Raw genomic sequence first — 45,347 nt, 5'->3', positions numbered from 1 at the left:
GTCATCCGCGCCAATCGCCGCTTAAGCTCCAAGAAAAACGAAGCACTACACTAGTGGTCAAACGGCTAAAGCGAAGCCTGCTCACGGTTCCGATATCCAGCCGCTTGTGTGCGATTGATCACCGGGCGATCCATTCCGTACCGTCTCGTCAGGCTGCTTTTTCAACAGCCTGCTATACCTTCTCCGCCGCCCGAAGTTGCAGCTTGAAGCCGAGATCCTTGAGGTGCTCGCGTTCCTGGTCCAGGTCGGCGACGGTCAGCGGGTGCTGTTCGAGCCATTCCCGGCTGAGCTTGAGTTCCAATGTGCGCTCGTCGGCGCGCGCGCTGAGTGGAGGCAGGCGGTCCCCGCTGCGTGCACGGTGCAAAAGCACGGCCACACGCAGCAGGGCGGTCACCCGCACCGCAGTGCGGCGTGAACGCTCCGGCAACGCGGCCAGGGCCTCCTGGTCCGGTTTGCGTCGATGGCAACGCAGGATGGTGGCGAGGAAATCCTGTTCCTGGCGCGTAAACCCGGCCAGATCGGAGTTTCGAACCAGATAGGCGCCATGCACATGATGCTGACTGTGGGCGATGGCCAGGCCGATCTCGTGAATGCGCGCTGCCCAGCGCAGCCAATCGAGTGCGTCGCCGTCGAGCTGCCAGGGTTCGGCGATCTGGTCGAACAGCAGGCGCGACGTCGCCTCGACGCGTTGTGCGTGGACGCGGTCCGCGTCATAGCGCCGCACCAGCCCTTCGATACTGGCGGTGCGCGGATCGCGCTGTTCGGCGCGGCCGATGAGGTCGTAGAGCAGGCCTTCGCGCATTGCCGTCTCGCACACCTGCATGCGCTCGAGTCCGAGTGCGGCGAATGCCGCCTCGAGGATGGCAATGCCGCCGACGATCACGCTCTGGCGTTCTTCGGAAAGTCCGAGCAGGCGCAACTTGTCGATGCTGCCGGCAGCCAGCAACCCGTCGCGCAGGCGGTCCAGACTGGCGTGCGTAATTCCTGCGTCGCTCCAGCCGTTGGCCTGGACGATGTTGCCGATCGCACGGATCGTGCCCGACGAGCCGATGGTTTCGCCCCAGCCGCGTGCGCGGTAATCGGCGGCGAACTGCTGCAGCTCCACGCCGATTTCTGTCTGTGCCTGGCGCCAGCGTTTGGCGGTGAGCTTGCCGTCCTCGAAAAAGCGCAGGGTACTGGCAACGCAGCCCATCTGCAGGCTTTCCGTCTCGAGGGCTTCCATGCCGATGCCGATGATGAATTCGGTACTGCCGCCGCCGATGTCGATGCACAGCCGCCGCTCGCGCGATTCCGGCAGGCTGTGAGCCACGCCAAGGTAGATCAGGCGTGCCTCTTCGCGGCCGGACACGATTTCGATGGGGTGCCCGAGCGCGGTTTCCGCCGGCAGCAGGAACGCATGCGGCGCGCTCATGCGCCGTACGGTGTTGGTGGCCACCGCGCGCACGCGGCCCGGCGGCAGCGCCCGCAAACGTTGGCCAAAGCGGGCGAGGCAGGCGAGGGCGCGGTCGCGACGCTGGCTGTCCAGGCTGCCATCCTGCCGTAGCCCCGCAGCCATGCGCACGCTGTCGCGCAGCCGGTCGATCACACGCAGTTCGCCGTGCTGATACCGCGCGACGACCATGTGATAGCTGTTGGACCCCAGATCGACGGCCGCAAGCAGCTCGCCGTCCTGGATAGGCTTTTGGCCGTTGGGCACGCGGACCTCAGGGGAAGGTGGGCGGACGGATTCTGCCACGGCCGCCCCGTGCCGAGGTGGCCGGCCGCATGCTACATGCAAAGGCGCGCGACGAGGGTTAGCTGTGCCGAATGCGGCATCTCGTCGCCGGGCTCGACGCGCACGTAGTTGCCGTCGGGCTGCAGCATCCAGGACTGGGTGTTGTCGGCGAGGAAATTCGCCAGGGCCTCGTCGTAGACGCGTTGGGCCAGCGCTGCGTCGATGATCGGAAAGCAGGTTTCGATACGCCGCAGCAGATTGCGTTCCATCCAGTCGGCGCTGGCGCAGTAGATCTCCGCCGCGCCGTCGTTGCCGAACCAGTAGACGCGGCTGTGCTCGAGGAAGCGGCCGATCACCGAGCGCACCCGGATGTTGTCGGAAACACCGGTGATGCCCGGACGCAGCGCGCAGGCGCCGCGCACGATCAGATCGATCTGAACGCCGGCGATCGAGGCCGCGTAGAGCTGCTGAATCACGCCGGCCTCGTTGAGCGCGTTCATCTTGGCGATGATGCGTGCCGGCCGGCCGGCCTGGGCGTGGCCGATCTCGCGCTCGATCTTCTCGAGCAGTCCCTTGTGCAGCGTGAACGGTGATTGCAGCAGGCGCTTGAGCTTGATCGCCGTGCCCAGTCCGGACAGCTGCTGGAACATCTTGTGCACGTCTTCGCCGATGTCCGCGTCGGACGTCATCAGCCCGAAGTCGGTGTACACCTTCGAGGTCATCTGGTGATAGTTGCCGGTGGAAAGGTGCACGTAGCGGCGAAGTCTGCCCTGTTCGCGTCGCACGATCAGCAGCATCTTCGCGTGCGTCTTGTAGCCGACCACGCCGTAGACCACCTGCACGCCGGCTTCCTGCAGACGGTTGGCCAGACGGATGTTGGCTTCCTCGTCGAAGCGCGCGCGTAGCTCGACCACGACGGTGACGTCCTTGCCGTTGCGCGCCGCATCGATCAGGTGATTGACCAGCGGCGAGTGATCGCCGACGCGGTACAGGGTCTGCTTGATCGCGAGCACGTCCGGATCCTGGCTGGACTGGCGCACAAGCTCCATTACGGCGCCGAACGACTCGAACGGGTGATGCAGCAGCACGTCCTGTTCGCGAATCACGTCCAGCACGTTCTGTCCTGCGGCCAGCGCCGATGCTACACGCGGCGTGAACTTCGGAAATTTGAGGTCCGGGCGCTCGACCTGATCGTAGATCGCATTGATGCGGTTGATGTTGACCGGCCCGGCACAGCGGTATACATCCTGCTCGGTCAGCTCGAAATTGGCCATCAGCATTTCGGTGATCGCCTTGGGGCAGGCTTCGGCGATCTCCAGGCGCACCGGATGCGCGTAGCCACGGCCGATGAGTTCGTCGGACAGCGCGGTCGCGAGGTTTTCCACTTCGTCCTCGTCGACGACGAGTTCGCTGTTGCGCGTGACGCGGAACTGATACGAACCTTCCACGCGCATGCCCGGGAACATCTCGTCGATGAACTGCTGCAGCAAACCGGCCAGGAACACGAAGTCGTAAGGGCCCTCGGACACTTCGGCAGGCAGGCGGATGATGCGCGGCAGCGAGCGCGGCGCACGCACCAGCGCCATGTGGCCCTCGCGGCCGAACGCATCCGTGCCCTTGAGCACGACGGCCAGGTTGAGGCTCTTGTTGAGAATCCGCGGGAACGGGTGCGCCGGATCCAGTCCCAGCGGTGACAGCACCGGCATGACCTCGTTCTGGAAATAGCCCTGCAGCCAGCGTTTCTGCTTGACCGTCCACTTGTCGCGCGTGACGAAGCGTATGCCCTCTTCGCCGAGCGACGGCAGCAGCACGTCGTTCCAGAAGTCGTACTGGGCGCGTACCAGTTCCAGCGCGCGCGCGCGGATTCTGGTCAGGGCTTCGAGCGGCGACAGCCCGTCGGGCCCGGGCATCGGTGTGTTCAGCGCGATCTGCTGCTTGAGCACGGCGACGCGGACCTCGAAAAACTCGTCGAGATTGCTGTTTGAAATGCACAGGTAGCGCAGCCGTTCCATCAGCGGCACGCGCGGATCCTGCGCCTGTGCCAGTACCCGGAAATTGAATTCGAGCTGGGCGAGTTCGCGATTGAGGTACAGCGAGGGATCGGCCAGGTCGCGGCTCATGGCGCCATTGAGCAAGGTCATTGCAGTTGCCCCAGTTCCAGCGACACGTCGGCCGCCGGCAATGCGACGAACCCGTGGCGGACGGCGGTGTCCTGCGCGGCGCTGCTCAACGCGAAGCGCAGGAACGCGGCGGTCACCGGGTCCGGCCGACCGTCGTCGGCGCGATTGAAATACAGATACAGCGAACGCGTCAGAGGATAGCGCCCCGAGATGACGTTTGCGGCATCCGGCAGGCTGGCTGCTTCATCGGCGCGCCGCAGCGGCACGAGGCGGACGAGGCCGTTCACGTGGCCCAGTCCGGCATAACCGATGGCATTGGGCTGCCGCGCGACGGCGGCGACGATCGCTCCGGCGCCTGGAAACTGCACCACGTCGGCGCGATAGCGGCCACTGCACAACGCGGATTCCTGGAAAAACTCAAAGGTGCCCGACGCGGTATTGCGGCCCAGGCGCAGCAGCGGCTGCGCGGCGAGCACCGGCATGGCGACGCCCAGGTCGCTCCAGCGCTCCGCGATTGGCGCAGCCGTGCAGGCCGGCCCCGCGGCCCAGATCCGAGCGACATCGCTGAGCCGCAGTGCGGGCAGCGCATTGTCCGGGTGGACGAAAATCGCGACTGCGTCGAACGCGATGCGGATGCGTCCCGGATCGCGCCCGCGGCGGATGCGGTAGTCGGCGGACTCGGTTGCGTTCATCGCCCGGCTCATCGGGCCGAGGTCGGCCGCTCCGCTGGCCAGCGCGGCCGGTGCGGTGGCTGAGCCCGGCGTGCGGATCTGAAAACGAACCTCGGGCTGTTCCGCGGAATAGTCGTGTGCCCAGGCCAGCATGAGTTCGCCCAGCGTATCGGAGCCCACGCTGGTCAGGGTGCGGCCGGCGGCGGCGCCCGTCAGCGGGACGGCCAGCACGGCCGTCAGCAGTAGCGAACCGGCACGACTCACCCGGCGTCCTCGCTGGCCGTCGCCAGGCTGATGCGCTCGGCGCCGAACACGCAGGAGAACGTGCTGCCGACGCCGACCTCGCTATCGATCGCAAGACGCGCCTGGTGCAGCTGCAGCACATGCTTGACGATCGACAATCCCAGGCCAGTGCCGCCGGTGTCCCGCGAACGGCTGCTGCTGACCCGGTAGAAGCGTTCGGTGATACGCGGAAGATGGCTCGGCGCGATGCCCTGGCCGGTGTCGCTGACAGCAAAGACGGCCTGTCCTTCCCGCAACTCCCAGGAGATCTCGATGCGACCGCCAGCCGGCGTGTAGCGCACTGCGTTGCTGACCAGATTGGAAAACGCACTGTGCAGTTCTTTGGGCGATCCGTTGAGGTTGGCATCGGTGCGCAGCACGAGATTGATCGTGTGCCGTCCCATGCTCAGCGCGTCGGCTTCGCGCTTGAGCGTGTGCAACACGCTCTGCATGGGAATGCGCTCTTCGGGCAGGCTGTCCTGAGCTTCGAGGCGCGACAGCGTCAACAGGTCCTCGACGATCTGGGTCATGCGTCGCGACTGTGTGCGAAGTTCCATCAGGATCGGTTCGAGTTCGGGTGACTGGTCCGGCTCGATCAGGTCGAGATAGCCGTGCACGACCGTCAGCGGCGTGCGCAATTCATGCGAGACATTGGCGACGAAGTCTCGCCGCACCTGTTCCAGCTGCATCAGCTTGGACATGTCGCGCGCTACGAGCAGGCGCTGGCTTCGCCCGTACGGGATGATGCGCAGGCCCAGGCGCAGGGCGTCGTCGGCCGGTGCCGGTACGTCCATGAGCGGTTCGCTCCACTCGCCGCCTTCGAGCCAGCGCGTCACGCGCGGCGAGCGCACCAGATTGGAAAAATGCCCGCCGAGGTCCTGCGGATAGCTCAATCCGAGCAGGCGCGTGGCGGCGGCGTTGAACCAGAGGATGGCGCCGCTCTCGTCGAGCACGACGGTGGCGTCGGGCAGAGCCGCCGCAGTGGTGCGAAACGCGCGCAGCAACTGCACCAGACGGCGCCGGCGCGAGAGTTCGCGACGCTGGCGCAGCACCGGAATCCGGTACAGGGCGCCCCAGATGCCGCTGTCGTCGATGCCGACGCGGCGTGAGCCGCTCTGCAGCCATAGGCCATACCCGTACACGCGCCAGAGCAGCTGGACGAGCAGGCCTGTCGTCGCCGCGAGCAGCCACCAGGCCAGTCCGCCGGCCAGCAGCCCCAGGGCCAGTGCGGCCGCCAGCACGCCCGCCATTCGCCACAGGCTGACCGGCAGCGCACGCTCGATGCGTCCGTTCATGCGGTCCGGCTGCCGGCGCGGGCGCGGGCGGCGCTCAGGGTGTTACCGAAAAACGATAGCCGGCGCCGCGCACGGTCTGGATCAGGTTTTCCAGCTTGTAGGGTTCCAGCGTCTTGCGCAGGCGCCGGATGTGCACGTCGACCGTGCGCTCCTCGACATAGACGCTGCCGCCCCAGACCTGGTCCAGCAGTTGGCTGCGCGAATAGACGCGTTCCGCATGGGTCATGAAGAAATGCAGCAGGCGGTATTCGGTTGGACCGATCTGTACGGTCTGGTCGCCGGCGTAGACCCGGTGCGCCGCTCCATCGATGCGCAGGCCGCCGAGCTCGACCACGCCGTCGCCCTCGTCGCCGTGGGTCCGGCGCATGACCGCCTTGATACGGGCGATCAGTTCGCGCGCCGAGAAGGGCTTGACCACATAGTCGTCGACCCCCGCATCGAGTCCGTTGACGCGATCGCCTTCCTCGCCGCGCGCGGTCAGCATGATGATGGGCACTTCGCGAGTCAGGTCTTCCTTGCGCAGCCGGCGGGCGTACTCCAGACCGCTCATGCCGGGAAGCATCCAGTCGAGCAGGATCATGTCCGGGACGCGCTCGGCGATGGCGGACTGGGCAATGCGCGCGTCGGCCGCATGTACCGGGTCCATGCCAGACTTGCGCAGTGCGAAGGCGACCATGTCGCGGATGGCGGTTTCGTCTTCAACGATCAGGATTCGTTTTTGCACGGTTGCACGCGTGTTGCGCCGCGGCGCGACGCTTTCATGACAGCGGCGCTATTCCAATGCAGGATTGTTACGCCTCAATGACATGGAAGCACAAGAGTTTGAATCCTGGCAGGAAAAAGCCGGTGCCAGGCGGCCCTGGTCCGCCGGTTTGATGCCACGTCGGCGCAACTCGAGCACATACGGTGTCACTTCGGCGATGCGGGCCTCGATGCGCGCACGCTGGTAGTAGTCCAGATCGCGTCGCTCCGTCAGCGTACGCAACTGGTTCATGGCGTCCTCGAGACGGCCGTTGAGCAGCGCCACATCCGCATAGGCTTCGGCCGCGCGGATCTTGTCTCCGCCCAGTTCCGAGGCGCGAGCGAATACGCGATAGACCTCCGGATCGTCGACTTCCTCTGCCATGAGCGGGCGCAGCAGGTCCTGGGCGCGGCGACCGCTGCCGGCTTTGCCGTCTTCGATCAGGGTCTGCGCATAGGCCAGCGCGATCGCACGATTCGACGGCGAGTTCGCGATCAGGCGTTCGTAACGGTTCAATGCATCAGTGCGACGGCCGGACTGGGCCTCGGTCTGGGCCAGCGCAAGCTGGTAAGGCATCAGACTCGGCGCTTCGTCAGCCAGCGGCTGCAGCAGCTCACGTGCCTTGTCGCTCTGGCCCATGCGGTACAGCGACAGGGCGTGGCCATACGACGCTGCAGCCGCAGCCACGCTGCCCGCCTCGTGCCGGTTGTTGGCGTAGTAGGCGATCAGAGCGCTGGGCTGCTCGGCGGCGAGCACGCGCGCACGCTCGCGCATCAACGCGAAGTACAGATCCTGACCGGAGGCCCTGACGACTGTAGTGTCCAGCCGCGGCAGCGGCGACAGATCGTCATCGCGCGGCGGCGTCAGCCGATAACCCGCCGGTATGGGGGGCAGGATACTGCTGCGCGCCCGCGCGGCTTTCTGCTCCTGCGCCAACGCGTCGGCGCGCGCCTTGGCGTCGCTGATGCGGTCGGTATTGACCGGATGGGTGCGCAGCAAATCCGGAATGCCGCGATCGCCAGCGCCGGGACGCAAGGTGCGTTCCATGCGCGCGAAGAAGCTGGCCATGTAATGCGGATCGAAATCCGCGCGCGTGAGGGTCTGGATCCCGACGCGATCGGCTTCGATCTCGTCCTTGCGCGTGAAATTGATCTGGCGCTGCTGGATCAGCGAGGTTCCGGCCACCATGGCCGCCTCGGCGCCATCGCCGCTGGATCCCTGCGACGCGATCAGCGCGCCGAGCATGGCCAGGGCGATCGGCAGGGAGGCTTTCTGGGAATCTTCGAACGCACGCAGCAGATGGTCCTGGCTGATGTGCGCGATTTCATGGGCCAGTACCGCGGCGACCTCGCCTTCGTCGACGGCGGTAGTGATGAGTCCGGCATTCATGCCGATATAGCCGCCGGGCGCGGCGAACGCATTGATCGCCGAGTCGCGTACGACGAAGAAGGTATAGGCCTGCTCAGGCTTGTCGCTGTGCGCGACGAGGCGGTATCCCAATGCGTTCAGGTATTCGACGAGCAGCGGGTCGTCGAGGATCAGGTTGTAGGAGCGCAATTCATGCAGCATGCTCGCGCCGTAGGCGCGCTGCTCTTGCGGAGACATGATGGCGCCAGCGGAGCTGCCGATGTCAGGCAAACGTACGCCGGATTCGCGCGCGCCGGCCAGGCCGGTGGCGCAGAGACTCAGCAGGGCAATGAACCAGTTACGCATGGCCGGCACTGTGCAGCGATCGAGAGTGGCTGCGACACATTAACCCAGCGAAGGTTCCCGCGGCCAATCTCGCCCGCGGCGTGTTCACGTCGGGTTGCGCCCCCTTCATTTCGCTCGGGGTTCGCCGCGCCCACTCTTGCCGAATGCGTTTCCGGCCCCACAATGGCACCGGGGATGACGGCGGCGGAATCACCCGGCTCGCCGCGGCAGGAGAATCGAGTGGCCAGGATAGAAATGTATACAACAGCTATTTGCCCCTACTGCGTGGCGGCAAAGAACGTGCTCAGGTCCAAGGGGCTCGAGTACAGCGAAATCCGCATCGACATCGACGCGGCCAAGCGCGACGAAATGCTGGCCCGCAGCGGCGGTCGTCGCACGGTCCCGCAGATTTTCATCAACGGCGAACTCGTCGGCGGTCATGACGATCTGGTCGCAGCAGATCGCAGCGGACGCCTTGCGCAACTACTGGGAAGCGACGCATGAGCGAGGACCGGGTCACGCAGTTCACGGATTTCCGCAAGCGCATGAACGAGCGCATCCTGGCTGAAGACAATCAGGTCGTGCGCCGCTTCTTCGCGCTGGATACCCAGACCTACAAGAGCGGCGCGCTCGATCTCAAGACCAAGGAGATGCTTGGCCTGGTCGCCTCCATGGTTTTGCGCTGCGACGACTGCATCGCTTATCACGTCGCGCAGTGCCGCGACGCCGGCGTCCAGCGCGACGAGTTCTTCGAAGTGTTCAGCGTGGGACTGGTTGTCGGCGGCTCGATCGTGATTCCGCATCTGCGCCGTGCGGTCGATTTTCTCGATCAGCTCGAAGCGGCCCAGGCCGAAGCGCCGGCGCCGCACGACCACGCCGCCGGCTGAGCCGCATCACGGGTGCGCCAACCCCCAGGGTTTCTGAACATTCCGGTGTCTTGACCAGCTGCGCGGTTGAACGCCGCTGTGATACGTCGTTGCGATTGGTCGCGCTGATGCGGTACTTCTGCTCGCCGCGGGTGGTTTCGCGGCGAAATCCATGCGGAGATTCTCCAACCTATTTACGGGACAGGACGCTAGCGTTTGTCCGCGCGCAGCAATTGCACGGGTGTGCGGTCGGGCGTATAGCCGTCAAGTCGGTTGATGTCGATGGAGTCGAATTCGGCGATCAGCAAGCCGTTGACGTCATTGAGGCGACAGCGCTGCGGCGGCGCCGACTTCGGCGCGGCGCCGTCGCGTTCGCAGCTGAGCACCGAACCGTCGTCGGCGCTGATGCGGTAGTTGGCCACCGCGAGGAAGCTCGTCGCGCTCAGGCGAAGCTGGCGCGCGCTGCGCGGTTGTCCCGGCGTCGCGCCGAGCAGCACCCAGTCGCCTTGCCAGGCGCTGCCGTCGGTATGTTCGGCAAACGGCAGATGCGCGAGTTCGATGACCTGCTGCCGCAATACCGGCTGGTTCTTGCCCTGCTCGTACTGGCCGAGCCATGCGGTGGCGCGACCGTTGCCGTCGAAGTCCAGCGCGAGCACGGCGTTGCCAGCGGTGTTCGACTCCCCGTCCGTGGCGCCGGGAGTTGCTGCGACGAGGTCGATCTCGGCGATGCGTCCGCGCAGCTTACCGGTGCCGAAATACCAGATGGCCTCGCCACTGCCGGTACGTCCCAGAACGGCACTTGCTATCGTGTTGGCTTGGATCTCGAAGCTGAAGCCGATGCCGGCCGCCGTCGTACTCGAATCCGATTGCGGCAGCGGCCACCACAGCCCCGACGAGGGCACGGCACGAGGCATCGGCTGCGGCGCGATCAGTGCGAAGCCACGTAGTTGGGTTTCGCCCGCAGTGCTGTTCGCGGCGAAGACGCTGACCCGTAGCGGCGCTGCCGGCCAGGTCCTCCCGACATGGGGTGCCAGATCGATCTCAAGGTCGAATGGAAGGCTGGTGCGCGCGCACAGCGGTTTCTTGGAACGCAGATCGATACGCAGGTCTCGACCGTCGAGGCTTATGTCTTCGACGATGGGCAGGCAGGGCGTAGGCCAATTTCCCTGCACGCGCAGTCGAGGCGCCGCTGGCGCACCGCCGAGCGCTTCGATGCGCAGTTCGGGACTGGTGCTGTAGGGGGCCAGCAACGGCTCGAGCGCGCCCGCCGCCGTCGCTGCGCAGGCGGCGAGGAACCCGGCGACGTTCGCCAGCACGCGCGCGGTGACGGACCAAGGTCGCATACGGTGGAGGTTGTTCACTGGGGGGGCATCTCTGATAATGCTGGGTTTAGTGTTCAACAGACAAGTCGGCATCTGGAGTATCCCCCGCATGAGCAAGACTATTGCCGTGATCCGCGGCGACGGTATCGGCCCCGAGATCATGAACGCGACGTTGCGCGTGCTCGATGAACTGCAGGCCGGTTTGAGCTACGAGTTCGTCGACGCTGGCATGGCGGCGCAGGAGCGCTGCGGAGAGTTGCTGCCGCAGGCCACGATGGAGTCGATTGCCCGTCACCGGGTCGCGCTCAAGGGACCTCTGACAACGCCGATCGGCGGCGGGTTCTCATCGCTCAATGTGGAGTTGCGCAAACGCTTCGATTTGTACGCCAACGTGCGCCCGGCGATCACGATACCCGGCACGCGCGCGCGCTACGAAGGCATCGACCTGATCACCGTACGCGAGAACACTGAAGGTGCCTATGGTTCGGAAGGACAGACGCTGTCCGAAGATGGCGACACGGCGCACTCGCAGATCAAGGTCACCCGTCGCGGTTCCGAGCGCATCGTGCGCTACGCGTTCGAACTCGCGCGTCGCCAGGGCCGCAAGAAGATTACCGTAGTACACAAAGCCAACATCATGAAGACCACCTCGGGCCTGTTCCTGAAGGTGGCGCGGGAAGTGTCTGGCGAGTATCCGGAAATCCAGTGCAACGAGATGATCGTCGACAATTGCTGCATGCAGTTGGTGATGAATCCGCAGCAGTTCGATGTGATCGTCACGACCAATCTTTTCGGTGACATCATTTCCGACCTCTGCGCTGGCCTCGTCGGTGGTCTCGGCCTCGCGCCCGGCGCAAACATAGGAACGGAAGCGGCCATCTTCGAGGCCGTGCATGGTTCGGCGCCGGACATTGCCGGCAAGGGTCTGGCCAACCCGTGCGCGCTGCTGCTCGCTGCCTGCCAGATGCTGGGCCACCTGGGGCTGGAAGATCAGGCCCAGCGCATACGTCTGGCGATTCGCGATGTCGTCGGACGCAAGGATCGCGTGACGCCGGATCTTGGTGGCACCGGAAATACGGAAGGCTTTGCCGACGCGCTGATCGAGAGTCTGCGCAAGATCTGAATTTCTCGGATGCCCAGCGAAAAAACGGCGTGTCGCAAGGCACGCCGTTTTGCTGGGCAGTTCCCGCTGCTACTGCCCGGGCGGCGCGGACAGCAAAGTGAGTGGCACGTTGTCGCGGCGAAAATCGGCTACGCCCGGAATGTTGATCGCGACGCTGACGCGGTTGGCGCCGTCGGCCGGTTCCACGCGCGTCGGCTGGGTCAGCCTGAACTGGATCGTGCCGATCGCGCGCACCTGAGTGGCGCCGGCAGGTGCGGGGCAGGTGCGGCAGTAGCCGGAAGCGACCTCGTTCAAGGTCAGCACGGGGGTGTTGGCCGGATTGACGTCGGTCAGCGGTGTGATGGCCCAGCGCGAGCGGCCTTGCAGATCGGGGTAATAGATCACAGCCACGAGCTGGCTCTGCCCCGCGGCGCCCTTGATGCTCAGCAGTTCCAGGCCCCAGCCCAGATCGCTGCCATTGCCGCTGTACCAATGTCCAGAAAAATCCGGCGAGGTGTGCGTGCTTGCCAGTACTGCCGGCTCGATGCACCAGGTCGCGCCTTCGCTGCGGATAGTCCACCGCATCACCGCGAGCGCGCCGGCACCGCCGCGATCGGCGCTGCGGCAGGCGGGTGATTGCGCGGCCTGATTGAAGTCGATGAATAGCTGGCCGGAGGACGTGCGATCGAGTTCGGTGCGCCGATTCGCCGCGCTGTAGCGCAGTCGCATCAGGGAAATGCCATCAGTCTGCTTGGCGCCGATGAACTTGCCGTCGATGAGTCTGCCCAGACCCAGGTAATACTCGGGCAGATTGTCAGCTTCAAAGGTGTAGAAAACAACAAAGTAAAGATCGCCGTTGACAGTGTCACGCGAATACAGCTGGAAATCCAGGCCGTGTCCGCCGCGTGCGCGGTCGTACCAGTTGCCCGCGACCGGGATGGCGTAGCCGGGCGCTGCGGCATCGTCGTTGGACCAGCCCAGCGCGTTGAGCATCGGCAGAGCCAGGCCCAGGTCACGGTTCGACAGGCCATTGTCGTACGCGTTCATGAGATCGCCGGGTTGCACGGTATGGGACAGCGTGGAGCCCGGCAGGGTGCTGCACGGATCGGATGCTGCGTCACGGTCGCACGGCGCAAACAGCAGTGGAAAATTGTCCGGCATCGGTTCGTTGCGCGTCTGGTTCAGCGGTGAGGCGACCGCTTCCATGCCTGCCCAGCGAATGCCGTTCTGCGAAACCAGGGCTGCAGCGCGTTCCGTATCGCTCGTGTCGACACCGAGAAAGGGCTTGTAGGTGCGCGTCTGCGCATTGACTGCGACCAGTTGGCGGCTGAAGGCATCGTCGTAAGACAGTCCGTTGGAAGCGACCACGCGTGATCCCAAGGGTTCTTCCGCTTCGGGATCTACGTTGACCAGGCTCAGGAAGCCCAGGCCGTGCGTCAACTCATGCAGGGTCGTGGTGACGAAATCGATCGAGCGGGCCGGCTTGTTCACGCCGTTGAAGCCGTAATAGAACGGCGCGTCGAGCACGTTGGCAGGTGGATCGAGGTCGCTGTTGAACGTGGCTTCGATATCGGCGGCGCGGCAGCTATTGCCGAACGTACCGCATTGCGGGGTGCCGCTGCGGCGGACCATTTCGGTGACCGAATACCAGGTGTATTTGTCCGGCAGCCACGGCACGCTGAAATCGGCGCTGTCAAAGATGTAGGAGGTCGGCCCGGCGAACGCAATGCGCGCACCGTCGGTGCGGTCCCCGCCTAGCGGCTGCCAGCAAGCGCTGACGCTCAGTGGTACCGGCAGGCGCAATTGTGTTGCCAGTAACTGGCCGGCCTGCTCCAGAGCGTTGCGCCGCTGTTCCCCGCGAGTCGTGCCGCCGTTCCCGTCGATGGGGGTGACCGGCGTCGCGTCGAACCAGCCGTCGCGGGAACAGCCGTTGCCGCTCGAATACACGAATGTGATCGACGCTTGTGGCACGCTGCGGCGCAGGGTCGCGGTCAGCGTGATGTTCTGCGCGTTCGTACTCTGGTTCAGAACCGCGATGTACCAACGTCCCGCACGCAGCGGGACCGTGCTGGATTTCTGCACCAGCACGCTCTCGTCGCCGCCGCTGCTCAGGCCCCAATAGTGGGCGTAGTCGAGAAACAGGTCGCCATCCGGCGGCGCCGCTTCGTTCGAGGTCTGATCGGCGAACGGCGATCCGTACCGCAACACGAAATCGACGTCGTCGTTGGTCTGATTGTCGAGCTGGACTTGCAACTGCGCGTCGCCGGCGCTTACGTCCACATAGTACGAAGTGGAGAAATTTGAACCAGGGATGACGAGGCTGACGGGCTGGCCGCTCTGGAGGCCGATGGCGGGCGCTGCGAAGGCCAGGGGTGCCGCGGCAAGCCCGACGAGTGTGCCAAATAGACGCGCGATCATCGGTGTGGTCCCGGGCCGGCGCGGTTGTCTGAATCGCGCAGGCGTGGATTTGGCACTTCGTGGCACTTGATGTCGAGACTGCCGTCTGCGGCGACGACGGCGCGGGTCTCGCTGACCAGCGGCGCGGCGATGGTCTGCGCTTGAGGGCTGCGCATGACGGGCCCGTCATTGTCTGTGGCGGATCTTTTCGCGCCCACAAACGGATGGAAAGCTGGTGTCGGCGGGCTGGCCGACACGATGCCGGTAGCCAGGGCCAGAACCGCGGTGGCGGCCAGAGCACATGTCTTCATCGCGCTATTCCTGTCTACGTGGTGAGCGACTGACTGCATTCTTGCGCACCGGTGCGCTGTGATCGAGCACGTCGATGGTACTGCGGCCTGGCCGGTAAGCGCCCATCAGTGCCGCATGCACATAGTCGGTTGCCGCGGCACACGCGTTTACCAGATTGAGACCCAGGGCCAGGTTGGCCGTGATCGCCGCGGCCAGGGTACAACCCGTGCCATGGCCGTTGCGCTTCAGTCGTGGGTGGACGAACTCGTAGAGCTCACCGTTGCTGAAAAGCCGGTCGATGACCTGCGCGCCACGCTGATGACCGCCCTTGATCAGAACCGCGCCCGCGCCATCGGCCAGGAGATCGCGAGCGATACGCTCGAGGTCGCTGGCTCGCCGAATCAGGCGTCCGCCCAACGCGGCCGCCTCGGGCACGTTGGGCGTGACCAGCCGCGCCCGCGGCAGCAGCAGCTCCCGCAGGGCCGAAACCGCCGAGGGCTGCAGCAGCGCAGCGCCGCTCGTCGAGATCATGACGGGATCCATCACGTACGGAATCGGCAAGCCGGCCAGATGGCCGGCAACCGCCCGAATCGTACGCGCATCCGCCAGCATGCCGGTCTTCCAGGCGCCGAGTGGGAAGTCATCCAGAACAGCGGCGATCTGGGCGCGGATCTGTCGCGTCGGAACGCCATGCACGGCAGTTACTGCGCGTGTGTTCTGGGCGGTCACCGCCGTGATCACGCTGGTGCCATGGACGCGATGGGCATGGAAGGTTTTCAGATCGGCCTGAATCCCGGCGCCGCCGCCGGAGTCGGAGCCGGCCACGGTAAGTACGCAGGGACGGTTGTCTTTGGACATCTGTTGTAATCCTGCAACAAGTTAATGACGACTTCGCTGGCGAATGTATGCAAACTGGCGCCACATCTGGGCAAATTGGGTGTGTTGCGTACTTGACTCGTTGTTGCGTTATTGCCAAAATCGCCGCCGACAACACCACAAGCCATGGAACCACGCGGCAGGGTTATGTACCGGGCGAACGCAACAGCAGCGTTTAGGAAGCCGATGGGAGCGCTCAGTTTTGGCCTGACGCTCCCTTTCTATTTCCTTGTCCCGACAGCCCAGGCCCAGGCTGACGGCAGTTCCGTGATGCAGCGCTGGCAGGAGTATGCGCGCCAGAGCATCCAGCCCGATTTTTCCTGGGCAGAACCCGATTCCCCGACCGTCGCGCCGCAACTGCTCGAACTCGCGACGGCCCGCAATGTCCGCTCAACCTATGCAGCGATCGGCAGCAATTCACTGATCGGTGTTTCGGTGCGCAGCGGCGTCGTCGACGACTTGCCCAGCAGCCGCCTCGGCGACGACGGCATGGTCCCGCGCCTGATTCCCGAAGCAAGGCCTGGCCTGCATCGTTACATCGTCGCTCCGTCTTACGTGCATGGCTGGGGCAATAGCGGACGCTGGTCCGTTGCCGCGTTGTTCGCTTATCAGCGCTTCGCCAATGCGACGTTCGGCACCAGTGACGACGGTACCGACAAATTTGCGCTCGCGCCGGGTCCGACGCCGGTTGCCTATGGTCGCGGCGTGCGAGTGGACCTCAGCGAGATGCTGGGTGAACGCATTCGCTGGACTACGAGCTATCAGTCGCGCGTCAACATGGACGCGTTCAACAGTTATCGCGGCGTCTACGCCGATCCCGGCGATTTCGACATTCCGGCCAGCCTGGGTTTCAATCTGGGCGTTGGCCTGGCGCCGTGGCTAAGCTTCGAATTTAATCTCGAGCGCGTGATGTACAGCGATATTCGCGCTTTCACGAGTCCTACGCTTCCGAGACGTTTCCTGGCTGCGTTGGGCAGCGGTGCAAGTCCGGTATTCGAGTGGGACGATCTCGACGTCTACAGCGTTGCTTCGGTGTGGCACGGTGGTGATCGCGGCGATGTAGCTTTGCGCTACAGCACGCGCACCCAGCCGGCGCCGACATCGCCGCTGCTGGACCGGCTGCTTGGCGAAGTGTCCAATTACAGTTTCGACTTGAGTTATTCGCGTTGGACCGGACCGAACGGCCAGCTGCGTCTCATCACGAGTTATGCACCGGCACAGTTTCAGTTGGGCGCGCCGACGAATTATGCCTCGCGCAACGCGCTGGCCGGCAACCAGCTTGAATTTGAAGCGGTTTGGGCGACCCGCTTCTGACCCTTTCACTCCATGGGCTTTGAAAGGGAGCGCGAGTTCCCTTTTTTTTTGTGCGCCCGGGAGGGCGCACCAGCTTGGAGTTGAAAGTCCTCTACTCGCCCGGCAAGGGGTGAAGTGTAGGCGGAAGGCAAGGGCGCTACGGGTGACTGGGCGTCTGGGGAAGCAAAACGCTGGCCTGACGAACAGGAGGCGGGTAGGAAGCGATGTCTCGGGATGAGGTGAGGCAGCAAAGAACGCCAAAATCCACTACTTGCACGGACGGTGCGGTGTGTCCGACAGGCATCTACGTCGCAAGCGAAACAGCGACCAAGCGCGTGATGGCGAGCATGACAACGTTCCGTGAGGAGCGTCTGGCCCTGCGTCGAAGGGGCCAAGAACGCCAGTTCTCGCCCCGCGGATCGCAAGTTCCTCGGTACACGGCAAGCTAAGGCCCGCCAGCTTCGAACGCAGGGACTGCGCAAGGACGGACTATCGGAAGACCGCACATGCGTTCTCCCTCCACGCTCAACCAGCGTCCGTCACGGACTTCCCTTGGGCTGGAACCGTGGCTTCCCATCGGCCGGAACGCCGGCATCTCACGGGCGGAATATCCACCTGGTGGAACATCGGTGCCATTCACATGACCGCGGCCTTCCTGAAGGCCTTCTTCGATCGTTTGAAATGGGTCAGTCTTGTCGACCGGATCCGGCAACTTCAATTTCACCCATGAGTCCGTACGCGGAATCGCATGCACAGGGGGGAAGTGGGCCAGGCAGCCGGTTCGTTACCCGATCGATTCAACCGGGCGTCGATTGGCAAAAGCCCTCCCCGGCCAGGGGAGGGTAAGTTCACGGATTGTTCTCACGCGGGCTTCTCGGCGAGGGCGCTGCGCGTGCCTACAGCTTTTCCGAAGCGTAGTCGGCCAGGCGCGAGCGTTCGCCGCGACGCAGGGTGATGTGCGCGCTGTGCTGCCATTCCTTGAACCGGTCTACCGCATAGGTAAGACCCGACGTCGTCTCGGTGAGATAAGGCGTATCGATCTGCTCGACGTTGCCGAGACAGATCATTTTCGTTCCCGGCCCGGCGCGTGTGAGCAACGTCTTCATCTGCTTCGGCGTCAGGTTCTGCGCCTCGTCGATGATCACGTAGCGGCTGAGAAACGTGCGCCCACGCATGAAGTTCAATGAGCGGATCTTGATGCGCGAAGCGAGCAGGTCGTTGGTCGCGGCGCGTCCCCAGGCGCCGCCCTCGCTCGGGCTGGTGAGCACTTCGAGATTGTCCGTCAGCGCGCCCATCCAGGGCGTCATCTTTTCCTCTTCTGTGCCGGGCAGAAAGCCTATGTCCTCGCCGACCGATACCGTCGCGCGGGTCATGATGATCTCGCGATAGCGCTGCTGATCCATTACCTGGGCGAGACCGGCCGCCAACGCAAGCAGCGTCTTGCCCGTGCCGGCCGTGCCAAGCAGCGTGACGAAGTCGACGTCTGGATCCATCAGCAGGTTCAGCGCGAAATTCTGCTCGCGATTGCGCGCCGTAATGCCCCAGACGTTATGCGAGCCGGTGTAATCGTCCATGAGGCGCAAGCGTGCACGGCCGTCGCGTACCTCGATCACGCGCAGTTCGAGCATATCGTCGCCATCGGGGATATACAGGCACTGATGCGGATACCAGTCCTCGTTCTTGCGCAGCTTGACCTCGTAGAAAGTGTGGTTGCGTTCCTGCCACGACTTGAGGTCTTTCTGATGCTGCGTCCAGAAGCCTTCCGCCAGCTCGGTGTGGCCGGAGTAGAGCAGGCTGAAATCGTCGAGGGCGCGATCGTTTTCGTAGTCTTCGGCGGTGATGCCGTAGATCGACGCCTTGATGCGCAGGTTGATGTCCTTGCTGACCAGGACCACCGGCACACGCTGATAGAGCTCACGCAGCATGAGGACTGCCGCGAGGATCTGGTTGTCTGCCTTGACCTTGCCCGGCGCGCTCTCGGGCATGCGGGTCTGGAAATACAGACGCCCTACCGCTTTGCCGCGCTTGAGGTTGACGCCGTTCGGCGAGATCAGGTCCAGCCCTTCCTCGATCTTGCGATCGCCGCCGTGTTCGATCAGTTCGTTGATGAAACGACTGACCTGACGCGCGTTGCGCGATACTTCAGATGTTCCTTTTTTGGCGTTGTCCAGCTCTTCCAGGACTGTCATGGGAACGAAGACGTCGTGTTCCTCGAAGCGGAACAGCGAGGTCGGGTCGTGCATCAGCACGTTGGTGTCGAGCACGTAGATGCGCTTGCCTCGGGTCATGCTTCAGCCTCGGGCGGGGGAAGGGCGGTGATGGTGCCGGCGTGGGCCGGGACAGCGTGCTGCGCGGGCGGCCGCGGTATTCACGCGTGTGGGATGCTCTCTAGCACTTGCGCCGCATGGCCCGGCACTTTCACCGGACTCCAGCGTTGATGGATGCGCCCCGCCGGATCGATCAGGAAGGTGCTGCGCACTATTCCCAGGTAGCGGCGGCCGTAAAGAACCTTCTCATGGATCACGTCGAACGCCTTGCACCAGGTTTCGTCGATGTCGGCGACGAGCGTGAACGCCAGTTTCTGCTTGATGGCGAAGTTGGCGTGCACGCGCGCGGTGTCACGCGAAACACCGATGATTACCGCGTTGCGTTCCTCGAACTGCTTCTGCAGGTCACGGAAATTCTGCGCCTCGCTGGTGCATGCGGGTGTGTTGTCTTTAGGGTAGAAATATACGACAACCCATTTTCCACGCAGCGACGAGAGCTTGAGTGGCGTTCCGTCGGCAATGATGCCGGTCAGGTCAGGGGCTTTCGATCCGGGCTCTGGCATCGCCATCAGAACTTCATCGGGTCCATGATCGCGTCGAGATTCAGGCCGTCGCAGAATTCAAGGAAGTCGTCCCGCAGGGCGGCGATGTGAGTCGTGCCGGGAATGCCAATGGTCACTTGTGCCGAGAACATGTCGGCTCCGGTCTGCATGGCGCGGTATCGCGACGAATGCAGTTGTTCGATGGTGATGCCGCGGCGGCCGAAAAATTCCGCCAGCTGATGCAGTATCCCCGGCCTGTCTCCGGCGATGACCTCGACGACATAGGGTAGCAGGGTGTTCTGGATCGGCTTGGGACCGGTGCGGAAAAACATGATGCGCAGATTTTCGCCGCGTTCGAGCTTGTTGAGCGCATTCTCCAGCTTCGCAATCGCGTCCCACGGCCCAACCGCCAGGGCCAGCACGGACACGTCGGAGCCCAGCGTGGCAACGCGCGCGTCGACGAGGTTACAGCCACATTCGGAGATGCGTCGCGTGACTGCCACCAGAGGCGACTCCGGTTGCGGGGCGAACGCATTGATGAGTAGGTAGTTCTCGTTCGCCGGAGGGCGTGGCGCGGTTTCGGTCAAGGCGGATTTACCTGCTTGCTTCACTGTCCGTGCGTCGCCTGAAGGTGGTGCCGACCCGCGCCGGCAGTGCTCGCAGAATACTTGCCACACCTGGGGGCCGCAAGTAACATCCGCCGCTCTTTGTCCCGAGCCCGGAACCCGCGCTTTGAACCTCTCCGGAAGCATTTGTGCGCTGGCGACTCCGTTCGATGCGGACGGCAAGCTGGACCTCGATGCCTTCACGCAACTGATCGAGCGCCAGATCGCGGGTGGCACGCAAGCTGTGGTCATCGCCGGATCCACCGGTGAAGCACATGCGCTGGCGACCGAAGAGCTCGACACGCTGGTGGTGCATGGGGTTCGTCAGATCGACGGCCGCATACCGGTGTTGGTGGGCACAGGCGGGGCAAATACCGCCAAGACGCTCGCCGCGACGCAACACGTGCGGCAGCTCGGTGCCGACGCGGCACTCGTGGTGACTCCGTATTACGTCCGCCCGACGCAGGACGGGCTTCTGCGTCATTTCCGCGAGGTTGCCGATGGTGCAGGTCTGCCCATCGTTCTGTACAACGTTCCCAGCCGCACCGGTTGCGATCTGCTGCCGGAGACGGTCGCGCGGCTAGCCGCCCATCCGCGGATCGTCGCGATCAAGGAAGCGGTTGCAGACACCCGGCGCATCGACGATTTGCTGGCTTTGCGCACCGACGCGTTCCGCATTCTGTCAGGCGACGACGGCTCCGCGATGCGCAGCTTGCTCGCGGGCGCTGACGGCGTGATCTCGGTCGCCAACAATCTGGCGCCGGCGCTGTTCCGCACGCTTTGTGACGCAGCTCGTGCCGGCCGGCGTGATGAGGCGGCAGCGCTGGATGACCGTCTTCAGCCTCTGTTCGACGCGCTTGGGTTGGAATCCAACCCGATTCCGCTGAAATGGGGACTTTCGCTGCAGGGCTTGGGTAGTGCGCGACCGCGCCTGCCGTTGACCGAGCTGTCCCTTCCCCACCGCGAGCGCTTGCGCGATCTGGTTCTGAACCTGCAAGATGCGGCGGCTTGACGCCGCCCGTTCGCTCCACGTCCAAAGACTGATCAAGGTTTGCCTGTGAATTCGAAGTCCGCGATGCGTATAGCGCTGTTCATGGCGCTGGTTCCCCTGGTGCTGGGTGGTTGCAGCCTTTTCAAGTCCCGTTCCGAGTGGGACAAGGCCGCCGAGGCGCGGCCCCTGGAAGTTCCTCCGGATCTGGAAGCCCCGCCGACTCGCGGCGAGCTGATCGTGCCTCAGGCGGGCAGCTCGCGTGCGGCCACCGCGCGCGCCGGCGTCGTCACCGGTATCGACGGTCTCAATGTGGCCGACACGGTCGACAATACCTGGCAGCGAGTCGGCATGGCGCTGGAACGCGCGACCGATCTCGGCAGCATCAGTGCGCGCGACCCGGGCGCTCACACGTATTCACTGTCCGTCACCAGTCAGCGCACGCGTGACGAGGGTGGCTTTCTCAAGCGGCTGTTTACGCGCAAGAAGGTTGAGACGGTAACGGAAACCGTGAATATCGGTATCAGCACCGACGGCAGCGGCAGCCGCGTGAGTGTCAGCGGGGCAAAGTCGTCGGTACAGCGTGTGGTGGCGTTGCTACGCGACCGGTTGGGCTGAGCCCTCGGACTCAGCGTTGCAGCAGTTCCAATTTGCCTGGCTTGCCGTCCCATTCCTTGGCGTCGGCAGGCGGGTCTTTGCGTTCGGTCAGCACCGGCCAGCTCTTGGCCAGTTCCGCATTCAACGCGATGAAATGTTCCTGGCCTGCCGGGACGTCGTCTTCGGGGTAGATCGCGTTGGCCGGGCACTCGGGTTCGCACAGGGTGCAGTCGATGCACTCGTCGGGGTCGATCACGAGGAAGTTCGGTCCGGCATGGAAGCAGTCCACCGGGCATACTTCGACGCAGTCGGTGTACTTGCACTTGATACAGTTTTCGGTGACAACGAAAGGCATGTGGCTACCGGCTACCTAGCCTGTTGACGATGGAAAGGGGAGTAAAGTGGCGCTCCCTAGGGGGTTCGAACCCCTGTTCTCGCCGTGAGAGGGCGATGTCCTAGGCCACTAGACGAAGGGAGCGCGTCGAGGATCAAGCGTGCGAAGTATAACGGAATTCATACGACGGGCAATTCCTCGCGGACTGCGCCGTAACAACGAAAAAGCCGCGCAAGCGGCCGCGCCCGCGCGGCCCCAGGTGCGCGTGATTGCGCGCGACCAGCACGGCATTTCCCGGCGCAACATCAGCAACGGTGCGCTGCGTGTGCTGTATCGCCTGAACGAGGCCGGCTACGAGGCGTTCCTGGTCGGCGGTGCCGTGCGCGATCTCCTGCTGGGCGGGCACCCTAAAGATTTTGACATTGCTACAAATGCAACTCCCGAGCAGGTGCGCGGCCTGTTCCGGAACTGCCGCCTGATCGGACGCCGCTTCCGCCTCGCCCATGTGGTGTTCGGCCAGGAGATCGTCGAGGTCGCGACGTTCCGCGGTATCGGTGAGGAGGGCAATCTGGACCGCCATGTCGTGGACGGACGCATCGTTCGCGACAATGTCTACGGTTCGATTGAAGAAGACGCCATCCGGCGCGACTTTCGCGTCAATGCGCTGTACTACAACATCGCCGATTTCAGCGTGCGCGACTACGTCGGCGGCATGGCCGATCTCGAGAAGAAAGAGCTGCACCTGATCGGCGATCCGGAGCTGCGCTATCGCGAAGACCCGGTGCGCATGCTGCGCGCGGTGCGTCTGGCGGCCAAGCTCGGTTTTCGCATCGACGAGAGCGCCGAGCGGCCGTTCGCACGTGAGGGTCAGTTGCTCTGCGACGCGGCGCCCGCGCGCCTGTTCGACGAATCGCTGAAGCTGTTTCTTTCCGGACACGGCCTGGCGAGTTTCCGCGAGCTCGATCGTAGCGGTCTGCTGCAATTCGTATTCCCGTCGACGGCCGCCGCGCTCGCGCGTCAGCGCGGCGACGAGTTCCGCCGTCTCGTCGAGCATGGACTGAGCAACACCGATCAGCGCGTGCAGGCGGGCAAGTCGGTCACGCCGGCCTTCCTGTTTGCTGTCCTGCTCTGGGGCGGCGTGCGCGAGCGTGCCGAGCGCGCGATCGCCGCCGGCAGCGATGCGGCGCAGGCCTGGGACAATGCAGCGGAAGCGGTTATCAGGGAACAGACAGGGCGCGTTGCGATTCCGCGCCGCTTCTCGCTGGTCATGGAAGAAATCTGGGCGTTGCAGCCGCGCTTCGAGCAGCGCGTGAAAAAACGCGTGCTGCGCCTGCTGAGTCATCCGCGCTTTCGCGCCGCGTTCGATTTCCTCGTGGTGCGCGGCGAAGTCGACCCGCAGCTGGCGGAACTTGCGCAGTGGTGGGAGCAGGCGCAGGAGAGCGATTCCAGCGAACTCGGAGAATTGCTGCCGCAGTCGACGGCTGCGCCGGTTGTGGCGGCATCGGATGAGTCCGCCGCACTGCACGCGGCGCCTCGAAAGCGGCGACGCCGCCGTAGACGCAAGGCGTCTGGCGGTAGCTCTGGCGACGTGACTCCGGCTGATTCGTGACGCGCGCGTTTGTCGGACTGGGCAGCAACCTCGGCGATTCGCGCCTCATCGTGGCCACGGCGACGGCGCGCATCGGCGTGTTGCCGGGCACTCGCCTGAGGTGCAGCTCTTCTCAGTACCTCACGCCTCCCTGGGGCGTACTCGAACAGTCGGCATTTATAAATTCTGTTGTAGAAATTGATACGTCGCTGTCGCCGAGCCTTCTGCTTGAGGAGCTGCTTTCGCTGGAACGTCAGGCCGGTCGCGTCCGCGGCGGCGAACGCTGGGGGCCGCGCGCACTCGATCTCGATATCTTGCTCTATGGCCAGGAACTAGTCTCCGACGTCGGTTTGCGCATTCCGCATCCGCATATTGCGCAGCGCGCTTTCGTTTTGCTGCCGCTTGCGGAGATCGCGGCACAGCAGGTGGTGCCGGGGCAGGGACGTGTCGTGGATCTGCTCGCGCGCATCGATGCCGGCGATTGTCGGCGCCTGGAACCGCTGGCGGCGTAGTACTGCTGCCCCGCGATCTGCGCGAATGCGCCGTCCAGCTGCATGCCCGGATGCCGCCGCATCTTTCGATGCCGGGCAGATGGGTTGATAATCGACCTTTCCCGTGCAGGAGTTCTGCGTGTACGCCAATCCCGCGACCGCGCCATCACGCACCGCCGTCACTGTTCCTCAGCTGCATGCGCGCAAACGGACCGGCGAGAAGATCGTCATGGTCACTGCCTACGATGCGAGCTTCGCAGCGGCGGTCGATGCGGCCGGCATCGATGTCGTGCTCGTTGGAGATTCGCTCGGCATGGTCATCCAGGGCGAGTCGAGCACGCTACCGGTCAGCCTCGATCACATGGCGTACCACAGTGCGGCGGTTGCCCGCGGTCTGCGCAACGCGCTGCTGATCGCTGACCTGCCGTTCATGAGCTATGCAACGCGCGAACAGGCTTATGCGAGCGCGGCGCGCCTCATCGGTGAAGGGCGCGCCGCGATGGTCAAGCTCGAAGGCGCAGGCTGGGCCGGCGACGTCATCCATGCCCTGAGTGAACGCGATATTCCGGTCTGCGCGCATCTGGGCCTGACTCCGCAGTCGGTGCACAAGCTCGGCGGCTATCGCGTGCAGGGTCGTGATGAAGACCGCGCCGAGCGTCTGTTGTCCGACGCGCGCGAGGTAGCCGCCGCCGGTGCCGATCTGCTGGTGCTGGAATGCGTGCCGTCGTCGCTTGCGCAACGCATCACCGCCGAGGTGTCAATTCCCACGATAGGTATCGGTGCTGGCCCGCACTGCGACGGTCAGGTGCTCGTGATGTACGACCTGCTCGGACTCACGCCGGGCAAGCGGCCCCGCTTCAGCAAGAACTTCCTCGCGGGCAACGATTCGGTCCAGGCTGCGCTGCAGGCCTACGCAGACGCCGTGCGCAGCGGCGCATTCCCCGCGCCCGAACATAGCTACTGACATGAAACTAGTGCATTCCCCAGCGGAGTTACGGGAGCTCGTTGCCGAATGGCGACGCGACCGGCTGAAGGTCAGCATGGTGCCGACGATGGGCAATCTTCACGCTGGCCATTACTCCTTGGTGCGTGGCGCACGCGAACGCGGCGACCGCGTGGTTGCGAGTGTATTCGTCAATCCGACCCAATTTGGCCCGAACGAAGACTTCGCGCGGTATCCACGCACACTGGAAGCCGATGCGCAGGGGCTGGCGGCACAGGATTGCGACGTGCTGTTTGCCCCGGCGGTAGAAACCGTTTATCCGTTCGGCACCGAAGCGGCGACGCGGGTCGAGGTCGTAGGCGTCACCGAAACCCTGGAAGGCGTATTCCGGCCAGGGCACTTTGCCGGCGTCGCGACCGTTGTGCTGCGGCTTCTGAATCTGGTGCAGCCCGACGTTGCCCTGTTCGGACGCAAGGACTATCAGCAATTACTGACGATACGTCGTCTGGTGACCGACCTGTGCCTGCCGATCGAGATCGTCGCAGCGCCCACGATGCGCGAAGCCAACGGTCTGGCCATGAGTTCGCGTAACCAATATCTGAGCGCGGACGAGCGCGACAGAGCTGCGCAGATTTATCGGACGCTGCAGCACATGCGCGATGGCGTACTGCGTGGCGACGCACTGGAGGCCATTGAAGCGGCCGCCGTGTTCGAACTGGACGCGGCCGGATTTCGCACCGACTACGCCGCGGTCCGTCAGGCTACGGATCTGTCCTCGGCGTTGCCGGGGCAATGCAAAGGCCTGGTGGCCTTGATTGCCACGCGGCTGGGATCGACGCGACTGATCGATAATCTGGCCATAGACGGCTGAGTTCGCTGGTCTGTGTTGGCAATCACAGACTAGTAGCTTTTCTGTCTGATCGTGTGGTAACGTCGCCACAGCCACTGGGGTTTTCGCAACGTCTCGTTGTTCCAGTGGCCGCAGGGCGCATTGTTCAGGTAATCGTCACTCCGATTCCCCTCGCCGGTTTCCGACGAGGGTTTTTTTTGCCCGGAATCGTGTGGCGCTGTCGCAGCAGCTGACCGGCCCGGACTGAAGTTCGTCGATATATCAGCCATTTGAGGCGGCTGTCCTGCCTCTGCTGCTGACCGAGCTGCGGGAGGACGGGTTGGTCGGCCGAGCGCGCGCGGCAAGGAACGCAACAACGTTGGGCCTTCTCTGCTGCGGAAGCGGCTCGCGTGTCGGGCGACGCCAGCGCGTGATTTCGTCGCTCGTTGTTTTCGTGCAACACCGCAGGTGGTTTCCGCGGTCAGCCAGCGCAAGCGTCCGGGCGTTCGTTATGTGGTCGGTGCATCGCCTTGCGGCAGTGCGGCATGCTGTCCGGACAAGCTCTCCCGCGCAGGCGTATTTCGCACCGGTCCCTGTCGACCGGCTCGCGCTGGCCTGATTAAGATCGAGTCAGCCGATGCCGATGCGCATCGAATTGCCCAAGGACCGCCATGCAGGCTGGACAGCTCGACACACTCGCGCGGGAAGCCGCGCGCCTGATCCCGCTTCACCTTCGGAAGCTGCTCGCGACACCGCAGCGCTTCGAACGGTTTTCGCGCCGAGCCGGACCGCTGCTGCTGGACTTTTCGCGGCAGAAGCTCGACGAAGACGCGTTGCAGTCGCTGGGCGCCGTGCTGCAGCAGTCCGGCTGGCAGCAGCGCCGCGATGCGATGTTCCGCGGCGATGTGCTCAATGCTTCCGAGCAACGTCCCGTTCTCCATACCGCGTTGCGCGCGGCTGAATCGCGTCTCGCCTCGCCGGCACCTGCTGAGATCAACGCCGAGATCGCCACGACGCTTCGCCGCATGGGCGATCTCGTCGACGCGCTGGAACGCGGCGATGCCGGCGCGTTCGGCATTCCCGCCGGCATCACCGATGTCGTCAATCTCGGCATCGGCGGCTCGGACCTTGGCCCACGCCTCGCTGTCGAAGCATTGAGCAACTGCCACAGCGGCCGTTTCCGTTGCCACTTCCTGCCGAATGTCGATGGCCACGAAATCGCTGCGCTGATGCGGCGGCTCGATCCGCGCCACACGCTGGTGCTGCTGGTTTCCAAGAGCTTCACGACGCAGGAGACGCTGCTCAACGGTGCCGTGCTGCGGCACTGGATCGCGCAGGCCTATGCGGGTGACGAAGCACGCGCTGCCGCGCATTTCGTCGCGGTCAGCGCGAATGTCGAGGCAGCCGCGGCGCTCGGCATTCCGCCAGAGCGCGTGCTGCCGATGTGGGATTTCGTCGGTGGCCGCTATTCGGTCTGGTCGGCTGTCGGGCTGGTTCTCGCCCTCGCGATCGGCATGCCGAATTTCCGTGCGTTCCTGCGCGGAGCGGCGCTCATGGATGATCATTTCCGTACCGCCGACTGGCGCGACAATCTGCCGGTACTGCTCGCGCTGATCGGTGTATGGAATCGCAATGGCCTTGGCTATCCGGCGCACGGCGTGATCCCGTATCTCGATGGGCTCGCCGAACTGCCTGCTTTTCTGCAACAGCTGGAGATGGAGAGCCTCGGCAAACGCGTCAACGCCGATGGTGGCGATCTGCATCAGGCGACCGTGCCCGTGGTCTGGGGCAGCGTCGGCACGAATGCGCAGCACGCGTTTTTCCAGGCACTGCATCAGGGCAGCGACATCGTGCCGCTGGATCTCATCGGCGTGGTGCGGCCCGCGCACGCGCTCAAGGACAATCACGACGCGCTGCTCGCGAACCTGCTTGCGCAGGGGGCGGCGTTCGCGCTCGGCAAGACTCCCGACGAGGCCCTGGCCGAAGCCACGCGCGGCAGCGACGCGGAACGTCGGGCGCTCGCCGCGCAGCGAACCTTTCCCGGAGACCGACCAAGCTCGACCCTGCTGCTGGATGCGCTGACGCCCGAAAGCCTGGGCGCGCTGATCGCGCTGTACGAACACAAGGTGCTGGTGCAGGCCTTGCTGTGGGATATCAACGCCTTCGATCAATGGGGCGTGGAACTCGGCAAGACCCTCGCAAAATCCATTCTTCCCGCGCTGACGACGGGGCAGGTGCCGGACGCTTTCGATGCGTCGACGCGAGGCCTGATCGCGGCGATTCGCGCGCTGGAATAGCCAGCTCCTGGCTGGCGCCGGTCCGCGGCGGCAACGAGCGATCGTCGGCTATGCGTGCTGTTGCAGAGCCCACTGCACATGCTCGCGCACGAGTTCCGAGGGATGCTGCGCGCGGCTGCGCAAGGCGTCGAGCACAGCCGCATGGCCGCGCGCATTGCCGAGCGCGACCGCGATATTGCGCAGCCAGCGCTCGTGGCCGATGCGGCGGATCGCCGAGCCTTCGGTGCGGCGCAGAAATTCTTCTTCGGTCCAGCCGAACAGGTCGACCAACGTGGCACCGTCGAGCCGGTGGCGCGGCGTGAAGTCGATTTCCTCGGTGGCCTGAGCGAATTTGTTCCAGGGACAGACCAGCTGACAGTCGTCACAGCCGTAGATGCGGTTGCCGATCGCGCGGCGGAATTCGAGCGGAATGCTGCCGTGGAGTTCGATTGTGAGGTAGGAAATGCAGCGGCGCGCATCGACCTGGTACGGCGCGACGATGGCCTGGGTCGGGCAGATGTCGATGCAGCGCGCGCAGGTGCCGCAATGTGCGCTTGCGGCCGTGTCCAGCGGCAGCGGCAGATCGGTGTACAGCTCACCGAGAAAGAACCACGAGCCCGCGTGGCGGTTGATCAGGCAGGTGTGCTTGCCGATCCAGCCCAGGCCCGCATCACGTGCCAGCGCGCGTTCCAGTACCGGTGCGGAGTCGACGAACGCGCGATAGCCGAACGGACCGGTTTCGCCAGCGATGCGGTCGGCGAGCTGCTGCAGCCGGTTGCGCATGAGCTTGTGGTAGTCGCGTCCCAACGCATAGCGCGACACATAGCCCAGGCTCGCATCGCCGATGACGTCCCAGCCGTTGGCTATGCCAGGCGGGGCGTAGTCCATGCGCACCGAGATCACGCGGATCGTGCCGGGCTGCAACTCCTGCGGCCGGCTGCGCCGCGTTCCGTGGCGCTGCATGTACTCCATCTCGCCATGGCGTCCCGCCGCCAGCCAGTTCAGCAGATGGGTCTCGTCGGCGCCGAGTTCGGTGCCGGCGATACCGACCTGCTGGAAGCCCAGTTCGGCGCCCCAGCGGCGGATGGTGGTAGCGAGTTCGGCGTAGTCCATGGATTCTTCGTGCGGTCGGGCAGGTGGCGCGGCACGCCGCTGACCGGCCAGCGGGGGATTGTAGGCTGGCCCCGCATGATTTGCCTGCGCGCAGGTTCGCGGCCCGAATTGCGCTTGGATACAAACACTGCACAGTCCGGTCAATAATCGCCCTCATGAGCATGCCGTTTACGCGTTACCTCTATACCAGCGCGCAGATGCGCCGCATCGATGCCGGTGCCGGCGCGACGCTCGGCCTGGACAGTCCGGCGCTGATGCAGCGCGCGGCGCAGGCCGCATTCGAGGCGCTGTGCCGGCGCTGGCCACAGGCGCTGCGCATCGCGGTCTGCTGCGGCATCGGCAAGAACGGCGGTGACGGCTATCTCCTTGCGCGCCTCGCGCGCCAGGCCGGACGCGACGTCAGCGTCATCGCGCTGGCCCCGCCGCAGGACACGGATTCACAGCGCGCCGCCGAAGCCTGGCGTGCGAGCGGCGGATTCATCCACCCGTTCGCTGGCGAACACTCGCTGCCGGTCGCCGACCTGTATGTCGACGCGCTTTACGGTATTGGCTTGAACCGGCCGTTGCAGGGTGCCGCCGCCAAGCTGGTCGATGCGCTCAATGCGAGCGGCGTGCCGGTGCTCGCGCTGGACATTCCGTCGGGACTCTCGGCGGATACCGGCGCGGTGCTGGGGACCTGCGTGCGGGCGGCCGCGACAGTCAGCTTCATCGCGTGGAAACGTGGCCAGCATACGGGCGCAGGGCTGGACGCCTGTGGCGAGTGCGAGTTGGCGCCACTGGAGCTGCCCGCGCACATTTTCGAGGAGGAGCGTGCCGGTGCCTGCCTGCTCAACTGGGACACGCTGCTGGGCCTTCTGCAGCCGCGTTCGCGCAATGTGCACAAAGGATTTTTCGGGCATGTGCTGGCGATCGGCGGCGACCAGGGCATGGGGGGCGCGATCCGCCTTGCCGGCGAAGCCGCACTGCGTTGCGGTGCCGGCCTGGTCAGCGTGGCGACGCAGCCGGAGCACCTCGCGCCACTGCTCGCGGCGCGTCCCGAACTCATGGTCTGCTCCGTTTCCGGGCCGCAGGAACTGGATGCCTTGCTCGAGCGGATCACCACGATCGCACTTGGCCCAGGGCTGGGCCAGCGCTCCTGGGGTCATGCGCTGTGGCATCGCGCGCTGGCCAGTGGCAAGCCGGCGGTGCTCGACGCTGATGCGCTGAACCTGCTCGCGCGCCATCCGCGCCGGTTCACCGTGCCGACGGTGCTGACGCCGCACCCGGCCGAAGCCGCCCGCCTGCTGGCCAGCGACACGGCCAGCGTGCAGGCTAACCGCTACGCCGCGGCGCTCGCGATCGCTGAGCGCTACCACGCCGTCGTCGTGCTCAAGGGCGCGGGGTCGCTGATTGCCGCGCCCGGCAGCGCGATCGCGGTCTGTCCCTGGGGCAATCCGGGCATGGCCAGCGGGGGCATGGGCGACGTGCTGACCGGTGTGGTCGCGGCCATGCTTGCGCAAGGAATGGGCGCCTGGGATGCGGCCTGCCTAGCGACCGCGGCGCATGCGCGCGCCGGCGATCTCGCCGCGCTCGACGGCGAGCGCGGCCTGCTCGCCTCTGATCTGTTCGTGTCGCTACGCCGCGTGCTCGGAGGCGCCGCGCATGGCTGAAGTGGGCTTGCACCTGGCAGACGAGGACGCTGTCGCGCTCCTGGCTGCAGAACTGGCGCCGCAGGTTCGCGGCGGCGGCGTAATTTACCTGCGGGGCGATCTCGGCGCCGGCAAGACCACCTTCGCGCGCGCGCTCATCGCTGCGCTCGGCGTGCAGGGACGCATCAAGAGTCCGACCTATAGCCTGATCGAGTCCTATCGTGTCGGCGGCCTCGCGATTCACCACCTCGATCTCTACCGCATCGCCGATCCTGGCGAACTGGAGTGGCTGGGTCTGGACGAATTGCAGGACGAAGCCAGCCTGATCCTGATCGAGTGGCCCGAGCGCGGCGGCGACGCGCTGCCGGCGGCCGATCTGGCGCTGAACCTCGCCCACGCGGACGTCGGACGGACTCTTTTCGCGCGCGCGGCCAGCGCGCGCGGCGGCGCGTGGCTCGCCGGCACAAGCGTCTTGCATTCCGGCGCTTGAAGCGCTTTGCTGACCCGGACCCCAAGGAAACTCATACAGTCCTGTGTTTTTCAACGAAAAAACTTGAAAAGCGCGGCCGTCTGGGTTTGAATCCGCAGTCATGTGGGGAGCTGCCGACATATTGCTGCGTGCTGCCGCCGTCCTGTTCGTCTCGGGGCTTACGGCCACCTGCACCCAGGCTGCGCAGGTCAAGGCGCTGCGCGTCTGGGCCAGCCCCGATTCCACGCGCGCCGTGTTCGACGTGTCCGGCCCGCTCGAATACAAGCTGTTCGAACTCCACAATCCCGATCGCATCGTCCTCGATATCAAGAATTCGACGCTGGCCGAAGGCGTTTCCGCGCCCACCGCCAAGGGCTTGCTCGGTACGGTGCGCCTGGGCAGGCAGGGCAAGAATGATCTGCGCGTCGTATTCGATCTGCCGCAGGGCGTGCGTCCCAAGAGTTTCCTGCTGCCACCGGCGGACAAGTTCGGTCATCGTCTCGTGGTCGACCTGTTTCCGCGCGCCAAGGCCACGCGCGAAGTCGTCAAGAGCGTCGAGGATGTGCTGCCCGGCGACGGGCGAAAGGTCGTGGTCGCGATCGATGCGGGCCACGGCGGCGACGATCCCGGCGCGATCGGTGCATCGGGCACCCACGAGAAATCGATCACGCTGAACGTCGCGCGCGAAGTCGCCAAGCTCGTCGACGCGCAGCCGGGCATGAAGTCCTACCTCGTGCGCGACGGCGACTACTTCATCCAGCTCACCGATCGCTACAAGAAGGCGCGCGAAGCCAAGGCCGATCTGTTCGTGTCGATCCACGCCGACGCCTGTCCCGGCGCCTGCGGCGCGCGCGGCGCGTCGGTCTGGGTGCTGTCGCCGCGCGGCGCGACGAGCGAAGCGGCGCGCTGGCTGGCGGCGAAGGAAAATAGCGCCGATCTCGTTGGCGGCGTGTCGCTCGACGACAAGGACCAGACCCTCGCCGCCGTGCTGCTCGATCTGTCCCAGGGCGCGACCATGGAAGCCAGCGCGGCGATCGCGCAGATCGTGCTCAAGGCGCTTGGCAAGATCGGTCCGACCCATCGCGGGCATGTGGAAAAAGCGAATTTTGTCGTGCTGCGTTCGCCCGACGTGCCCTCGATCCTGGTCGAGACCGCGTTCATCACGAATCCGTCCGAGGAAAAGCGCCTGACCGATCCGGTGCATCGCGGCAAGCTCGCGGCGGCAGTGGTCGAGGGCATCAAGACCTATTTCACGCAGACCCCGCCGCCCGGCACCTGGTTCGCCGCCAACAGCACAGGCCGGCGCGGACCGTCCGAACATGTGGTCGCGAGCGGCGAAACGCTCTCCGGCATCGCCGCGCGGCACCGCGTCAGCCTCGGCGCGCTGCGTCAGGCCAACCGCATCGCCAGCGATGGCGGCGTGCGCGTCGGTGACGTGCTGGATATTCCACCGCAGGGATAGTCGAGTGTGAGGACCGCATCGAGGTCGATGCTGCCGGCGACGATCGCGATCACGCCGGCGGTGTCGAAGTTGCTGCAGCCTTCGACCGAGATCAGGCGTGTGCCGTCTGCGCTGGGGGCGGCGCCGCAGCCAGACTCGTCGCCAGCGCAAACGGCAACCGGCGCCTCATGGATTCACGCCTCGTCCGTGTCGAAGCGGCTTTCGACCTGCTGCAGCCGCTGCTGCAACGCATCGACCAGGCTTTCGAGCTGTTCGATACGCGATTCCAGCGCCTGCGTGCTACCCCCGACGCTGTCGGCCGCCGTCGCCGCGGCATAGTGCTCCGCTGTGACCGGACCGCACAGCAGGTGCATGTAGCGATCCTCGCGCTGGCCGCCGCTGCGCGGAATGCGCACGGCCAGGGCCGGCTCGCGCTGGCTCAGGCGTTCGAGCGTGGAACGTACGTCGTCGAGGCTGGGAAAGTCGGCCAGCCGGTCGCTGCGGGCGAGCAGTTCGGGCACGGTCTGCGGACCGCGCAGCATCATCAGCGCGAGCAGCGCGCGCTGACGCGGCGTGATATTCAGCGCCTGGTCCATACGGTGTTCGTAGCGCGACGCGCGGGCCGACATCGAGCCGGCCACCAGACGCTTGCCTTCGAGCTGGCGCAGCGCGTGGCCGACGGCGCCGGGCTCGAGTTCCAGGATGGGGTCGCGGTTGGTTTTCTGGTTGCACGCCGAGACGACGGCGTTGAGTGTCAGCGGGTAGGTCTCCGGCGTTGTCGCGGCTTTCTCGACGAGACAGCCGAGAACCCGGGCTTCGATCGGCAGCAGCAGGGCAGGGCTGCCTGCGTCGTTCTGTTCGGACTCGCTCAAGGTTCGCTCCTGGGTCGGAATGGCGGAATGGTAGACGCAAATGCGCGCCGGAAAACGCGTTGACTCGCGCAGCGGCCTCGTTTCGCCGCGCGTCGGTGTCGTTCTGGTCAGGCGAGGATCTGCGCCGCCTGCACCAGCGCGGCGACCTTTCGCGCGTCGACGGCGGTGCCGCTGAGCACAGCGCCGTACGCATGCGCCGAGACACGACCGCGCGACAGCGGCAGCTGATGCAGGAGCCCCGGCATCATGGCGGCGCCGATTCCGCCGCCAAGGACGATCTCGACGCGCGGGCCGGCCTGATCGATCAGTTGCGCTAGCCTGACCGCTCCGTCCGCGGCGCTCGCACCGCTGCCCCAGGGCTTTCCGCTGGTCATGATGCGATCGGCGCCGAGGGCAATCAGCCCCTCCAGCCCGGCGACGTGGTCGTCGAGCGCGTCGAACGCACGATGGAACGTGGTGCGAAGACCGCGCCCGCGCGCTGCAGCGAACAGGGTTTCCAGCGCGGCCAGCGGCAGCTTGCCGTCTCGCACCACACCGAACACGACGCCGTCGGCACCTTCGCCGGCGGCCATGGCGATCTGCTCGCCCATCACGGCGATCTCGGCCGGTGAGTAGTCGAAATCACCGGCGCGCGGACGGATCATCGGGAACAGGCCGGTGCGCGGGAAATGGCGCCGGGCGATGCGCAGGTCGGCGATCTGCGGCGTCAGGCCCTGCAGGGCCATATCGCGGCACAGTTCCACGCTTGCTGCGCCGCCGTCGAAAGCGGCGGCGCAGTCGGCCTGGAGCAGGTGCGGGCCAGTGCAGCCAATGCAGATTTCGATAGCGATTGCAGGCATGGAGATCGGCGGCCGGTTGACGGGAACGGCGGTGCGTAGACAGGCTGTTGCAGGGCTGCGCAGCGAACCGCGACGTTTCGTGCGCGGGCGCCGCGGCGCCGATGGAAATTCGCGGCACGAGGCGGGTCTTGCGCGAGCCCGTGCTGACGAACGCTTCACACGCCGGATTTTCCAGTCGCTATCATCGGACAAGGAGGTGACGCCATGAAACGGTTTTTTCTCCTGTTCCTGCTGACCGGATTCAGTGCGCCGGCGCGCGCCGTATTCCTCGACTGCATCTTCAACGATGGTGCGGAGGGCGAAGCGGCGACGGTTCCAGCCAACTGGAAGCCGCTGCTGACGATCCACAACTGCGCGCGCAAGACGGTCATTCCCGCGGCGACGCCGAAGCTGGGCGTGCTGCGCTGGAACACGACCATCGCGGCGTCGGCGCAGACCTATGCGAACAACTGCCAGTACGCACACAACGCCAGTACGCCCTATGGCGAGAATCTCTATGCCGGCGCGGTGTCGTCGGGCTTCCCGTCCAATGTCGAGGCGGCCGCGGCGAACGGCTGGGCCGCCGAGATCTCGGCCTACAACTACGCGGCGAACTCGTGTTCAGGTGTCTGCGGCCACTACACCCAGATGGTCTGGCGCTCGACGACGGAGATCGGCTGCGGCATCCGCCAGTGCACGGCCAACTCGCCGTTCCAGCCGCCATTCACAAGCTGGACGCTGGTCGTGTGCAACTACAATCCGGGCGGGAATGTAAGCGGGCAGCGACCGTACTGATCGATACCGACTGATCGACACCGACCTCAAGTCAGACGGGGCTTTGTGCGCGCGGCGCCGGTCGCGTGGCAGCGATGCCGAGGCTGCTGTCGGCACGCGCAATCGCCTGCACCTGGCCCTGATCGCTATGCGCGGCGATAGCGAATCCACCCATAGATCGGAATCCCGGCGAGCAGCAGCGCGCCGCCCCAGCGCAGCGCCTGCGCGCCGGTACCGGCGAGGGCATAGAGCGAATAGATCGCCGCCAGCAGCGCGACGATCGCGTAGGGTGAGCGCCGCTGCAGCCGCAGCAGCCCCAGCGAACAAATCAGGAACGGCAGCAGTGATGCAGCTGTGGACAGCAGGATGGACCAGGTGAACAGGCTGACCAGGCTTGCGTTGTAGTTCGCCACGACGAGCAGGCTCGACAAGGTCGCGCCGATCAGCAGCGCGGCGCGCGGCGTGCCGTTCGCGTCGACGCGACCGAACACGGCCGGGAACAGCCCGTTACGTGCGGTTGCCAGCGGCAACTGTCCGAGCATCAGTACCCAGCCGTTGAGCGCACCCAGGCAGGTGATCGCCGCGACGATCGCAACCACATAGCCCGCCGCGTCGCCGAGCAGCAGACGCACCGCATCGACGAACGGCGCGCCGGAGGTCGCGAGCGATGCGGGTGGCACGAGCCGCAGCACGGCGCTGCACGCGGCAATGGTCACGGCGATCGCGATCGCCGTGCCGAGCAGCGTCGCGCGCGGCACCGTGCGCTGCGGATCGGCCACGGCCGCCGCCGGCACGGTCGCGCTTTCGAGGCCGAGGAACGCCCACAGGGTCAGCGCCGAGGTCGCGACCGCGACCTGCAGCAGGCTTTGCCCGCTGGGATTGAATGGCGCGGCGGCGACGGCCCGGGCGGGGTCGAACACGAGCAGTCCGACGGCCGCGAACACGACCAGCGCGGCGACCTTCAGCAGCGTGGTCACGAGCTGCACGCTCCCAGCGGTACGCAGGCCGCTGATATTCAGAAGAGTACAAATCCATAAAGAAACAATCGAGCAGGCTGCCGCGCGCGCCGGCGTCGCCGTCAGCGCCGGCACGCAGGCGCCAGCGTAGCCGGTCAGGGCGATCGCGATCGCCGGCACCGCGCTCCAGATCGAGATCCAGTAGCACCAGGCCACGATGAAGCCGATCGCATCGCCGAAAGCAAAGCGCGCGAACGCGTACGGGCCGCCGGACACGGCCGGCAGCAACTGTCCCAGGCGCGCGAACGTCGCAGCGAGCAGCAGCGCGCCGACGGTGCTGATCGCCCAGCCCAGCGTGCTCGCCATACCGTACGCCGCGAGCGAACTGGGCAGCAGGAACAGGCCCGAGCCGATCATGTTGCCGACGACGAGCGCGGTGGCGGTCCACAGGCCGATGGGCTGCGCCATGGCCGGCTGCGCCGTTGCAGGCGCGGCGGCGCGCGCCCGATGTTCAGGGTTCACGCCAGGCACGCCGCAGCAGCTCGTGGAAATGATGCACGCCGCTCTCGCGCCGCGGGCAGAGCCGGCCGGCGAGGTAGGAGCCGCAGGCCAGGCGCTTCTGCACCGCGAGGCATATGTCCACGTCCTCCTGCTGCACGGCGTCGCTGAACTGCTGGTCCTGGCGCCGCCGCTGCTGCTCCGTCTCGTCGGGCTGCGCGGGATAGTAGTAGTCGAAATCCACGCGGCAGCGGTCGGGCGCGAGCGCCACGACCCGATTCGTCTGCAGGCGGCCCGGCAGGATGTTCAACATCGTATTCGGCCAGATGTAGTAGTACAGCGCGTCGCCCTGGCCGTAGAAGTTGCCGCTGTTTTCCAGTGGGCTCCACTGCAGCGAGTGCCAGGGTGCGACCTCGGTGCGGTAGCTGCGGTAGTCGAGCAGGCGATTGAGTTCCGGATGGATGTGCGGAACGTGGTAGCCCTCGAGATAGTTGTCGACGTAGACCTTCCAGTTGCAGCCGATCTCGTAGCTGTCGCGATGGCTGTAGACGAGCGCCGCCAGGTCGTGACCCCGCAGTCGATCGGCGATGCCGTCCAGCAGTTCGGCCAGGCCGGTCTCGGGCGCGAGTGCGGCGAATACCTGCCCCTGCCAGGTGTCCACGGCTATGCGCGGCAACTGCACGGTGCCTATGTCGAAGTCCTGTGCGGAATCCATTTCCGGCGCGCTGCGCAGTTGTCCGTCGAGGGTATAGGTCCAGCCGTGGTAGCGGCAGCGCAGCGCACGCGCGCCGCGGCCGTTGCACCAGGCCAGCGGTCCGGCGCGATGGCGGCAGACGTTGTGGAAGCCGCGCAGCTCGCCGTCGTCGCCGCGCATCAGCACGACCGGCACCCCGGCGATCTCGTCGACGACGTGATCGCCAGGTTCGCGCAATTGCGCAGCGTGCGCGACAAGCTGCCAGCTGCCCGCGAACACGCGGCGTGTTTCCTGCGCCGCGGCGTCGGCGTCGGTATAGAACGGTGCGGGCAGGGCGCTTGCGCGCTCCAGCGGCTGCGGCCGCAGCCAGTCGGGATCAGGTCGGAAGGGCATGGGCATGCGGTGGTATCTGCTTTGATTCTGGAGCCCCCTTGAGTCAAGGGGGCGGCCAAAGGCCTGCGAAGCAGGCGTTTGGCGGGGTTGTGGAGATCTGGTGCTGAGTACAACAGCGGTAGTGCCAAGGCTTGTTCAGAACTTCCTTCGTGATGCCGCGACTGTAGCGCCGCACGACGGCGCGCGCTTGCGGCGGCGTTCCTTTCCTTCCATCGCAACAATCGGCACACTCCGGGCGGATCGACAGGCGAGGCTCCCAGCTGCGTCACGTCAGGAGCCTCTCGACGCAACGCTAGTGCGGCGAGGAGGTGATGGTGCGTCCCACCGATATCCGTGTCCCCGATTACTTCCACAAAGTCGTCGATTGCCAGTGGGCCTGTCCGGCCCACACTCCGGTCCCCGAATACATCCGCCTGATCGCGGCAGGGCGCTACGCCGATGCCTATCTGGTCAACTGGAAATCCAACGTGTTTCCCGGTGTGCTCGGCCGCACCTGCGACCGGCCCTGCGAGCCCGCCTGCCGGCGCGGCCGCGTCGAGGAAAACAATGGCGAGTCGCCCGAGCCCGTCGCGATCTGCCGCCTCAAACGCGTCGCCGCCGACAACAAGGGCGACATCAGCGCGCGCCTGCCGCGTGCCGGCAAACCCAATGGCCGGCGTATCGCCTGTGTCGGCGCCGGACCGGCCTCGCTGACGGTCGCGCGCGATCTCGCGCCGCTGGGCTACCAGGTCACCGTGTTCGATGGCGAAGCCAAGGCGGGCGGCTTCATCCGCACGCAGATCCCGCGCTTCCGCCTGCCCGAGTCGGTCATCGACGAGGAGACCGGCTACATCCTCGGTCTCGGCGTCGAATTCCGCAGCGGCGAGCGCATCGACTCGCTCAAGCAGCTGCTGACGCAGGGCTACGACGCGATCTTCGTCGGCTGCGGCGCACCGCGTGGTCGCGATCTGAATCTACCCGGACGGCAGGACTGCGCGGCGAACATCCATATCGGTATCGACTGGCTGGCTTCGGTGTCCTTCGGCCATGTCGACGCCATCGGCCGCCGCGTCATCGTGCTCGGCGGCGGCAACACCGCGATGGACTGCTGCCGTTCCGCCCGCCGCCTCGGCGGCACCGAGGTGAAGGTACTGGTGCGCTCGGGCTTCGACGAGATGAAGGCCTCTCCCTGGGAAAAGGAAGACGCGCAGCACGAAGGCATTCCGATTCTCGACTACCACGTACCCAAAGCCTACCTGCACGAGAACGGCCGCCTCACCGCGATGCAGTTCGAGCGTGTGCGCGCCGAGCGCGATGCCAAAGGCCGACGCCAGCTCGTACCGAGCGGCGAGCCGGATGTGATCGTGCCCTGCGACGACGTGCTCGTCGCGGTCGGCCAGGAAAACGCCTTCCCGTGGATCGAGCGCGACAGCGGCATCGCCTTCGACGAATGGGGCATGCCGGTGGTCGACAAGGTCACCTTCCAGTCCAGCCTGCCGCAGGTTTTCTTCGGCGGCGACGCGGCATTCGGGCCGAAGAACATCATCTGGGCTGTCGCCCACGGCCACGACGCGGCCGTGTCGATCGACAAGCTGCTCAACGGCGAGGACGTGCACGAGCGGCCGCCGCCGATGGTCACCCTGCTGTCGCAGAAGATGGGCATCCACGAGTGGAGCTACGACAACGAGGTCTCGCCCGACGACCGCTACAAGGTGCCCTGGGCACCGAGCGAAACGACGCTCGCCAACATCAAGGTCGAGGTCGAGCTCGGCTTCGATGCGGCGACTGCGCTCAAGGAAACCCAGCGCTGCCTCAACTGCGACGTGCAGACCGTGTTCACCGAAAAGACCTGCATCGAATGCGATGCCTGTGTCGACATCTGCCCGATGGACTGCATCAGCTTCACGCCCAACGACGAGGAGCCCGCGCTGCGCGCGCGCCTGACCGCGCCGGCGCTGAACCTGGCGCAGGACCTGTATGTCTCTGGCGCGCTCAAGACCGGCCGCGTCATGGTCAAGGACGAAGACGTCTGCCTGCACTGCAGCCTTTGCGCCGAACGCTGCCCGACCGGTGCCTGGGACATGCACAAATACCTGATCGAGATGACCCACGCGGGACCGGGCTGTCGCAGCAAGGGCGCATGCCGGGAGGCGGCGTGATGGCGTCCGTTCCCGTCGAAACCGCGGTCGATCCGACGCCGCTTGCCGCCATCAACGATTTCGTCATCAAGTTCGCCAATGTCAACGGATCGGGTTCCGCGTCGGCGAATGAACTGTTCGCCAAGTCCATTCTGCGCATGGGCGTGCCGGTCAGCCCGCGCAACATTTTCCCGTCCAACATCCAGGGCCTGCCGACCTGGTACGAGGTGCGTGTCAACGAACACGGCTGGCTCGGTCGCCGCGGCGGCGTGGATCTCATGGTCGCGATGAACCCGCAGACCTGGGACGCGGACCTGAAGGAAATCACGCCCGGCGGCTATCTGTTCTACGACTCGACCAAGCCGCTGCCGCGAGCGAAGTTCCGCGACGACGTCCACGTCATCGGCGTGCCGCTGACCGACATCTGCAGCCGGCACTACTCGATCGCGCGCGAGCGCCAGCTGTTCAAGAACATCATGTACATCGGTGCGCTGTCGGCGCTGCTGGACATCGCGCCCGAGGTCATCGAGACCCTGCTCGCAGAACAGTACCGGAGCAAGGAAAAACTGCTCGACGCGAACCGGCAGGCGTTCCACCTGGGCCGCCAGTACGTCCTCGATCACCTGACGTATCCGCTGGGCCTGCGCGTGCGCCACGCCGACCGCGTCGGCGAACGCATCTTCGTCGACGGCAACACGGCCGCCGCGCTGGGCTGCGTCTACGGCGGCGCGACGGTCTGCGCGTGGTATCCGATCACGCCATCCTCGTCGGTGGCTGAGGCTTTCGAGAAATATTGCGCGAAGTACCGCGTCGACGCCGCCACGGGCACCAACAAGTTCGCAATCGTGCAGGCCGAGGACGAGATTGCGTCGATCGGCATGGTCGTCGGCGCCGGCTGGAACGGCGCGCGTGCGTTCACGGCGACGTCGGGACCGGGCATCTCACTGATGAACGAGTTCATCGGCCTGGCCTATTTCGCCGAGATTCCCGTCACCGTCATCGACGTGCAGCGCGGCGGCCCGTCGACCGGTATGCCGACGCGCACGCAGCAGTCCGATGTGCTCGCCTGTGCCTACGCCTCGCACGGCGACACCAAGCACGTACTGCTGCTGCCGGAAGACCCGACCGAGTGCTTCGAGTTCTGCGCCGCGGCGCTGGATCTGGCCGATCGGCTGCAGACGCCGATCTTCGTGCTGACCGATCTGGACATCGGCATGAACCAGCGCCTTTGCGCGCCACTGGCCTGGGACGATGCGCGCGCCTACGACCGCGGCAAGGTCATGACGGCGGAAGAACTGGAAGCGGGCAGGGACTTCGGCCGCTACAACGACGTCGACGGCGACGGCATTCCCTACCGCACCTATCCGGGCACGCATCCGACCAAGGGCGCGTATTTCACGCGCGGCACGTCGCGCGACCCTTACGCGCGCTATTCCGAGCGCGGCGCAGACTACGTCTACAACATGCAGCGCCTGCTGCGTAAGTTCGACAGCGCGCGAGGACTGGTGCCGCCGCCGCTCGCGCGTGCCGCCGCGCGTAACACGCGGTTCGGCGCGATCTACTACGGTTCGACCAGCCCGGCCATGGACGAAGCGATCGCGCTGCTCGAACACGACGGCCTGTTCGTCGACACCCTGCGCGTGCGCGCGTTCCCGTTTCCCGACGCGGTGCGCGATTTCATCGAAGCGCACGACGCGGTCTACGTCGTGGAGCAGAATCGCGACGCGCAGCTGCGCAGCCTCATCGTCAACGAGTTCGACATCGACCCCGCGCGCGTGCCGGCCGTGCTGCACTACGACGGCACGCCGATCACGGCGCGCTTCATCGCCGGCGCGATCGCCGCGCGCATGCGTCCGTCAGGCAACGCACCTGGCACCAGACCCGGAGGACTGTCCTGATGGAGCAGGTCATCGTCACGCAGATCCTGTCCTATGTCATGCCGCTGATCGTGCTCGTGGCGCTGGCCGTGCTGCTGAGCAAGACCGGTTCGCCCTGGCTGATCGCGGCACTCGTGGCCGAAGTAGTATCGCTGCTGTTCCGCATTGCGATGGAGTTCGGTGCGCATCGCCTGGTCGAGTCGCAACTGTTCATGAGCGCCTGGCAATTGTGCGGACTGCTGTTCGGCGTCTGCCTGCTCGGCTTCGCCGTGACCTGGCAGCCGCAAACGTCCACGCGCCGGGGAACGCCATGACTTTCATCGCCAAGCCCAAGCTGCATCACCCGACCTTGCCGCAGAACGGGCTGTGCTACACGCGGCGCGACTACGAAGGCAAGATCAGCACGCTCTGCGCCGGCTGCGGCCACGATTCGATTTCTGCCGCGATCATCCAGGCGTGCTGGGAACTCGAAGTCGAACCGCACCGTCTGGCCAAGCTCTCCGGCATCGGCTGCAGCTCCAAGACACCCGATTATTTTCTCGGCCAGTCGCACGGCTTCAATACCGTGCACGGGCGCATGCCGTCGGTGCTGACCGGCGCGAATCTCGCCAATCGCGACCTGATCTATCTCGGCGTTTCCGGCGACGGCGATTCCGCCTCCATCGGCATCGGCCAGTTCGTGCACGCGACACGGCGCGGCGTGAACATGGCCTACATCGTCGAGAACAACGGCGTCTATGGACTGACCAAGGGCCAGTTCTCCGCCACCGCCGATCAGGGCAGCACCTCCAAGCGCGGCGTCGTCAACGCCGACAGTCCGATCGATCTGGTCGGCCTTGCGCTGCAGCTCGGCGCGAGCTATGTCGGCCGCAGCTTCAGCGGCGACAAGGCCCAGCTCGTGCCGCTGATAAAGGGAGCGCTGGCCCATCGCGGCGCCGCATTCATCGACGTCATCAGTCCGTGCGTCGCGTTCAACAACCACGCCGGCAGCACCAAGAGCTACGAATACGTGCGCGCGCACAACGATGCGGTCAATCGCCTCGACGTGATCCCACAACGTAAGGAAATCAGCGTCGACTATGCGGCTGGACAGACCATCGAAGTCGAGCAGCACAACGGTTCGCTGCTGCGCCTGCACAAGCTAGACGCCGACTACGACCCGCGCGATCGCATCGCCGCGATGAACTACATCCAGCAGCATCAGGCCAAGGGTGAAGTCGTCACCGGCCTGCTCTACGTCGAGGCCGAGGCGCAGGACCTTCACACCCACCTGAAGACCGTCGCGACGCCGTTCAACCAGCTCGATGTGGCGCAGTTGTCGCCGGGCGCGGCCGCATTGGCAAAGATCAACGCGGGCTTCCGCTGAGGCAGTAGCCGGCCTGCCGATTGGGCGAGGCGTAGCGCCGAACTGCTGCCTGAAGCGAGTCGCCCTACGCAAGAACCCGCGCCGACTGGGTCTGACTGCCGCGAGGCAGGTTGCTGGGTCGCTGTACGCGTGCACGCGAACGTGGGACGCCGCGTCCACGCGCATACGGTAGTGCGCCCGACCTTGCCTGCGGCGGCGCGCCCCGGCACGCTTGCGCGAATCCTGAGGAGTCGTGCTCGTGTCCGAGGTCCAGCCATCGTCGTCCGCAATGACCACGGCGCAGCGCCTGCGCTCGATCTTCAGCGGCTCGGTCGGCAATCTCGTCGAGTGGTACGACTGGTACGCGTATACCGCGTTCGCGCTGTATTTCGCGCCGGTGTTCTTTCCGGACGGCGACCAGACCGCGCAGCTGCTGAACACGGCCGCGATCTTTGCCGTCGGCTTCCTGATGCGGCCGCTGGGCGCCTGGCTGCTCGGCGAGTACGCTGACCGGCGCGGTCGCAAGGCGGCGCTGGTGCTGTCGGTGCTGATGATGTGTGCCGGCTCGCTGATGATCGCGCTGACGCCGGGCTACGCGCAGATCGGCGTGGCCGCGCCGGTGCTGCTGCTCGTCGCGCGCCTGCTGCAGGGCTTGAGCGTCGGTGGTGAATACGGCGCGTCGGCGACCTACCTCAGCGAAATGGCCAGCCGCGAGCACCGCGGCTTCTGGTCGAGCTTCCAGTACGTGACCCTGATCATGGGCCAGCTACTTGCGCTGGCCGTGCTGATCCTGCTGCAGCGCTTCCTGCTGACCTCCGAACAATTGCACGACTGGGGCTGGCGCATTCCGTTCGTGATCGGCGCGCTGGCCGCGCTGGTGTCGCTGTACCTGCGCCGCACCATGGTCGAGACCGAATCGTTCGTTGGCCAGTCCGCTGCCGGCCCCTCGCGGCATGGTCTGCGCGAGCTGCTGCGACATCCGCGCGAAGTTGCGACCGTGGTCGGGCTGACCCTGGGCGGCACGCTCGCTTTTTATACCTTTACCGTCTACATGCAGAAATACCTCGTCCTCAGCGCCGGCATGAGCAAGGACGACGCGACCGCGGTGTCGGCGGCCGCGCTGTTCGTGTTCATGCTGCTGCAGCCGGTGGTCGGCGCGCTGTCGGACCGCATCGGCCGGCGCCCGCTGCTGATCGGCTTCGGTGTGCTCGGTACGCTGGGCACGGTGCCGCTGTTCAGCGCATTGGGGCCGGGCGTGAGTCCGCTGCACGCGTTTGCCCTGATCCTGCTCGCGCTCACCGCGGTCAGCGGCTATACCGCGATCAACGCGGTGGTGAAGGCCGAGCTGTTCCCGGTGCAGGTACGCGCGCTCGGCGTCGGCCTGCCGTATGCGCTGGCCGTGTCCGTGTTTGGCGGCACGGCCGAATTCCTGGCGCTGTGGTTCAAGCAGCGCGGCAGCGAGTCGGGCTTCTACTGGTACATAACGGCCTGCATCGCCGTCTCGCTGCTGGTGTATCTGTTCACCGCCGATACGCGGCGCACGTCGCGGATCGACCGCGATTCCGCCGGTGCTCCGCCATGATCCGTGCACGCGCAGGGCAAGGGGCATGAACCGCATCGCCTACGGCTGCCTGCTGGGCCTGGGCGGCTGGCTGATCGCTGGGGTGGCGATCGCGTTCTATCTGCGGCGCATGGGCGCCGCGCCGGACGCCTCGTTCGGCGCGGCCGTATTCCTTGGACTTATCTTCTGGGCCGGAGTCGGCCTGCTGTATTCGGCGCTGCGCGGCCTGCGCGAGTGGTGGGCGCTGCGCGCCGCGCTGGTCGGCGGCGAACCCGTCGATGGCGCTGGTGCTGTGCTGGTCGGCACGCTGCAACCGCGTGCCACCTGCCTGCAGGCGCCGTTCGACGGCGAGGAATGCGTCGCGTATGCCTACAAGGTCCAGCTCGACAGCGGGAGCGGACGGCAGCGAACCATCACGACGTGTTTCGAAGGCGTGGGCCTGGCGCCGTGCACGATCGCCACGGCAGTCGGTTACTTCCGTCTCCTCACCGTGGCGGAACTCGATCCGGGCACGACCTCGAGCACCAACCTGCAACGCGCGCAAGTCGAACGCTACGTGCGCGTCACGACGTTTCAGCCCAGGACGCAGTCGGCCAGTGAACTGCTGCGGCGCTGGGACGATGCGGACGGCAACTACCGCAGCGATATCGCCGCGGTATCGCCCGAGC

General features: G+C 65.6%; 40 protein-coding genes and 1 tRNA gene (1 of these 41 only partly in view). 21 read left to right on the top strand and 20 right to left on the bottom strand.

Features of this window, described 5'->3' with window-relative positions:
- Nucleotides 1-172: 172 nt before the first annotated feature.
- The 6 genes from RUU78_RS05285 to RUU78_RS05260 form a co-directional block, all read right to left on the bottom strand.
- Nucleotides 173-1,696: a Ppx/GppA phosphatase family protein gene (locus RUU78_RS05285; protein ID WP_313914386.1), complete on the bottom strand. Its 1,524-nt coding sequence runs from the start codon at nucleotides 1,694-1,696 to the stop codon at nucleotides 173-175.
- A 71-nt stretch (nucleotides 1,697-1,767) separates the two neighbouring features.
- Nucleotides 1,768-3,855, bottom strand: coding sequence for a polyphosphate kinase 1 (ppk1, locus tag RUU78_RS05280; protein WP_313914384.1), 2,088 nt, complete (start codon nucleotides 3,853-3,855; stop codon nucleotides 1,768-1,770).
- Nucleotides 3,852-4,769, bottom strand: a complete 918-nt coding sequence (locus RUU78_RS05275) for a PstS family phosphate ABC transporter substrate-binding protein (RefSeq protein ID WP_313914382.1) — start codon at nucleotides 4,767-4,769, stop codon at nucleotides 3,852-3,854. Before RUU78_RS05275 ends, ppk1 begins: the two co-directional genes overlap by 4 nt.
- Entirely contained in the window at nucleotides 4,766-6,082 is a 1,317-nt protein-coding gene (gene phoR, locus RUU78_RS05270) for a phosphate regulon sensor histidine kinase PhoR (RefSeq protein WP_313914380.1), read from the bottom strand. Before phoR ends, RUU78_RS05275 begins: the two co-directional genes overlap by 4 nt.
- Before the next feature lie 34 nt (nucleotides 6,083-6,116).
- Complete coding sequence (phoB, locus tag RUU78_RS05265; RefSeq protein WP_313914379.1) at nucleotides 6,117-6,806, bottom strand: phosphate regulon transcriptional regulator PhoB; 690 nt, start codon at nucleotides 6,804-6,806, stop codon at nucleotides 6,117-6,119.
- Between the two features lie 48 nt (nucleotides 6,807-6,854).
- Nucleotides 6,855-8,537 (bottom strand): M48 family metalloprotease, encoded by a 1,683-nt coding sequence (locus tag RUU78_RS05260; RefSeq protein WP_313914376.1) that lies wholly within the window; start codon nucleotides 8,535-8,537, stop codon nucleotides 6,855-6,857.
- A 219-nt stretch (nucleotides 8,538-8,756) separates the two neighbouring features.
- Here RUU78_RS05260 and grxC point away from each other — a divergent pair, with 219 nt between their 5' ends.
- Nucleotides 8,757-9,020, top strand: coding sequence for a glutaredoxin 3 (gene grxC, locus RUU78_RS05255; RefSeq protein WP_313914406.1), 264 nt, complete (start codon nucleotides 8,757-8,759; stop codon nucleotides 9,018-9,020).
- Entirely contained in the window at nucleotides 9,017-9,403 is a 387-nt protein-coding gene (locus RUU78_RS05250) for a carboxymuconolactone decarboxylase family protein (protein WP_313914374.1), read from the top strand. Before grxC ends, RUU78_RS05250 begins: the two co-directional genes overlap by 4 nt.
- A gap of 188 nt (nucleotides 9,404-9,591) precedes the next feature.
- Here RUU78_RS05250 and RUU78_RS05245 read toward each other — a convergent pair whose 3' ends face one another.
- Nucleotides 9,592-10,725 carry a hypothetical protein gene (locus RUU78_RS05245; protein ID WP_313914372.1) on the bottom strand — a complete coding sequence of 378 codons (1,134 nt, stop codon included), beginning with the start codon at nucleotides 10,723-10,725 and terminating at the stop codon, nucleotides 9,592-9,594.
- Nucleotides 10,726-10,813: 88 nt separating this feature from the next.
- Between RUU78_RS05245 and RUU78_RS05240 the strand changes: the two genes are divergently transcribed.
- Entirely contained in the window at nucleotides 10,814-11,827 is a 1,014-nt protein-coding gene (locus RUU78_RS05240; RefSeq protein ID WP_313914370.1) for an isocitrate dehydrogenase, read from the top strand.
- 69 nt (nucleotides 11,828-11,896) lie between these two features.
- Here the strand turns inward: RUU78_RS05240 and RUU78_RS05235 are convergent, their stop codons facing one another.
- The 3 genes from RUU78_RS05235 to thiD all read right to left on the bottom strand — a co-directional run bounded on the left by RUU78_RS05235 (nucleotide 11,897) and on the right by thiD (nucleotide 15,352).
- Nucleotides 11,897-14,224 carry a hypothetical protein gene (locus tag RUU78_RS05235; RefSeq protein ID WP_313914368.1) on the bottom strand — a complete coding sequence of 776 codons (2,328 nt, stop codon included), beginning with the start codon at nucleotides 14,222-14,224 and terminating at the stop codon, nucleotides 11,897-11,899.
- The gene (locus RUU78_RS05230) at nucleotides 14,221-14,379 is read right to left on the bottom strand and encodes a hypothetical protein (protein WP_313914366.1); all 159 of its coding nucleotides are present in this window, start codon (nucleotides 14,377-14,379) and stop codon (nucleotides 14,221-14,223) included. Before RUU78_RS05230 ends, RUU78_RS05235 begins: the two co-directional genes overlap by 4 nt.
- Before the next feature lie 139 nt (nucleotides 14,380-14,518).
- Nucleotides 14,519-15,352, bottom strand: coding sequence for a bifunctional hydroxymethylpyrimidine kinase/phosphomethylpyrimidine kinase (gene thiD, locus RUU78_RS05225; RefSeq protein WP_313914364.1), 834 nt, complete (start codon nucleotides 15,350-15,352; stop codon nucleotides 14,519-14,521).
- A 204-nt stretch (nucleotides 15,353-15,556) separates the two neighbouring features.
- On the opposite strand from thiD, the gene RUU78_RS05220 reads away from it, so the two are divergent.
- Entirely contained in the window at nucleotides 15,557-16,684 is a 1,128-nt protein-coding gene (locus tag RUU78_RS05220; protein WP_313914362.1) for a hypothetical protein, read from the top strand.
- 875 nt (nucleotides 16,685-17,559) lie between these two features.
- Here RUU78_RS05220 and RUU78_RS05215 read toward each other — a convergent pair.
- From RUU78_RS05215 to RUU78_RS05205, 3 genes are all read right to left on the bottom strand, one after another.
- Nucleotides 17,560-18,951, bottom strand: coding sequence for a PhoH family protein (locus RUU78_RS05215; protein ID WP_313914360.1), 1,392 nt, complete (start codon nucleotides 18,949-18,951; stop codon nucleotides 17,560-17,562).
- A gap of 80 nt (nucleotides 18,952-19,031) precedes the next feature.
- A complete protein-coding gene (locus tag RUU78_RS05210; protein ID WP_313914404.1) occupies nucleotides 19,032-19,493 on the bottom strand; it encodes a peroxiredoxin in 462 nt (153 codons plus the stop codon).
- 5 nt (nucleotides 19,494-19,498) lie between these two features.
- The gene (locus RUU78_RS05205) at nucleotides 19,499-20,083 is read right to left on the bottom strand and encodes a glycine cleavage system protein R (RefSeq protein ID WP_313914402.1); all 585 of its coding nucleotides are present in this window, start codon (nucleotides 20,081-20,083) and stop codon (nucleotides 19,499-19,501) included.
- A 121-nt stretch (nucleotides 20,084-20,204) separates the two neighbouring features.
- Here RUU78_RS05205 and dapA point away from each other — a divergent pair, with 121 nt between their 5' ends.
- Both dapA and RUU78_RS05195 read left to right on the top strand, forming a co-directional pair.
- Entirely contained in the window at nucleotides 20,205-21,089 is an 885-nt protein-coding gene (dapA, locus tag RUU78_RS05200) for a 4-hydroxy-tetrahydrodipicolinate synthase (protein WP_313914358.1), read from the top strand.
- A 63-nt stretch (nucleotides 21,090-21,152) separates the two neighbouring features.
- The gene (locus RUU78_RS05195; RefSeq protein ID WP_313914357.1) at nucleotides 21,153-21,683 is read left to right on the top strand and encodes a hypothetical protein; all 531 of its coding nucleotides are present in this window, start codon (nucleotides 21,153-21,155) and stop codon (nucleotides 21,681-21,683) included.
- A 10-nt stretch (nucleotides 21,684-21,693) separates the two neighbouring features.
- On the opposite strand, the gene fdxA is transcribed toward RUU78_RS05195, so the two are convergent.
- Both fdxA and RUU78_RS05185 read right to left on the bottom strand, forming a co-directional pair.
- A complete protein-coding gene (gene fdxA / locus RUU78_RS05190; protein ID WP_313914355.1) occupies nucleotides 21,694-22,017 on the bottom strand; it encodes a ferredoxin FdxA in 324 nt (107 codons plus the stop codon).
- A 47-nt stretch (nucleotides 22,018-22,064) separates the two neighbouring features.
- A tRNA-Glu gene (locus tag RUU78_RS05185) sits at nucleotides 22,065-22,140 on the bottom strand.
- Between the two features lie 61 nt (nucleotides 22,141-22,201).
- On the opposite strand from RUU78_RS05185, the gene pcnB reads away from it, so the two are divergent.
- From pcnB to pgi, 5 genes are all read left to right on the top strand, one after another.
- Nucleotides 22,202-23,605 carry a polynucleotide adenylyltransferase PcnB gene (gene pcnB, locus RUU78_RS05180; protein ID WP_313914400.1) on the top strand — a complete coding sequence of 468 codons (1,404 nt, stop codon included), beginning with the start codon at nucleotides 22,202-22,204 and terminating at the stop codon, nucleotides 23,603-23,605.
- Nucleotides 23,602-24,096: a 2-amino-4-hydroxy-6-hydroxymethyldihydropteridine diphosphokinase gene (gene folK / locus RUU78_RS05175; protein WP_313914354.1), complete on the top strand. Its 495-nt coding sequence runs from the start codon at nucleotides 23,602-23,604 to the stop codon at nucleotides 24,094-24,096. Before pcnB ends, folK begins: the two co-directional genes overlap by 4 nt.
- Nucleotides 24,097-24,214: 118 nt before the next feature.
- Nucleotides 24,215-25,039, top strand: a complete 825-nt coding sequence (gene panB / locus RUU78_RS05170) for a 3-methyl-2-oxobutanoate hydroxymethyltransferase (protein WP_313914352.1) — start codon at nucleotides 24,215-24,217, stop codon at nucleotides 25,037-25,039.
- Between the two features lies 1 nt (nucleotide 25,040).
- A complete protein-coding gene (gene panC / locus RUU78_RS05165; protein WP_313914350.1) occupies nucleotides 25,041-25,889 on the top strand; it encodes a pantoate--beta-alanine ligase in 849 nt (282 codons plus the stop codon).
- A 629-nt stretch (nucleotides 25,890-26,518) separates the two neighbouring features.
- Nucleotides 26,519-28,144: a glucose-6-phosphate isomerase gene (gene pgi / locus RUU78_RS05160; protein ID WP_313914347.1), complete on the top strand. Its 1,626-nt coding sequence runs from the start codon at nucleotides 26,519-26,521 to the stop codon at nucleotides 28,142-28,144.
- A gap of 48 nt (nucleotides 28,145-28,192) precedes the next feature.
- Here the strand turns inward: pgi and queG are convergent, their stop codons facing one another.
- Complete coding sequence (gene queG, locus RUU78_RS05155; RefSeq protein WP_313914345.1) at nucleotides 28,193-29,236, bottom strand: tRNA epoxyqueuosine(34) reductase QueG; 1,044 nt, start codon at nucleotides 29,234-29,236, stop codon at nucleotides 28,193-28,195.
- 155 nt (nucleotides 29,237-29,391) lie between these two features.
- Here queG and RUU78_RS05150 point away from each other — a divergent pair, with 155 nt between their 5' ends.
- The 3 genes from RUU78_RS05150 (at nucleotide 29,392) to RUU78_RS05140 (ending at nucleotide 32,795) form a co-directional block, all read left to right on the top strand.
- A complete protein-coding gene (locus RUU78_RS05150) occupies nucleotides 29,392-30,885 on the top strand; it encodes an NAD(P)H-hydrate dehydratase (RefSeq protein WP_313914343.1) in 1,494 nt (497 codons plus the stop codon).
- Complete coding sequence (tsaE, locus tag RUU78_RS05145) at nucleotides 30,878-31,354, top strand: tRNA (adenosine(37)-N6)-threonylcarbamoyltransferase complex ATPase subunit type 1 TsaE (protein WP_313914341.1); 477 nt, start codon at nucleotides 30,878-30,880, stop codon at nucleotides 31,352-31,354. Before RUU78_RS05150 ends, tsaE begins: the two co-directional genes overlap by 8 nt.
- Before the next feature lie 100 nt (nucleotides 31,355-31,454).
- Complete coding sequence (locus tag RUU78_RS05140) at nucleotides 31,455-32,795, top strand: N-acetylmuramoyl-L-alanine amidase (RefSeq protein WP_313914339.1); 1,341 nt, start codon at nucleotides 31,455-31,457, stop codon at nucleotides 32,793-32,795.
- A gap of 173 nt (nucleotides 32,796-32,968) precedes the next feature.
- On the opposite strand, the gene RUU78_RS05135 is transcribed toward RUU78_RS05140, so the two are convergent.
- Complete coding sequence (locus RUU78_RS05135) at nucleotides 32,969-33,646, bottom strand: YceH family protein (protein ID WP_313914337.1); 678 nt, start codon at nucleotides 33,644-33,646, stop codon at nucleotides 32,969-32,971.
- Nucleotides 33,647-33,753: 107 nt separating this feature from the next.
- Entirely contained in the window at nucleotides 33,754-34,485 is a 732-nt protein-coding gene (locus RUU78_RS05130) for a copper homeostasis protein CutC (RefSeq protein WP_313914336.1), read from the bottom strand.
- A gap of 204 nt (nucleotides 34,486-34,689) precedes the next feature.
- Between RUU78_RS05130 and RUU78_RS05125 the strand changes: the two genes are divergently transcribed.
- The gene (locus tag RUU78_RS05125; protein WP_313914333.1) at nucleotides 34,690-35,259 is read left to right on the top strand and encodes a CAP domain-containing protein; all 570 of its coding nucleotides are present in this window, start codon (nucleotides 34,690-34,692) and stop codon (nucleotides 35,257-35,259) included.
- A 125-nt stretch (nucleotides 35,260-35,384) separates the two neighbouring features.
- Here RUU78_RS05125 and RUU78_RS05120 read toward each other — a convergent pair whose 3' ends face one another.
- Together RUU78_RS05120 and RUU78_RS05115 are read right to left on the bottom strand one after the other, a co-directional pair.
- On the bottom strand, nucleotides 35,385-36,716 hold the full coding sequence (locus RUU78_RS05120; RefSeq protein ID WP_313914331.1) for an amino acid permease: 1,332 nt from the start codon (nucleotides 36,714-36,716) through the stop codon (nucleotides 35,385-35,387).
- On the bottom strand, nucleotides 36,706-37,779 hold the full coding sequence (locus RUU78_RS05115) for an aromatic ring-hydroxylating dioxygenase subunit alpha (protein ID WP_313914329.1): 1,074 nt from the start codon (nucleotides 37,777-37,779) through the stop codon (nucleotides 36,706-36,708). Before RUU78_RS05115 ends, RUU78_RS05120 begins: the two co-directional genes overlap by 11 nt.
- Before the next feature lie 311 nt (nucleotides 37,780-38,090).
- On the opposite strand from RUU78_RS05115, the gene RUU78_RS05110 reads away from it, so the two are divergent.
- From RUU78_RS05110 to RUU78_RS05085, 6 genes are all read left to right on the top strand, one after another.
- Nucleotides 38,091-39,917: an FAD-dependent oxidoreductase gene (locus RUU78_RS05110; RefSeq protein ID WP_313914327.1), complete on the top strand. Its 1,827-nt coding sequence runs from the start codon at nucleotides 38,091-38,093 to the stop codon at nucleotides 39,915-39,917.
- Nucleotides 39,917-41,794: a 2-oxoacid:acceptor oxidoreductase subunit alpha gene (locus tag RUU78_RS05105; protein WP_313914325.1), complete on the top strand. Its 1,878-nt coding sequence runs from the start codon at nucleotides 39,917-39,919 to the stop codon at nucleotides 41,792-41,794. Before RUU78_RS05110 ends, RUU78_RS05105 begins: the two co-directional genes overlap by 1 nt.
- Entirely contained in the window at nucleotides 41,794-42,087 is a 294-nt protein-coding gene (locus RUU78_RS05100; RefSeq protein WP_313914324.1) for a hypothetical protein, read from the top strand. The genes RUU78_RS05105 and RUU78_RS05100 overlap by 1 nt, the downstream gene beginning before the upstream one ends.
- The gene (locus tag RUU78_RS05095) at nucleotides 42,084-43,139 is read left to right on the top strand and encodes a 2-oxoacid:ferredoxin oxidoreductase subunit beta (RefSeq protein ID WP_313914322.1); all 1,056 of its coding nucleotides are present in this window, start codon (nucleotides 42,084-42,086) and stop codon (nucleotides 43,137-43,139) included. Before RUU78_RS05100 ends, RUU78_RS05095 begins: the two co-directional genes overlap by 4 nt.
- Nucleotides 43,140-43,377: 238 nt before the next feature.
- Complete coding sequence (locus RUU78_RS05090; protein ID WP_343232312.1) at nucleotides 43,378-44,700, top strand: MFS transporter; 1,323 nt, start codon at nucleotides 43,378-43,380, stop codon at nucleotides 44,698-44,700.
- A gap of 25 nt (nucleotides 44,701-44,725) precedes the next feature.
- On the top strand, nucleotides 44,726-45,347 hold the 5' portion of the coding sequence (locus RUU78_RS05085; protein ID WP_313914320.1) for a hypothetical protein. It continues 260 nt past the right edge of the window; the window shows 622 of its 882 coding nt (coding positions 1-622); the start codon lies at nucleotides 44,726-44,728; its stop codon lies off the right edge, out of view.

The organism is Tahibacter sp. (genome assembly GCF_032229445.1).
Lineage (GTDB): Bacteria > Pseudomonadota > Gammaproteobacteria > Xanthomonadales > Rhodanobacteraceae > Tahibacter.
Note: the sequence above shows the minus strand (reverse complement) of the source record. Positions and strands in the feature narration are given on the sequence as shown.

Excerpts from the sequence above, each read along its gene's own strand:
- phoR (WP_313914380.1), bottom strand. The coding sequence starts at position 6,082 with ATGAACGGACGCATCGAGCGTGCGCTGCCGGTCAGCCTGTGGCGAATG.
- RUU78_RS05100 (WP_313914324.1), top strand. The coding sequence starts at position 41,794 with ATGGAGCAGGTCATCGTCACGCAGATCCTGTCCTATGTCATGCCGCTG.
- RUU78_RS05260 (WP_313914376.1), bottom strand. The coding sequence starts at position 8,537 with ATGCGTAACTGGTTCATTGCCCTGCTGAGTCTCTGCGCCACCGGCCTG.
- RUU78_RS05095 (WP_313914322.1), top strand. The coding sequence starts at position 42,084 with ATGACTTTCATCGCCAAGCCCAAGCTGCATCACCCGACCTTGCCGCAG.
- RUU78_RS05125 (WP_313914333.1), top strand. The coding sequence starts at position 34,690 with ATGAAACGGTTTTTTCTCCTGTTCCTGCTGACCGGATTCAGTGCGCCG.
- RUU78_RS05230 (WP_313914366.1), bottom strand. The coding sequence starts at position 14,379 with ATGCGCAGCCCTCAAGCGCAGACCATCGCCGCGCCGCTGGTCAGCGAG.
- RUU78_RS05140 (WP_313914339.1), top strand. The coding sequence starts at position 31,455 with ATGTGGGGAGCTGCCGACATATTGCTGCGTGCTGCCGCCGTCCTGTTC.
- RUU78_RS05240 (WP_313914370.1), top strand. The coding sequence starts at position 10,814 with ATGAGCAAGACTATTGCCGTGATCCGCGGCGACGGTATCGGCCCCGAG.
- fdxA (WP_313914355.1), bottom strand. The coding sequence starts at position 22,017 with ATGCCTTTCGTTGTCACCGAAAACTGTATCAAGTGCAAGTACACCGAC.
- tsaE (WP_313914341.1), top strand. The coding sequence starts at position 30,878 with ATGGCTGAAGTGGGCTTGCACCTGGCAGACGAGGACGCTGTCGCGCTC.
- RUU78_RS05250 (WP_313914374.1), top strand. The coding sequence starts at position 9,017 with ATGAGCGAGGACCGGGTCACGCAGTTCACGGATTTCCGCAAGCGCATG.
- RUU78_RS05220 (WP_313914362.1), top strand. The coding sequence starts at position 15,557 with ATGGGAGCGCTCAGTTTTGGCCTGACGCTCCCTTTCTATTTCCTTGTC.
- RUU78_RS05195 (WP_313914357.1), top strand. The coding sequence starts at position 21,153 with ATGCGTATAGCGCTGTTCATGGCGCTGGTTCCCCTGGTGCTGGGTGGT.
- RUU78_RS05130 (WP_313914336.1), bottom strand. The coding sequence starts at position 34,485 with ATGCCTGCAATCGCTATCGAAATCTGCATTGGCTGCACTGGCCCGCAC.
- RUU78_RS05115 (WP_313914329.1), bottom strand. The coding sequence starts at position 37,779 with ATGCCCTTCCGACCTGATCCCGACTGGCTGCGGCCGCAGCCGCTGGAG.
- RUU78_RS05235 (WP_313914368.1), bottom strand. The coding sequence starts at position 14,224 with ATGATCGCGCGTCTATTTGGCACACTCGTCGGGCTTGCCGCGGCACCC.
- RUU78_RS05210 (WP_313914404.1), bottom strand. The coding sequence starts at position 19,493 with ATGCCAGAGCCCGGATCGAAAGCCCCTGACCTGACCGGCATCATTGCC.
- queG (WP_313914345.1), bottom strand. The coding sequence starts at position 29,236 with ATGGACTACGCCGAACTCGCTACCACCATCCGCCGCTGGGGCGCCGAA.
- RUU78_RS05215 (WP_313914360.1), bottom strand. The coding sequence starts at position 18,951 with ATGACCCGAGGCAAGCGCATCTACGTGCTCGACACCAACGTGCTGATG.
- panC (WP_313914350.1), top strand. The coding sequence starts at position 25,041 with ATGAAACTAGTGCATTCCCCAGCGGAGTTACGGGAGCTCGTTGCCGAA.
- ppk1 (WP_313914384.1), bottom strand. The coding sequence starts at position 3,855 with ATGACCTTGCTCAATGGCGCCATGAGCCGCGACCTGGCCGATCCCTCG.
- RUU78_RS05110 (WP_313914327.1), top strand. The coding sequence starts at position 38,091 with ATGGTGCGTCCCACCGATATCCGTGTCCCCGATTACTTCCACAAAGTC.
- RUU78_RS05105 (WP_313914325.1), top strand. The coding sequence starts at position 39,917 with ATGGCGTCCGTTCCCGTCGAAACCGCGGTCGATCCGACGCCGCTTGCC.
- thiD (WP_313914364.1), bottom strand. The coding sequence starts at position 15,352 with ATGTCCAAAGACAACCGTCCCTGCGTACTTACCGTGGCCGGCTCCGAC.
- RUU78_RS05150 (WP_313914343.1), top strand. The coding sequence starts at position 29,392 with ATGAGCATGCCGTTTACGCGTTACCTCTATACCAGCGCGCAGATGCGC.
- pgi (WP_313914347.1), top strand. The coding sequence starts at position 26,519 with ATGCAGGCTGGACAGCTCGACACACTCGCGCGGGAAGCCGCGCGCCTG.
- RUU78_RS05245 (WP_313914372.1), bottom strand. The coding sequence starts at position 10,725 with ATGCGACCTTGGTCCGTCACCGCGCGCGTGCTGGCGAACGTCGCCGGG.